Raw genomic sequence first — 57,671 nt, 5'->3', positions numbered from 1 at the left:
TTTTGCCTGTTACATCTCCCATATATTTATAAAATGGATGCAGTCTCCATTTGGGATTTTGTCTGATTTTAGATGCCAGTTCTTTGGGTTTTCCGTAACGATTGACAAGCGCTAAATAATTATTCTGGTTCCATGCCTGTTCATTTTCAGCTGTGAAGCCCTGCTGCTCGGCAGATAAGTAGGCATGAATTTCAGCACTGTACTTCTTCATTTCCTCGTCGTATAAATAACTGTACAATGACCGGCACCAAATCTCCATTTCTCCAATCTTTATAGACAATCGATAAGGATCTGTTTTAATAGTCATGTTAAACAAACAGCGAACTGTGACTGTAACCCCATCAATCTCCAATAGAAAAGAAGAACTCTCAGGATTTTTTTCAGGCTGCGTAGGGGCGAATTTGGAAAACAGCTCAAAAACCTCATTAAAGACATCCCATTGCACATCAATGGTGATGTTCTTATACTCATCAACCTCCACTCCTTGCACAAACAGAGCAGATTGACCTGTATATTGATAAGGAACGTTAGATTTATCCAACATTTTCCCAATTAACGTAATTGTATGAAAATAACTTGCTTTCATATTAACCTCCCAATCATTAAAAGAAAGTAACAATTATTCTTCTATAGCAAATTTCAAACCAGTGCTCGTTATAGCAATCAGCTGTTCATCCTGACGATCAATGCCATAAACGAGTAAAGTAACAAGCATATATATTGCTCTGAACCGGGCCAAGCACTCCATCTCTTTATCGATGTCACCATAAATCCCAAAAAATACTTGGCGTGCTTCTTTTGGAAAATAGCTGTATAAAAAGGAAAAATCAATAGCTGGGTTTCCGATATGAACATCTCCCCAATCAATAATTCCAGCGAGAACACCTTTTTTATCGAGTAAAACGTTCCGGATATGAATGTCTCCATGAACGAGTGAGATTGGATGATGAACATTCAATGGTTTGAGTTTTTCAAAAAAATCCTTAACGGCATACGCCTGCTCAGAGTAACCTAGTTTTAATAGAGTTGAGACATTTTCCATTAGCATTTTCTGGCGAAAGGATATATCGAGCCTCATCATTCCATCAGGCTTTACACCTAATCGCTTCGCTTTTTCAACAGGAAAACTATGAAGTTCTTTTAAAAAATGGGCAAATCTTTTTGCCGATATAATCTTATTTTCAACTGATTCTTCCACAGGCAAGTATCCCTTTACCATTTTATAACCTGTAAAGGGATATGGATAAATGCTACTTGGTTTTCCAAAAAAAATCGGCTCAGGTATAGCAAGTGGAAAGTTACCTGCTATCGAGGGCAGAAGTTGATTTTCCACTTGGATTAACGTAACTGCAATAGGGCGTCGAGGGAAACGGAATACATATTGCTCATTAATTTGAATGACCGTGTTATCAAACCCCTCCCCAAGTTGGTTTATCTCTTTCAACTCAATTTCTGGAAACTGCAGCCTGATTAATTTCTCTGCTAGCTCTAAGGAAACTGGATATTCCGCCAACCAAGGCTTTTCCACTTCCATCGCCTCCTTTTATCGGTTTCTTCCTCTATTTGAAAAGCCCCCAGACCCGCCTCTCCTATTACTTGGCCCTTGGGTATTTCCCCCTTTTGCTCCCCGGCTGTCTCCTTGGCGGTCACCACGGGTATTATCACGCTTCGGTCCACGGCTGTCTTCTGGGCGTCCTCCCCTTGAATTCTCACGTTTCGGCCCGCGACTGTTTTCCGTACGACCTCCACTTGGATTCTCACGTTTCGGTCCACGACTATTTTCCGTACGACCTCCGCGTGGTTTCTCTAGCTCTAATTCACGGTTGTCTGCTTGATTAGCAGAACGGTGACTTCCTCGATTAGGCCCTCTTGTATCTATACGCTCTCTGTGGCGGCGACCTCCTCCTGTACGTGGGCGACGAGTTCCCTCTTCTGAAGATTCTTCATAACGCTTCTTTTTATGACCCGTCTCATCAGGTTGGAACATTTTGACGCCTTCAATTGTTCTTCGTTCAATTTTCATTGAAATTCCTTTTTCGATATCACTTAACATCTGCAAATCCTTAGTGGCAATAAAGGTTACGGCTAGACCATTCTCACCCGCTCGTCCTGTACGACCAATTCGGTGGATATAACTTTCCGCATCCTCAGGGACATCATAGTTAAATACATGGGTCACTCCTTCTACATCCAGCCCCCGCGCCGCAACGTCCGTTGCCACTAAATATTGGAGCTTTGCATCTCTGAAGTTTTTCATAACACGTTCTCGTTTAGCCTGTGAAAGGTCCCCATGAAGTTCCTCAGAATTAAAACCAGCGGATTTTAGAGCATCATTCAAGACTGAAACACGGCGTTTAGTGCGGCAAAAAATAATGGCTAGGTAAGGCTGTTCTTCTTTTATTATGGTAATTAATGAAGACTGTTTGGCACGATCTGTCGTCTCGATAACAAGTTGACGGATTTGCTCGACTGTAACTTGATCAGCCTTTACTGCCGCAGTTAATGGTTTATTCATGTAGCGTTTAGCTAGCTGATGAACTTGTTCAGGCATTGTGGCAGAAAAGAGCAATGTCTGCCGTTCTTCTGGAAGCTGCCCCATAATCTCTTCTACTTCCGGTAAAAAGCCAATATGAAGCATTTGGTCAGCTTCATCCAGAACGAGTGTCTGTGTTTGCGATAAATCAATGGTGCCTCTTCGTAAATGATCTAAAAGCCGCCCTGGCGTGGCAACCACGACAGAAATATTTCGTGTCAACTTTTTCATTTGCTGTTCGACATCCTGTCCACCATATACAGCAAGCACCTGCAGCTCCTCAATTTCATTAGCAAACTTTTTCAGTTCCGCTGTGATTTGCAAAGCTAATTCCCTAGTTGGTGTAACAATTAACGATTGGATGTGGGATGCTGTCGGATCTACTTTTTCTAAAATAGGCAACAAAAACGCCAAGGTCTTCCCAGTCCCTGTCTGTGCCTTCGCGATGACGTCCCTTCCCGCAAGAATATCTGGTATGGATTTCTCCTGGATAGGTGTCGGGTTAGAAATTCCTATTTGTTTTAATATCGCGTTAATCGCCGGGCTAACGCCCAAGTCGATGAAATTTGTCATATATAAACCTACTCTCTAAATTTGTCATTCCCTTGTTTTTCCCATTAAAAAACTTGTAAATCGTCTTAAGGAACGTTGCGGAGTTACACTCTAAGGGAAACTTCCTTAATCTAAGCTATTTGTTAGTATATCATTATCTAATTTCGAGAAAACCTGTCACTGTAAATTTTACATGCTATTGTACTTTAGTTGTTTTTCTAATATAATTTATAAGATTTTATTATCAAATAAATTATACTACCGAGCTACTTACTTGAAAAAAGGGTAAGCACCTCCTCCTTGTAATGATTAGTACAAGGATTTTTTGTATATAAAAAGAGGAGTAACCGCATGTTTAAATTAAAAGAACGGAATTCAAATATTAAGACGGAAGTACTTGCGGGGCTTACAACCTTTTTAACATTAGCTTATATCATAGTTGTAAACCCAATGATTCTTTCTGATGCCGGGGTCCCCTTTGACCAGGCCTTCACAGCAACCATCATCGCAATCATAGTAGGTACTCTTTGCATGGCTCTTTTAGCCAATTATCCAATTGTCATAGCACCTGCGATGGGATTGAATGCCTATTTTGCGTACTCAGTGCTAGGCACTCATAATATCTCATATACAGTTGCCTTTTCGGCAGTCTTTGTTACAGGGATTATTTTTATCTTTTTATCACTTACCTCTTTCCGATCAAGATTGATTGAAGCCATCCCCAATAATTTGAAGCACGCAATCAGTGCTGGAATTGGACTTTTCATCACCTTTATTGGACTTCGTTTGTCAGGCGTTGTTACAAGTCATGAATCCAATCTAGTTACCCTTGGAAGTTTTAGAGACCCTAGTGTGGCACTTACGTTAATTGGTTTGGTTATAACGATTGTGTTAATTGTACGTAATGTGCAGGGAGCAATATTCATTGGAATGATCGTCACAGCCATTATCGCCTTCTTTACTGGACAGTTAAAAATTGATGGCTTTGTTTCGACACCGTCATTACCTGAGGGAATAATCGTCGCTAATCCAATCACATCTATTGCAGATGTCATTAACTACGGGCTATATGGAGTTGTCTTCTCAATCTTACTTGTCATGCTATTTGATACAACCGGAGCGTTACTTGGAATTGTACGTCAAGCTGGATTGTTGAAAAATGGGAAGCTTGAGAAATCTGGGAGTGCCTTCTTTGCAGACTCCATTGGTACAACTGTTGGTGCCATGTTCGGTACAAGCCCTACCGCTGCCTCAGTTGAGTCTTCTGCTGGCGTAGGTGCAGGCGGTAAAACAGGATTAACAGCTCTTGTCGTAGCTATTCTTTTCTTAATAACCGCCTTCTTCAGCCCCCTTATCGGAGCTGTCTCAAATGTAGCGGCAATCACCGCACCAAGCCTGATTATTGTAGGAAGTATGATGATTAAAAGCATTAACGAGATTGACTGGACGCATTTTGATGAATCTTTCCCAGCCTTTTTGGTCATTGTCGCAATGCCGTTAACATCAAGTATCGCCAATGGGATAGCACTTGGATTCATCACTTATCCTATTTTAAAAATGGCTAGAGGAAAGTTCCGAGAAGTGCATCCGTTAGTGTACATGTTTGCAATTCTTTTCCTCTATCAATTAATTTTCCTAGCTTAATTCATTCAAGAGGGGGCCCTGAGGTCCTTCTTTTTTTGAAAGTCCCCGTTAATAAAAAAGAAGGATATCCAACATGTTGTCAGATACCCTTCTACATACTTATTGATTCATTTGATCAAGAAAATCACCAAGAAGATCATCAAGGTTTTCCTCTTCAGGTTCTGGTTCCTCCACTTGTTGTGTGGTTTCATCCAAACTCCAATCAAAGTCATCCAAATCTTTCTTAGATATTTCCTTCTGCACCACTTCAGTATCCTGTTCCTGTTCTTCGGGCCCATCCTGCAAATAAATCTCCTCATTAATTACATTACTGTTCAATGAGGCTAGCAAGGCAGTCGCGCGTAAAGGATCGGATAAAAGATGGTACATAATCGTTCCAAGCATAGCTTCTGAGTGGGAATGCTTGAGCCAGTCACGCTGAGATTTGCTAAGCTTGTTCGGCATGGGTAGAGCAATCATTTCCCGTTCCTGATGGGTGGATTGTCCGATTCCATCGAGAACATACTCGGCAATTTTACTGGAAAAATTCCTTCTTTCTGTTTCCTTCAATTTCTGCAGCTGTCTTAACGTATAATCTGATACATCTGAAGGGATACGAAAAGTGATGGCTTGTCCTCTTTTGATTTCAGAAGAAGCTGTTTTTTTCATTCTCTCACCTATTTAACAGCACCTGATCTATGTTCTTTCTTCTTTTGCTGGGATTGATGTTGTTCCTTTGAATTCCGGCGATTAAAATCCGAAATCAATTTATAATAGGCGTTGGCCATCATCCAAACGCTTTCCCGTTCATCTTCAAAAAAGTCTATATTGTAGCCATCAAAATTTTGATTTAGCGTTTTCAGATAATCTTTCAAGACAATCGATCCTCCGCCGACAAAATAGCAGATTTCCGTTTGCGAGTTTTTCTGCCATACGTTACGTAGGTGACGGTATTGCTTTTTCGCAAGTTCTCCTAAAATCCGGTCGATGATATCATGGACGCTTGTCCGGCTTCCGCGAACCATAATATGATTACGGTCGTTTTTCTTCGTGATGATTTCAACGACATCGCGTCTGCTATCCAACTCGACACCGTGTTTTTTTCTGATTTCTTCACGAATAGATTCAAGAGCCTCAGCTACTCCAAGATTGAATCCTTGCGCCTTATCATCGTCAACTTTACGGTTTTTAATGACCGCGATATCTGTCGATAGTCCGCCAATATCTTGAATGAGAATTCTTCTGTCTATTAATTCACGGTTAATGATATTCAAATCATTGTCCATGACTAAATTAATGTATGCGGCGAAGCCCTCTGGATAGACTTTCACTTCATCAAATTTGATATTAACCTTCATACCTTGGTATTTGGGTGTAATTAAAAATTCTACTTGGTGAACGGAACCCAGTAACTTCGAACGGTATCCAACATCTTTCCCTTCCTTAACTTCCCGAAGAGGTAGACCTGTGCCCAGCGTATAATTCGCTTCGACAACGTTATTTACTTTTTTGAACTTATCATTATTCCCTTGCTTGGCAGCATCCAATGCAAGAGCCGCAAAAAGCATTACTAATGTTTGGTCTTCCTCTGATTTACTGCTCCCCAAATCTAGTTCTGCTGGGTTATCACTTTTTGTCGCTAAATTTCCCACACGATAAATGGCATTATTGTCTTGCAGGGCAGGTGAATGGACTCTAATATGTATCCCTTCTAATGGGTTTTTTTCATCGAGTTCTTCGATTCCTATGACCGGCCGATCTTCAATGTCTTTTGCAATGACATTTGGTATATATAATTCAGACTCTAGCTTTCCAAAAATAGCTTTAATTGCATCATTTCCTACGTCTACTGCTGCGATTCTAGAACTCATCTAAAAACATCCCCTTTTATAAAAAAATTTAGGTGGAGCACTCTATTAAGCATAGAAAAGGTTTCTATAATAGTCAATCCATCATAAGTTGTAGCTTTATTTGTCGAATTGTATTCATTTTTGTGTACATTAGGAACAAATATGTACACACGTTATATATAACCATGTGTACTCATTTGTAAACCTGTTTACTTTTTCGTGTACAAACCATCTACTTTTGTTTACTTGCATACATAATTGTAAACAAATAAAATAACTAACTTTTAAAAATCTTCTTCTTATAAAAGCTAGCGTATATATAAAAGAAAATTTTGGGATCGGTAATAAATGGAGATATTAAAAATGACCGAAAAAAATACAGAACTCCCCCAATATCCGGAGCCATATTGGCGCAGTACTTTATCTTTCCTTCGTTTTCTAAGCTAGAAACGGATATAACAGCTGATGTCTTAATTGTTGCTGAAGGAATTTCTGGTATCACCTCAGCCTATCTATTAGCCAAGCAAGGTGTGAAAGCCACACTCATTGAGGCAGGCGAAATACTTAATAGAACAACTGGCCAGACAATCGCAAAAATCACGGCCCATCATGGCTTGATTTACGACCAGTTGATTACTGACCACGGTGAGGAAAAGGCTAGACTATGAAGCCAACACTGAAGGAATGGGGCTTATCAAAGGATTGATAGAAGAACATTCTATTGAATGTACAAGATGTTTAGTTTACGCAAATACTAATGTTTGGTCTTCCTCTGATTTACTGCTCCCCAAATCTAGTTCTGTTGGGTTATCACTTTTTGTCGCTAAATTCCCACACGATAAATGGCATTATTGTCTTTTAGTGCTGGTGAATGGACTCTAATATGTATCCCTTCCAATGTTTTTTGCAATGACATTTGGTATATATAGTTCACAGACTCTAGCTTTCCAAAAATAGCTTTAATTGCATCCTTTCCTACGTCTGCTGCTGCGATTCTAGAACTCATCTAAAAACATCTTCTTTTTCATAAAAAATTTAGGTGGAGCACTCTATTAAGCATAGAAAAGGTTTCTATAATAGTCAATCCTTCATAAATTGTAGCCTTATTTGTCTAATTGTATACATTTTCGTATACATCAGGAACAAATATGTACACACCATATATATAGCCATGTGTACTCATTTGTAAACATGTTTACTTATTTGTGTACAAACCATCTACTTTTGTTTACATGTATACAATATTGTAAACAAGCACAAAAACTAACTTTTAATAGTCTTCTTCTTATAAAAATAAGCGTAAAAAAAGAGAATTTGGGCATGGTAATAAATGGACAAACCACTAATGAAACGTATGGAGGTATTCAAATGACCGAAAAAAATACAGAACTTCCTCAATATCCGGAGCCATACTGGCGCAGTACTTTATCCTTTCCTTCGTTTTCTAAGCTAGAAACAGATATAACAACTGATGTCTTAATTGTTGGTGGAGGAATTACGGGTATCACTTCAGCTTATCTATTAGCCAAGCAAGGTGTGAAAGTCACACTCATTGAGGCAAGCGAGATACTTAATGGAACAACTGGCCATACAACCGCAAAAATCACGGCCCAGCACGGCTTGATTTACAACCAGTTGATTACTGATCACGGTGAGGAGAAGGCCAGACTTTACTATCAGGCCAACACTGAAGGAATGGAGCTTATCAAAGGATTGATAGAAGAACATTCTATTGAATGCAATTTGAATGTTCAAGATGCTTATGTATACGCAAATACCGATGAATATAAAAGTAAAATCCAAGAGGAACTAAAGGCCTATCAAAAACTTGGCATTCGAGGAGATTATGCAGAAAAGATCCCTTTCTCTATTCCATGTAAAGCTGCTGTGATTATGAAGGATCAAGCCCAGTTTCATCCATTAAAATATTTAACAGCCCTCATCCCCCCTATTCTGGAAGCTGGAGGGAATATCTATGAACGTACAACGGCTATGAAAATTGAAGACGGCAAGCCACCAACCGTTATAACTGAAACGGGGCATACAATCAAAAGCAACCATATAATAGTTGCCTCTCACTTCCCATTTAATGATGAAATGGGATTATACTTTGCTCGTACTCATATAAAAAGATCCTATGTTCTTGGAATTAAGACCGAACAGGAATACCCCGGTGGTATGTATTACAGCGCTGACAACCCCACCCGTTCCCTTCGTTATACAGAGGACAATGGGGAAAAACTTATACTTGTAGGCGGGGAAGGCCATAAAACCGGTCAGGGTATCTCGACAATTGAACATTATGAAGCCTTACAGGACTTTAGTTCCCAATATTTCAATGTAAAAGATATTCCTTATCGCTGGTCAGCACAAGATATTGTGACACCAGATAATCTGCCATTCGTCGGCCCAGTAACATCTAATCATCCAAACGTTCTCATTGCAACCGGCTATGCGAAATGGGGTATGACGAATGGATCAATTGCTGCAAAAATCTTAACTGATCATATTCTGCAAAAGGACAACCGATATGCAGATCTATATAATCCAGCCCGTATAAAAGGAATGAAAAATATAGTCGAAGACAACGCTGATGTAGCGAAGCATTTGATTAAAAGTAAATTGGCAGTTATTCATAAAACGCCAGAAGATTTAGGGATAGATGAAGGTGCCATCGTCAAGGTAAATGGAGATAAAGCCGGGTGTTACCGAGATCATGAAGGCCAGCTTCATATTGTAGATTCCACATGCACTCATATGGGTTGTGAGGTGGCGTGGAATAGCGGCGATCGCACCTGGGACTGTCCATGTCATGCTTCTCGTTACTCTATCACTGGTGAAGTATTAAATGGCCCTGCTGTCGAGCCGCTTAAAAAGATTCAATAGAGCTTTGCGAGATTGTTATCTAAAAGTCGACTAGGTCTGCTGTTTTCCTTATACTGAAGTTACTGCACTATCAAAGGTTGCAAATAACTCTAAAAAGGACTGAATTAAACATGAACGGTCAAAATCGAAAAGATATTACTCCAGGTACCTCTGTGGACATTGTTCTTAAAGCAGATCAACGCAGCGGAAAGCTAACACGTGGAACAGTAAAAGATATTTTAACCAACTCCAGCAGCCACCCGCATGGAATTAAAGTAAGATTGACAGATGGCCAGGTTGGCAGGGTTCAAGTCATTCATAAATAAAACGCACTCGGTTTTAGGCCGAGTGTTTTTTTGTATCTTTTTTTAAGCTAAAACAGATTAAAAAACATTCTGTTAGACATCCCTTTTTTCTTTAAATGTGCCGAAAGAATTAATAGCAGCCGGGATATTTCATATTTCAATCATGTTTCCCCCTAATACTTCGTACAATAGGGTTGAGATTATCTCTTTAAAAAGGTTGGTGTCAAAATGAATCAAGAATTTATTGTTCCTGACCGGGATTATCAACATAGCAGGAATCATACTTTGAAAGTTTCCGGTTCAGAAACGCTCCAGGCTGCTCCTGACCAAGCCGTAATCACCCTTGGAGTTATATCCGAGGATGTGGACCCTCAGGTAGCTCAGCAGGCCAATTCTCAAGCAATAGCGAAAGTCATTGCATCTCTTAGATCCATTGGCATTCCAGAAGAGCAATTAAAAACAAGTGATTACAGAATTGATCCACAATATGATTATATCGAAGGAAAAGAATTGTTTAAAAACTATAAAGTCCAGCACATTATCCAGGCCAAAACGACTGACATTGAAAAAATAGGCAGCATAATCGACACAGCAGTCAGAAGTGGTGCCAATTCCATTACAAGCATTCGCTTTTCCTTATCCAATCCAGAAGCTTACTATAACCAGGCACTTTCGCTTGCTTTAAAAAATGCATACGAAAAGGCCCTTTCCATGGCTCGAACGTTAGGAATCTCATTGAATCCAGTCCCTAATCAGGTTGAGGAACTCTCAGAAACTTCGCCACCCGCCCTTTTCCAAACCAGTTCCTATACAAAAATGGCCTCTACCCCTATTCAGCCTGGAGAATTAAACATCACGGCCTCAGTAAGGGTAGAATATACGTATTAATCATTACTTATTCAATACAAAAACCCCCCTTCGGCAAATTTCAATGCCAAATGGGGGGCTCTTATTAAAAGACTACTGTTTTATTTTCATGAACAAGTACACGGTCCTCCAAATGCCATTTAACAGCACGGGCAAGTACCCTGCGTTCAGCTGAACGACCGACTTTCTTCATATCTTCTGCAGAATCACGGTGATCGACACGTTCAATATCCTGCTCGATAATTGGACCCTCATCCAAATCGTTTGTTACATAATGCGAAGTTGCCCCAATCAGCTTAACACCTCGATTATAAGCTCTTTCATAAGGTCGGGCCCCGATGAACGCAGGTAAAAACGAATGGTGGATATTGATGATTTTATTCGGATGTGCAGCCACAAAATCAGGCGTCAATATCTGCATATATCTTGCTAGTACAATTAGGTCGACATTAAATTCTTCCAGAAGTTTAAGCTGTTGTGCTTCCACTTCCTTACGTATGTCCTTATTAGCAGGAATATAATAAAAAGGAATGTTCATGGATTCGACAATTTGCCTCGTATCTTCATGATTACTGATGACAAGCGCAATATCAGCCAATAGATCCCCGCTTTGCCACTCCCATAGCAATTCCAGAAGGCAATGTGGCTCCTTAGAAACGAAGATTGCCGTCCTCTTTAAATCACTCACATAGTTAAATGTCCATTGCATCGAAAATTTTGTCGAAATTTCTTGAAAGGCTACTTCCATATCCAAAGCCTTTTCCTTTAAGCCCGGGCAATCAAATTCTATCCTGGTAAAAAAGGTGCCGCCCTCTGGGTTCATGGAATACTGGCTCAATTCAACAATATTAGCTCCATGTTCTTTAAGGAATGCCGTAACCGTCGCAACAATTCCTGGTTGGTCCGGACATTTTATAATTAAACGACCTCTATCTTGATTTTTCACACGAAATTCCTGTAACTGTTCTTGCACAAAGTTGCTCACTATTTTCCCAACTGCCCTTCTGCTATTTTGCTATATTATACTTCAACACATAGGCAAAGTTAAAGTCAGTCTATTCAGAAAAACCCTGCCTGAAGCTAACTTGCTCCCTTAACTTTTAGAATAATTGTGTTTTTTTATAAAAAAAGGTAACAAAAGAAGGCTCATTATCCTTCTTTTGTTACCTTTTTTAAAAGCTCTTTTTCGTTGTTGTTATCTACCACAATAATGTAATCTTCTGTTCCCTTAACAGAATAGATTTTCGATCCAACTTCAAAATAATTTGATTGATTTTCTTTTGGCATTTCATCTGGTTTTGTTTTCTTTTCTACTGTACCAATCTCTTCTCCAAACTCTTTACTCTTGTCTAGTTTATCTTCAGTTCCGTTATATTCTTTATTATTAACTATAACAATTACAGCAGAACTACCTGAGTCTGTGCTTTCTTGATTGCACCCAGTTAAAATAACTAGATAAACAATCAATAAAATAAAAAGTGCTTTTTTCATATTTGCCTCCAAAATAGAATTTTAAAATGTAATATATTTGATATTTTACCTTTTATTACTTTAACATTAAATTGAAATATTCAGAACAAATAGTATTAATTTATAAATATCGAATACTTACAACAAATACTTTCCATTAACTATATATAATTGTATAAGCAGGTCTTAGGTCTATTATGTTTTTGCATTTAGGCAATACATTATTCTTAGAATTTTGTCTCTTTTAATGAATGTATGTTAAGTGTAAATATCATACATTCAAATCTTTGATTTCATTGACCTCACGTTTATTCTCTTTATACTCAAAATAGAAGAAAAATCGTACATTCAAACCGCTGGTTGAAAAGGATTTATAGTTAAAGAAAGGTCGATGAAAGATGACTCAATCAAAAGACGTGCAGCAGTTAGAAGATATGACGGTAATTCAGTTAAAAAGGACTGAATTACCGTTTTTTACGTTTTAGAGAAATACCTAAAAAGAAGCCATTTTTACTGCATGAGTTAGATAACTATCCCAAAGAAATTAACCAATAATTAAAATTAATCCAATTCCTTCAATCCATATTAAAGGTTTACATATGGTGTGATTTCTCCATCTTTGTAATCTTTAATTATCGTTAAATCAAATGAAGTACAAATCAATATTATCCTCATTAATTTGCATATTAAAAAGGAATTAATCATTGAAAAGTCGGCATATTCAGGGTCGACTTTTTATTGATTTGGTTTATTTTTCCTGTAAAATAAGGTTATTCACGATCTCATTAGGGTATAGACCATTCTATTAGTTTTTTTCAAAGGGGGAAATGAAATAATCATGAAATTATCAGTTAAATTCATTCTAGTATTACTGATTATTCTTGGTCTTCTGTCCGGCTGTGCTGAAAAAGATCAGCTAGAGGATGGTAGTAAGCTGATCAATAAGGACCAGTTTGTATTCGCTGCCTCAGGTGAATTCAAGCCATTTAGTTACGTTAATGATGACATGACCGTAACAGGATTTGATATTGAAGTCGGAGAAGCAATCGCGAATGAACTTGGTCTAGAACCGGTCCCAAAGCGGATTAAATTTAAGGGAATCGTCGAGGGTGTCAAAACCGGTCGGGCAGATGCCGCGGTTGCCAGTCATACAATTAATGAACAACGAAGTAAACATGTTGCTTTTTCCACCCCGTATTACTACTCAGGTCCACAAATTTTCGTCCGATCCGATAGTGATATCAAAACAGTCGAAGATTTAAAGGGAAAGGAAGTTGCCGCTTCTAAAGGCTCCACATACGCAACCACAGCAGAAAAGTATACAACCAATGTAAAAACCTACGACAGTGATATCACCGCTCTTAAAGCATTAAGCGGAGGTCGTCATGATGCCGTTATTACCGACTTTGTAACCGGTAAAGAAGCGACCAAAGAAGGATTCGACATCAAAGGGCGTCAATTGATAGAACGCAGTGAGCAGGCCATAGTTCTACCGAATGATAACCCCCAGCTGCTGATACGCATTAATGAAGCACTTGAAAACCTCCGAGAAGATGGAACACTTGCAGCAATTAGCAAAAAGTACTTTGGGGAAGATATCACTACTAAACCTGAATAAAGATTGATAGAAAGGGAGTTTTTACATTGCCAAGCTTTTCTCATTTTTTTGATACATTATTTAGCTCATCGGATGTGTTTATCCGAGCCATGCTCCTCACATTGGAGCTTACGGTAGTTTCCATATTAGTAGGAATTATCATCGGGTTACTCTTCGCACTTTTAAAAATTTCTAATATAAAAATTCTTGCTTGGATTTCAGATACATACGTATTCCTGGTACGAGGAACACCGCTTATCGTACAGATATTTATTCTCTATTTTGGTATCAGCAATCTCTTCCTCCTACCAGACTTCTGGGCAGCGTCACTTGCCCTAGCCTTTCATAACGGAGCTTATATCTCTGAAATTTTACGCGGTACAATTCAATCCATTGACAAAGGCCAAATGGAAGCTGGACGTTCCCTTGGAATGAGCAATGCACTCGCATTAAGAAGAATCATCCTACCACAAGCCTTCCGACGCGCATTGCCGCCACTAGGCAACCAATTCATCATCGGACTGAAGGATTCATCACTAGCCGCCTTCATATCCATGAATGAGTTGTTTAACGTAGCCACTACGTTAGGTTCAAATAATTTTGATGAAATGACATATTTATTGATTGTAGCGGTCTACTATTTAATTCTTGTGGCATTCCTGACCATTATCGTCAATACATTTGAAAAGAAACTGTCCATTAGTGATCGATAGGGGGAATTGAAATGGAACAAAAAGAAATGATTCGCATTAGGAATTTAAATAAATCTTATGGAAACCTTCACGTGCTAAAAGATATTGATATGAAGGTATTAGATAGTGACGTTGTCTGTCTGATCGGGCCTAGCGGTTCCGGAAAAAGCACCCTGCTCCGTTGCTTGAACTACTTGGAGAAGAAAGACAGCGGACAAATCCTTATCGAAGGAACTGAAGTAGAGCCGGGTACCCACGATATTAATAAAATTCGTGAGAAAGTTGGAATGGTTTTTCAGCATTTCTATCTCTTTCCGCACATGACCGTACTCGAAAATGTTATTGAAGCACCGACTCACGTCAAAAAAATCCCTAAGGCCCAAGCCATCGAGGAAGCAAAAGCGCTACTGGCTAAAGTTGGGTTATCAGATAAAGCAGATGTCTATCCAAGCAAGCTCTCCGGTGGCCAAAAACAGCGGGTTGCGATCGCTCGAGCTCTCGCCATGAAGCCCGATATCCTACTCTTTGATGAGCCCACCTCTGCTCTCGATCCTGAACTTGTCGGTGAGGTACTAGCTACGATGAAGGAACTTGCCTTAGAAGGGATGACAATGGTAGTCGTTACCCATGAAATGAGCTTTGCCCGTGAAGTTGGGGATTGGATTGTCTTCATGCATAATGGACGGGTTGTAGAAAGTGGCCCACCAAAAGAATTTTTCTCCAATCCAAAAGAAGAGCGAACGAAGGAATTTTTACAAACAACGGTATTTTAACTATAATCCTTTATTAAGCAATGCAGGCTTGATTCCTGTATTGCTTATTTTTTATAAAAGTGATTCGATAAAACCCATCAATAGGTTTCGTTTTTTGTTTATTAAATACTAGTTAGATAGTTTCCTCACATAAATGATTAAAGTTTCAGGGATATTTCCGATCTGATTGTGCAAACTAAATACTAGATGAATTGTTTAAGAACGTATTCTAAAACCATGATTCCGGCTCGAACATGGAAAAATATCTGTATTTATGGTATATATACAGGTAAAATTAAAAGAAGTATATAAATGAAAGAGGTCGAATTCAGTTGGAAAATAACTCTTCGAATTTTATTAAAAATATTATAAAAGATGATCTAGAGTCCGGAAAACATGATCATATTATCACCCGCTTCCCTCCTGAGCCAAACGGATATTTACATATTGGGCACGCCAAATCAATTATTTTGAATTTTGGAGTGGCTGATGAATTTAATGGTAAAACCAACCTTCGATTTGATGATACCAATCCATTGAAAGAAGATATTGAGTATGTCAATTCTATCAAGGAAGATGTGAAATGGCTCGGTTACGATTGGGATAACCTTTTTTTCGCGTCCGATTATTTTGACGAAATGTACAAAAGAGCTGTACTGCTCATCAATAAAGGACTGGCATACGTCGATGACCTGAATGCCGACCAAATCCGCGAATATCGTGGAACGTTAACAGAGCCGGGAAAAGATAGCCCGTACCGCAATAGATCAGTCGAGGAAAACCTTGAGTTATTTGAAAAGATGCGTAGCGGCGAATTCGAGAACGGTACAAAAGTACTGCGAGCAAAAATCGATATGAGCTCACCTAACATCAATCTGCGCGATCCCGTTATTTACCGAATCTCCCATACAGAACACCATAATACCGGCGACAAATGGTGCATCTACCCAATGTACGCCTTTGCCCACCCTATTGAAGATGCAATTGAAGGAGTCACACACTCCATTTGTACGCTTGAATTTGAAGATCAACGCCCGCTTTATGATTGGATTGTTGAAAACTGCGAAATGGAAAGTAAGCCACAGCAATACGAATTTGGCCGTCTAAACCTGACAAATACCGTAATGAGCAAGCGGAAACTGAAGCAACTTGTCGATGAAGCCTTTGTGGACGGCTGGGACGACCCACGTATGCCTACCGTATCCGGATTACGAAGACGCGGTTATACACCCGAAGCTATTCGTGCATTCTGCCTTGAAATAGGCGTTGCGAAAACTAGCGGTGTCGTAGACTCTCAAATGCTCGATCATTTCGTTCGAGAAGATCTAAAACTGAAGGCGCCACGGACCATGGCTATTCTAAAGCCTCTTAAAGTAGTTATCACCAACTATCCAGAAAATGAAGTTGAATGGCTGGATGCTGAGGTCAACCCAGAAGTTCCGGAGATGGGTACGCGACAAATTCCATTCTCACGTGAAATATATATCGAACAGGACGATTTCATGGAAAATCCCCCGAAAAAGTATTTCCGTCTTTTCCCGGGCAATGAAGTCCGTTTAAAACATGCTTATTTCATTAAATGTGAAGAAGTGATAAAAGACGAAGCCGGAAACGTCATTGAACTTCGCTGCACTTACGATATTGAAACAAAAAGCGGCTCTGGTTTCACTGGTCGTAAGGTGAAAGGAACACTGCACTGGGTCGAGGCTACACAAGCTGTTTCAGCAGAATTCCGTAACTACCAACCTTTAATTTTGGATAAGGAAAGTGAAGAAGAAGAAGAAAAATCATTCTTGGAGCGGGTAAACCCTGAATCCATAGAAATTTTACAAGGGTTTGTTGAGCCCAACATGAAAAATGTTAAGCCTCAGGATAAATTCCAATTCTTTAGACACGGCTATTACAATGTTGATTCAAAACTCACTGCAGCTGATCACTTGGTCTTCAACCAAATTGTTGGATTGAAGAGTTCATTCAAGTTATAAAATCACTAAAAAGAACCAGATCCCTTATTGGAATCTGGTTCTTTTTCACTCTATACACCCTTGAGTCATTTTCTTTCATATAGTTTGATTCCTTGCTTGGAAAGTGCCTGCTTAAGAGTACTGTGAGTCGAAACGTGACTAAAATCCAATCCTAGCTGAATGGACATCTGTGCTACTTCAGGACGAATTCCGGAAATTGTAGATTGAATGCCTAATAAATTAAGGGTACTTATCAATTGATAGATTTGATGAGCAACCATCGTATCTAAAAGGGTCACACCCGATAAGTCGATAAATAAGTGAGAAACATTTTTACTAATACATTTGCCTGGAGTAGTATTCAAAATCCCCTTTGCCCGAAAGGTATCAATTTCCCCGATTAATGGCAATACCGCAATAGCATCAACAATAGGAATAACTGGAGCACCTAATTCATTAATCAGTTCCTGTTGCGCTAGTAAACGTTCTTTTGTCAAAAGATAATACTGCTCAGTGAACTCATGGTTCAATTGATCAAATGCGCTATTAATAAGCCGACTCCATCGGATAATTGTCCCCTTTGAAATCCCCGCATCAACCTGGAGCATATAGCCAGCGATAAAATCCCAGTATGCTCTCCGTACTTTATTAAGCGCTTCTAACACTTCGTATATGGGCGTATCCGACTCAACCCTACTTTTCGCTACCAATGTTGCCCACTGCTCCATAGTTTCTACAAAAACAGTTTTATCCTCTAGTAAGACACTTGTCACTGTCTTGATAGTCAACGTATTCTGCTTCCTAAGAATCTCCTCAACTTCTTCATGGGTATCAACTGAATAGATGGATCCATCTTGTTTCTCTCGTAAAGCCAGCCAGTTTTCCGTAATTGTGGAAGAGTGATCAAGGATGTATCGATATAACAATTCATCTTTTATATCCATTTGTGTTCCCCTATCTCAACTAATTATTTCATTGAAAAAAGCAACAATAAATCTCCATAGCCTTCCCGCTCCATTTCATTTCTAGGAATGAATCGAAGGGCGGCAGAATTGATGCAATAGCGCGTGCCCTTAGGACCAGGACCATCCGGAAAAACGTGACCAAGATGTGAGTCAGCTTCCCTGCTGCGTACCTCCGTCCGGGTCATCCGATGGCTTAGATCCATTTTTTCATTGACGCTTGCCGACATGATCGGCTTTGTAAAGCTTGGCCACCCACATCCGCTATCATACTTATTCCGTGAACTGAAAAGGGGCTCCCCTGAAACGACATCCACATAAATGCCTTCTTCAAAGTGATTCCAATATACATTATCGAAAGGTGGCTCTGTCCCATTTTCTTGGGTGACATGAAACTGACTCTCGGTTAAAGTTTCTCTGAGATGAGCTTTATCATTAGGCCAATTTTCTTTTATAAAAGCATCGCGTCCTGAGCTTTTACGATACAATGCATAACGAAATTGATTTTTCCGATAGAATTCCTGATGGTATTCCTCGGCCTCATAAAATTCCCCTGAGGGTAAAATACCCGTAATAATAGGCTTTTTAAACCGCCCGCTCATCATTAAATTTTCCTTTGATTGCTCCGCTTCCATTTTTTGCTGATCATTTAGAAAGTAAATTATTGCCCTGTATTGCTTACCTCTATCCGAGAACTGTCCACCATCATCTGTCGGATCAATTTGCTGCCAAAATATCTCTAATAGTTCTTTATAGGCAATGATTGATGGATCAAATACCACTTGAACAGCTTCTACATGATCAGTCGTACCTGAAATCACTTGTTTGTAACTGGGATTGACTACATTACCACCTGTATAACCCGATGTTACTTTAATAATCCCATCCATATCATCAAAGGGAGCAACCATGCACCAAAAACAACCTCCTGCAAAGATAGCCGTTTCACTCTTATTCATTGTCATCTCCACTCCCTTTTCATGGCTAGTTATGCTGTTTATGTATTATATACCAGCATGCTAATCCCCTTCAATTCCCATCAAGAAATAGGAGTTTCCCAATCCGCCGAATAATAAAAGGCACTTGGGATATACCCAAGTGCCTTGAATGTTAGTCAGTATATTGATGAGCTGTCTAATCCCGTGATTTAAAGAATCACACTGACGATGATTGCTGATAGAATGCTGACAAGAGTCGCACCGTATAGCAACTTCAAGCCGAAACGAGCCACAACATTACCTTGTTTTTCATGTAGGCCTTTAACAGCACCTGCAATGATTCCGATAGATGAAAAATTCGCGAATGAAACCAAGAAAACCGAAACGATTCCTATCGTCCTATCGCTCAAGGCTGCTGATGCATCCCCTAAGCTCAGCATGGCAACAAATTCATTAGTTACTAGTTTTGTCGCCATGATTCCGCCTGCAGTCACGGTTTCTGAAATCGGTATCCCCATGATAAAAGCAAACGGTGCAAAAATATACCCCAAGATGTCTTGGAAACTGATGCCGATAATCATATCGAATAAGCTGTTAATTCCTGCAATTAGTGCAACGAAACCAATTAACATCGCGGCTACAGTGATAGCAACCTTAAATCCATCCATGATATATTCCCCAAGCATTTCGAAGAACGACTGCTTCTCTGCCCCTTCTTCAACAGGGAGAATATCATCTTCATCCGTTACCGTATAAGGGTTAATAATGGATGCAATGATAAATCCACCAAACATGTTAATAACAATAGCCGTCACAACATACTTTGGTTCAATCATAGTCATATAAGCTCCGACAATCGACATCGATACGGTTGACATGGCTGACGCACAAAGCGTATACATACGTGATGGCGGAATGGAACCGAGTTGCTTCTTCAAGGTTATGAAAACCTCGGATTGGCCGACAATTGCTGATGCTACCGCATTGTAAGATTCCAATTTCCCCATTCCATTCACCTTACTAAGCAGGTAGCCGATCCACTTCATGACGAACGGAAGGATTTTGAAGTGCTGTAAAATCCCTATTAATGCCGAGATGAATACGATAGGAAGAAGGACATTTAAAAAGAACGGCGATGCTCCTTCGTTTACAATCCCACCAAATACAAATGTAATCCCTTCATTTGCCCATTCTAATAGTTTTCCAAAACCATCGGCAATCGAATTGATTATCACTAAACCAAACTTCGTATTTAATAATAGATAAGTTAAAATAAGCTGCATGATCACCATGAGGATAATCGGTTTAACTTTGACTTTCTTTCGGTCACTGCTTGCCAACAAGGCTAGTCCAAAAACAATAAGCAACCCTAAAATTGCTATCAGAAATTTCATGTATTCTGCCTCCACTAAGGTGAATTTTAATGATCGTGCATTAATAGTAGGATACCCTCAAAAATTTTATGCAAACGTTTTCTATTTAATCCATATTACATTACTTGTACGTACATCTTCAAATTTATATATTATACTAATATTTTTTCAAGTGCAATTATTTTCTCTCTTTTTCAAAATGGGAATTTACGGGAATGCTAACTCTCCAAACATAAAGAAAAGGCTCCTTTATATAAGGAACCCTCTCTTTACATGCTTTGATTCCTATCACAAACACTAAAGACGTATAGTTTTTTGCAGAAATGTTCTTATAAAAACCTCTACTTGCTATAAACAATTAGGCAACAGTGTTCACTTATCATCTATTCATAAAACATGTAGTTTACCGTAATCTATATGTATATATAATAATTTCTTTTAAGCTGCAGATTTTCTGGACATCACCGACGTGACTAATCCAGCTCCTCCTATGACAAGGATGATAAAAGATGTGGCCAAACCACCCACCCCTTGATAAAAGTTGATAACTTTACCTGCTAAAGAGTCTCCGCCTTGAAAGCCCCCACCGCTCGGCATCTCACCTGGAGTTCCAGATCCGTTAGGCCCCCCCTGAGGAGGTGTCCCCATATTACCCTGTCCACCATTAGGGGTCGTAGCGGTAGTTGAATCATCGGTCGCTGCCGTATCGCTATCCGTTGAATCTTCTGTTATCGAGTCATCAGTTGTAGCCGAGTCAGTAGTGTTGTTGTTAGTAGGCTGGCCCATCATCCTTTGTCCTGCCATCTCCTCCTGTGTGTCACCGCCATTCACATACATCATGATGCCGAAAACTGCTTGAACAACTAAAAGGACTGAAGCAACTATCCCAATCAAAAAGTGTAACTTACTAAATTTCACCATATACAATTCTCCTTCGTAACAAAATGTATTATTTCTTATAAGGAGATTATCTAAAAAGACCCTTAATTTTTCCTTAAGTGACTGGGAAAAATAAGAGTCTTTTTTATTTCTATATTTTAATAAAAAGTATTTTAAATCTATTTCTGTTATAGGTCTTTTTAAAACCATTATTTATTTTTTTGGTTTCTAGGAAAAGTTATTTCAAAACGAGTGCTTGTATTCGGTTCACTAGTCACTTTGATAGTCCCCTGGTGGGTGTTGACAATCCATTTAGCAATAGACAGGCCTAATCCTGAACCTTCATTTGCGGAGCGAGAATGCTCAATTTGATAAAATCGATTAAAAATCTTTGGAATCTCTTCCTGGGGGATGCCTTTTCCATTATCCTCTACAGAAAGAATAATCGAAGATGAATTTTTAACGCAGGAAATGGAAATTACACCACCCTCATCCGTGAATTTCATGGCATTATCCACTAATATTACCAGTAACTGGTGTATTCTTTCTTTATCGCCAAGGAAAACAACCTGATTAGGAGCATAACTAGTAATTGTTTTTTCTTCGAAAGAAGCTATATCCGTATACTGTTCCACAATTTCCAAAAGTAAGTCATCCAGGAAAAAGTTTGCCTTTTTGACCTCCATTTGATTCGAATCCGTCCGAGTCAAGGTTAAAAGACCATTTACCAGCTTATTCAACCTCCTGACTTCTTTAGATATAATCGATATATCAACCGCTTTTTCCTCGATTGTCGCGTTCGGTGATTGAAATAGCAAATCAGCTCGCGATTGAATGACGGCAAGCGGCGTTCGAATTTCATGTGAGGCATCCGAGACAAACTGCTGCTGCTGATCCCAAGATTTCTTGACCGGGATCAGGGCCCGCCCTGCCAGAAGATAGCCTGCACCTACCGCCACTAGGCTTCCAATTCCTCCACCAACAAACAATATGAGCAACAAGCGATCGAGCATTTCCTTTTCTGTATCCACATTCCTGATGAATTGTACGGCCATCTCTCCATACTCCGTATCGACCTTGGTGGAAAGAGCCCGATACGTGTATCCATTCACCGATATTTCTTCAATCTCATCAAAAATTTCAGGGAAAAATTGTTGTTCATTGACCTTAAAAAAATGATCCTCACTCAGTCTTGGCTCAATGATCGTTTCATCCGGTCCCCAAACGATGACACTCGGTCCCGGTCCTAAGAGAAACTCACCTTGCGGACGTCCGCCTGGCATTCCTCCATTATTGAAATCCCTGTAATCCTTTTTAAGTGAATCATTGACATCCTTATAGATCTGATTTTCAGTATAGAAATAAATCGTTCTGCTTAATATGGCTATTAAGACAATAAAGACGACAGAATTCAATAATGTTAGTTGAAGCCGCGTTTTTTGGAACATAATGATCCCCTTATGGTTGTTTTAGCATATAACCAATACCCCGAACAGTTTGAATATCTTTATGATAATTGAAAGGTTCCAATTTTTTTCTAAGGTGATGGATGAACACTTCCACAATGGCAATCGTCGTATCTGAATCAAACCCCCAAATGCGGTCGAAAATCTGCTCACGGGTCAATATTTTCCCATTATTTTGAATTAGGTACTCCAATAATTCAAACTGTTTCAAGGTCATTTTAATGACCTTTCCATCAACCAAAATATCCTTTTCCTTTTCCAACAGTTCAATATTACGGTATTTCACTTGCTGCTCAAGCGATATAATGCCACTCCTTCGAAGCAGGGCACGAATCCTGGCCTTAAGTTCCGGTGCCTGAAACGGCTTGACTAAATAATCATCGCCACCCATTTCCAATCCTCTGACACGATCCTCAAGCGCATCTTTTGCCGTCAAAAACAAGACACTTGTATCTATTTTTGCATCCCTGATTTTCCGTACGATTTCAAATCCATCGATTCCCGGAAGCATTACATCCAAAATGATGATATCGTATATACTTTGCTTGGCCATGAATAGACCATCTTCCCCATTATCTGCTGTATCGACTTCATATTCATCCGTCAAAATTTGTCGGATCGATTCTAATAATGAAACATTATCTTCTACCACCAAAACCTTCATACAGGGTACCTCCCAACCGCTTCAATTGTGATATATGTTGATTTTATCCTTTTTCATATGCAAAAGAAAGCGGGCTTTTAATCGCCTGCTTTCTCTCAAATTGTATGTTCATTCGTGACGCAGTGCTTGGATTGGATTTAGCTTGGATGCCTTATTCGCAGGAAATACCCCAAAGACAACACCGATAAATATGGAGAATAGGAAGGCCATCATGGTCACCGACCACGAATAACTGATTGTTAAGCTTGAAACAACTGAAACCAATTTAGCGATTCCAAGCCCAATTCCTACTCCTAATAACCCACCTAAGCAGCTCAAGACAACCGCTTCAATTAAAAATTGAAGTAGAATGGATTTCCTGTTCGCCCCAATAGCCTTTCTGATTCCAATCTCTTTCGTCCGTTCTGAAACGGATACCAGCATTATATTCATAATTCCAATTCCACCTACAAGTAATGAAATACTTGCGATACCACCAAGCATGAGCGTAAACGTATCTGACACCGAGCTCATTGTATCCATTAAATCCTCTTGATTGGACACGGAATAGTTATCACTCTGGCCTGGGAATAATGTCGTCATTGTACCTTGTACTTGATACATCGCACGCTCTACAATATTCTCGTTCTCTGCTTTTAAATACACTGTTCCGATGGTCGTGCTACTCGTAGCACGCTTTGCAGTTGTGATTGGCGCAATGATTACATCATCACCACTTGATCCCATCGAGGTACCTACTGATTTCAACACGCCGATTACTCGATAGGAAACACCGCCAATAAGAACGTTTTGATCCACCGCTTTTTGATTTTCAAAAAGCGTGTCAGCCGTATCAGACCCTAAGACAACCACCTTAGAGCGTAATTCTGTTTCCATATCCGTTAAAAAACGGCCTTGGCTAAGCTCTAAATCCCTCACTGAAATATAGGAGGACGTCGTACCGGTCATTGAAACCTGTGTAGAATTTTCACCGTTTTTAGCATAAACACGGCCTGTGACCACAGGTGCAACTTCTGATATCCCGCTCAGGTCTTTAAACTGTTCAATTGTGTCATCCGTCAGCTCTACAGAATCTGTATCTGAGACACTGACCGTTAACAGGTTAGTCCCCAAGCTATTGATCTCCTCCTGAACGGACTGTGAAGATCCCTGCCCAATCGAAACAAGAACAATCACGGAGGCCACTCCAATAATAATTCCAAGCATAGTTAAAAAAGCACGGACTTTATTGGCTTTAATACTGCGTATAGCCATCTTCATTGATTCGCTCAGACTCAATCCAATCACCTCCGTTTTCAAATAACTGACCATCATGTATCCGAACGACCCGTGTTGCCTCTTTTGCAACTTCCAAGTCATGGGTAATCAAAATGATTGTTTGTCCCTTTTCATTAAGATTCTTCAGCATTTGCAGTACTTCCTTACTTGTTTTACTATCAAGAGCTCCCGTCGGCTCATCTGCCAATAAAACAGGAGGGTTACCTGCAAGGGCACGGGCAATCGCAACCCTTTGCTGCTGTCCACCTGAAAGTTGGGTTGGTAAATGGTTCATCCGGTCATTGAGGCCGACCTTATCTAGACAGGCATTGGCAACTTCTTTTCTTTCCTTTACACTTACACCTCGGTAAACAAGGGGAAGTTCGACATTTTCCAGCGCCGTCAATTTCGCTAACAGGTTAAAGTTTTGAAAGATAAAGCCAATTTTTATGTTTCGAATGGCGGCTAGCTCATTATCTTTCATCTTTTCTACTTCTTTTCCATCCAAAAGATATTCACCTGTGTCGGGCTTGTCGAGACAGCCAATCATATTCATAAACGTAGATTTCCCTGAACCAGAGGGTCCAATGATAGAAACGAAATCCCCTTTATTTATTGTAAGACATACTTCTTGCAGCGCCTTGACGGTTTCACCGCCCAATTCATACGATTTGGACATGTTTTTAATTTCAATGATGGGTGTCGTCATGTTACTGACCTCCCCTGCCGCCGCTTGGCATTTCATTGCCGCCCGGCATTCCGCCACCGCTCGGCATTCCAATTCCACCACCGCCTTGGCCTCCTCCCATTCCACCGCCACCTGTAGAGCTTTCATTGGAAATGGTAATAGGCAAGGAAACATACTGACCTTCTTCAAGTCCAGATGTTATTTCGATATACTTATCATTACTAATACCCGTCTTAACCACTGTCTTTGTAGTATTAGTTGTTGCATCTTCTGTTGAAGCGGATTGTTGGATATTCACATACTTCTCTTCTCCATCGATTTGGACTGCTTCAATTGGAACATAAAGAACATCTTTTACACTATTCGTCACAATACTCACTTCTGTCGACATCCCAATTTTTATATCTCCTGGTTTGTCAATTTTAATCGTTACATCGAAAGAAGAAACACCATTCTCATATGTACCTTCTTTTGCTACACTTGTTACTTTCCCTGTGAATGTTTCATCTTCAAAAGCACTAGCTGTAATTTCAACTGTTTGTCCTTTCTTAACACTTGAAACATCTAATTCATCAACACTGATCGTTGTTTTTAATTTTTTATAATCCGTCACATGGGCAACCACTTCACTACTTGAAACACGATCCCCTTCTTCTACATCCAACGTAGTTACTGTTCCATCAAATGGGGCAGTTATTGGGTCACTTCCATCCGTGAAGGTAATAAGTTCATCACCTTTTTCAACTATTTCATTTTTCTCTACAAGGACTTCATCGACTTCATCCGTTACGGAAGATGTGATGTCCTCGCTATTTATCGCAGCAACCGAACCGGAACCACTGATTTGAACTTCAAGGTCTCCCTTTTCAACTGTAGTTGTCATCGCCTTAGCAATAACGGGCTGACCATTGTCCTTCATAAAGAACCAAATGCATCCCCCTATAGCTACCACTAAAACTGCCCCTATCGTTATCCACTTTTTCATCATTTTGCTCCTTTCAGATTTCCTTGATTGAAATCAGTATCGTGAAAGAAGCTTAATTTTTCCTTAAGGATTGTTTTTAATTTTCATGGAAGACTGTGTTAAGCAAACGCTTCCCTTTTCATTACCTTTTTAATAATTAACACTACGTCGGACGAAAAAACATTTATTTGAAAATTTTAAATTTACAATATATTCTAATAAATATATACTATAACTGTTATCAGATACATTGAGTGATGAAAACCAAATTCATATTCAAAGGGGGAACCACATTGGCATTGAACGATTCAGGAGCAAAAGAATCTCAAGTAAGCGCCTCCACGGATTACACCCAGATTGTCCAATCACCATCATTTCAAGAACTCCTAAGAAAAAAACGCAATTTCATCGTCCCACTTTCCATTTTTTTTATGGTCTTTTATTTCACCTTACCTATCTTAACTTCCTATTCTAAAGTTCTTAACTCTTATGCCTTTGGAGCAATCAGCTGGGCTTGGATTTTTGCCTTCGCGCAATTTATCATGACATGGACCCTATGCATTCTCTACTCCAAGAAGGCTGCGACTTTTGACCAATTAGTTGAAAAAATCGTGAAAGAAGCGAAAGGGTAAAGGTGAATATACAATGAATACACTTGCTTTTATTTTATTTTTAATCATTGTTGGTTTAACATTAGTCATTACCTACTTTGCTTCACGTCGCACTAAAACAACGGCTGACTTTTATACGGCAGACAGCAGCCTTACTGGATGGCAAAATGGCTGGGCTATTGCCGGTGATTATATGTCCGCCGCTTCATTTTTAGGAATCGCTGGAATGGTCGCGCTCGCTGGATTTGATGGTTTTTTCTACAGCATCGGTTTCCTAGTCGCTTACCTGGTCGTTCTTTATATCGTGGCCGAGCCTCTTCGTAACCTTGGTAAGTACACACTTGCAGACATGATTGCTGCACGTTTTAATGAAAAGAAGGTGCGCGGTGTCGCTGCCCTGAATACCATTTCCATTTCAACCTTTTATATGATTGCACAGCTTGTCGGTGCAGGTGCCCTTATAAAGCTATTGCTTGGAATCGATTATCTATACTCCGTTATCATTGTAGGTATTTTAATGACCGTCTACGTCGTCTTTGGAGGTATGACTGCTACCAGTTGGGTACAAATCGTAAAAGCTGTTTTATTGATGGCTGGAACATTCATTATCTCGGTTATTGTACTGGCGAAATTCGACTTTAGCGTTATGGAAATGTTCAGGCAGATGAAAACAGCAACCCCTCTAGCCGGGGATTTCCTCAATCCAGGTAACAAATTTAAGGATCCATTGGATACCTTATCACTCAATTTAGCACTTGTACTCGGTACAGCTGGATTACCTCATATCCTGATTCGTTTCTTTACGGTAAAAGACGCTATCACCGCTAGAAAGTCCGTTGTATATGCAACTTGGATCATTGGAATATTTTATATCATGACCATTTTCCTTGGCTTTGGAGCAGCAGCTTTCGTTGGATATGACAAAATCATTGCCTCGAATGCGGCTGGAAATATGGCCGCTCCTTTGCTTGCCGAAGCTATTGGCGGTGACTTCTTATTCGCATTTGTGTCAGCTGTTGCTTTCGCTACCATTTTAGCGGTTGTCGCAGGTCTCGTTCTATCCGCAGCCTCTGCATTTGCCCATGACTTTTATGGCCATATTATTCGTAAAGGTCAAGCCACTGATAAAGAACAAGTGGTTGCTGCTCGTTGGGCATCGATCGGAGTATCCATTCTCTCCATCATCCTTGCTTTATTTGCTCAAAACATGAATGTAGCCTTCCTTGTGTCACTTGCCTTTGCCGTCGCTGCCAGCGCCAATCTACCAATTATTATCTTCACGGTATTCTGGAAACGTTTTAACACAACTGGAGCTGTCACAGGTATGCTCGTAGGTCTGATTAGTTCTTTATTACTTGTGTTTCTAAGCCCTAATGTCTGGTCTCCAGTAGAGAACGAGGCTATATTTGTTGGGGAACCACTATTCCCACTAGCTAACCCTGGCATCGTCTCCATCCCAATTGGTTTTATCGCTGCAATCGCCGGAACACTGTTATCCAGCAAAAAAGCTGATGCCAAAAAATATGACGAAATCGTCGTAACAGCTAACACGGGAATAAAAGATTCTATTTAAAGTTTTTTGACCTATTAAAATTTTATAGTGTAATTATGAGAAGTATAATCCTTTTATCTTCCCAACCAATATAAAAGGAGAGGCAGCTATTCCTAACTGCCTCTCCTTTTTCTGCATCTCAATTATAATTTTGTTCTCTACCTGTTTCTCGAAGATTGAAAACCCTCAGGATTAATTCTTAAAGCAATAAAAAAGAGGGATAAAGATATATCTCTTCATTCCCTCTAGTTTCTCATTCTCAATTTCCTTCTATTATATTTAGTTATCAACTGATTTATAACTTCTGCAAAGATCAGTCCCAACGCAATCGCCCCTGCCAGCATGAATGCCTTGGTAGCCAACTGAACAGCTATATTAAAATCATTTTCTACAAAATGCTTCATTGCGTCATAAGACAAACCCCCTGGTACGAGCGGGATGATTCCTGAGACATTAAAAACCGTGATTGGTGTTTTATACCTTTTAGCAAAATACTGACTGATTACTGCTACCATAAATGCAGCAGCAAGCGTTGCAATTATGCTATTTATCTCATTTTCGACCAAAAAAAAGTATAAAGCCCACCCTAGCATCCCTACACAACCGCATTGAATCAATGAATTTTTCGGTACATTAAAAATGACTCCAAAGGCGGCTGAGGCAATGAAACTTGTAATAAGCTGTGCAAACATCCTTTTTCCTCCCCTAAAATCATAAAAGAACAAATGCAACCGATATTCCTGTTCCAATGGCTAAAGCAGTTAAACCTGCATCTGCCCCCTTGGACAGACTGGAAACTAAATGCCCTGCAATTAAATCCCTGACCGCATTCGTAATTAACAGTCCTGGCACCAGCGGCATCACCGCTCCAATAATTATAGTATCCAAGTTACTACCCACACCGATTTGGACAAACAACATTGCTACTAATCCCACTACTAGTGAGGCTATAAATTCAGCAAAAAAGCGAACCTCCAATAACCAATGCAAGTAAAGCAGACAAGAAAATCCAAGTCCTCCGGCTATACAAGACCAGATAAAATCACTCCATTGCCCTTGAAACATGATTAAAAAACAACCGCTCGCAATAAAGGCAGCGAAAACCTGAACCCACAAGGGATATCCCATACCTGCCTTTTCAATTTGTTTTAATCGGGAAAAAGCTTCCTGTGGCGTCATTTCCTTACTAGAAATGCTTCGAGATATACTGTTAACAAGCGTTACCTTGTGTAAATCCGTGGACCGTTGGGAAACTCGAATTAATTTTGAGGCTGGGTGCATACCATCCAGAGAAAAAATAATCCCTGTCGGCGTTGAAAAGCTGTGTGAATCCTCGCATCCAAATGCAGCCGCAATTCTGACCATCGTATCTTCTACCCGAGAGGTTTCTCCTCCGTTTTGAAGCATTATTTTCCCCGCAAGCAAACATACATCTATAATTTCATTGTAATGTAACTGATCATTCATTATATCCTCTCCATCACTTTTAACGTACGAGCTTATATCGGGTAACAAACTTACCAGTTTAAATCCATCTCATAATAGCCCAATTTTCATGAAAAGGATATAAAAATATTTCCTCATTTAATTAATTATTTCCACCAATGTCGTTCTGACTGTCTTAGTTCCAGTATTCCCTTTATTCAATGCTAAAACCGCTTAGATAATTGAATGATTCGGTAGTTCTCTATTGTCCAATAGGAGAGGAATAGTTCGGCAACACTTTTTTCTACAATAAAAAAGGAATGCGGCACAAAACCTGCATCCCTCTTTATTGTTAGTTATTGCTGACTCTTTTATATTGTTAATTTCACCGGTTTGAATGTACCAGTGCCCTGCACTACAATATTGGTGCGTTGCACTGAAATTTAAGACCCCAGCATCTACCTCTATATTACTTTTTGAATAAACGCATCTACTGTTTTATTAAACAAACCACTTTCTTCTATAAAAGGGCAATGACAACTATCTTCAAAAATAACAAGTTCAGAATTCGGAATGTTCTTCTCCAAATGTACTCCTGCCGCAACAGGAATGACCTTTTCATGCCTTCCAAAGCAGAGAAGTGTAGGAACGGTAATTTCAGGCAAGAAATCACGATAGTCAACAATTGATTGATCAAATAGGATGGCACTGGCAATGGATGCCGGCATTTTCGTTACTTCCTCAAGCATCCAGTTTGCATCCCCTGCGGATAATTCATCTTTAAACATAGATGTAAGAAAGCCTTGTAAAAAGTGGGAACGATTCGTTTGAATCTCAGTCATGAAGGCAATCAATGTGTCGATATCAAAAGCCCCAATATCAAAATCGGGCCATTTAAAATCTGATGCCAATTCATCCACAATTACAGTTGAATGGACATTATCCTCGCCGAATTGCTTGAGATAATCCCATACGACGAAAGCCCCCATAGACCAGCCTACTAGTATGACATCCTTTAATCCTTGTTTATCAATGAACGCATGAAGATCTTTTGCATAAACAGAGACCGTATTTCCGTTATGAACGTGGGTTGACTGACCATGGCTTCTTAAATCAAGGAAGATAGTTCTGTACTTCTCTGAAAAGTACGGAAGCTGTCTTGTAAAGAACCGACTACTCATCCACACTCCGTGGATAAAAATAATCGGCCTCCCTTGACCCTTTTCTTCATAATATAACTGGACGTCCTTTTCAACCTCAATAAATGCCATCGTAACCCTCCTCCACAACATTTTTACAAATAATTCCTTCTTATTATTTATTGCGTTTCATCTTTTAACATTCCTTCCTATAAAAAAATATTGTCAAACTTCATTCTAGAGCTGATAATGAAGTTTAATATTTATTGACACCTTCATCCTGAAAGGACGGAATTTTTCATGAAGAGCTTTTTTAAAAACTATCGATCCTCTTTAGTATTACTCTCTGCAATTATTATTGGTGGGATAGCGGGCGTCGTTTTCGGTGAGAAAACCTCAGTCATACAGCCTCTAGGGGACTTATTTCTAAATCTAATGTTCACAATCATCGTTCCATTGGTATTTTTCAGCATTTCTTCTGCTATTGCTAATATGAGCGGGATGAAGCGTCTCGGGAAAATCATGGGCAGTATTGTTGTCGTTTTCCTGACTACAGCCGCTTTAGCTGCCGTAATTGGTTTTATTGGGACAACTATTATTAATCCTTTGGAAGGCACTGATACGACAGCTATTAAAGAACTGATGGAAAGCAGTTCCTCTGAAGAAACCATTGAAGAAGTTTCTTTCCTTAGTCAACTGGTTAATACTGTAACCGTGTCCGATTTTCCAGAACTGTTTTCTAGAAGCAATATGCTTCAACTTATCGTTTTCTCTGTATTAATTGGATTATCCACCGCACTGGTCGGCGAGAAAGCGAAACCGATTACTGAGTTTTTAACAGCGGGTACAGCTGTTATGATGAAAATCGTAAAAATTGTTATGTACTATGCACCAATAGGACTTGGCGCTTATTTTGCGGCTATTATCGGCCAGCTAGGACCGCAGATTTTAGAAGGCTATGCACGTGCCTTCATTCTTTATCTAGTTTTAGCTTTAATTTATTACTTCGGCTTTTTCACCCTATATGCCTTTATCGCCGGTGGGAAAGAGGGAGTTAAACTATTTTGGAAAAATGCCTTCACACCATCTATTACAGCCATTGCTACCTGTTCAAGTGCCGCGTGCATTCCGGTCAATTTGGAAGCCGTCAGAAAAATGGGTGTGCCAAAGGACATCGCAGAGACGGTCATCCCGCTTGGAGCCAACACTCACAAAGATGGTTCTGTATTTGGCGGGGTGTTGAAAATTGTTTTCCTATTCAGCTTATTTGGCAAAGATATGACAAGCATCTCCAGCATTTTAAGTATACTGGCTGTTGCCTTTTTGGTCGGCGCTGTTATGGGGGCCATTCCTGGAGGTGGTATGATAGGAGAAATGTTGATTCTAAGTGTATTCGGCTTTCCTGTTGAAGTTCTGCCGATTATTGCTGTTATCTCCACGATTATCGATGCACCTGCTACACTACTTAACTCAACAGGAAACACCGTTTGCACCATGCTTGTCACACGACTAGTCGAGGGGAAAAACTGGTTAAAACAGGCGTTTGTTAAGGAAGATTCTGTGGTGTGATTATCTGATATCGAACTGACTCCAAGACAATCTGGAGTCAGTTTTTTTACTATTTTTAACAATTGTCTTTCTAGTAGTTTTTTTATCGGCAAGGAGTTCTGTATCCTTACATAGAATTAAAGAATGAGGAGGGATTTAATGTTAAAATGGTTGCCTGCTGTAATCCTTTTCATGGGACTGCTATATATTTTCTTTATACCTGAAGAGCCTTTAGTAATAAAAATTCTTTTCAAGATTATTCCTATGTTATTGATTTTGCTTTATGCCTACACGAAAAATGAGGGAAAACGGACTCGATATCAATTCTTAATTCTTCTCGGTTTACTCTTTTGCATGCTTGGAGATGGCTTGTTGATCTGGTTTGTCATTGGTCTTTCCGCCTTCTTAATCGGTCATCTTTTCTATATTGCCGCATTCCTCAACACATGGAGCTTTTCATGGATTCGATTTGCAACCATTCTTCCCATTGCTGGCTATTCCACTTGGATAGGCCGTGAAATTGTACTTTCTTTGATTGAAAAAGGTGAAAACAGCCTAATCATTCCTGTCATTTGCTATGTTACGGTAATATCTCTCATGGGATGGGCGGCATTTATGACCGGAAATGTAGCCGCCATTATGGGGGGATTGCTGTTCGTGATTTCTGACTCCATTTTATCCTGGAACAAATTTGTTGATGATATTACCTTTTCTGGCCCACTGATTATGTTAACCTACTATACAGCTCAGTTTTTCATCGCTAACAGCATCAGCTCGAAACCTGCTTTCCTTTCATCGAGCAACCGGAAAAATGGGCGAGCTATCGCCAGCAAATTCTGAGCTAAGCCGTTCCACATGAAACAATTCCCCACGAATAAAAGGCATTCACAGTTCTAATTAAACTGTGAATGCCTTTTTTCATCCATTAATTTTCTTAATGAAAACTACTTTTAAATAGTTACCTTCCTTATAATCCGAACTTGTTTTAAAATCTGCCGGCAATGAAAACTCTTCCATGAGTTCATATTTACCATTCATTTCTCTAAAGGCTGCCTCAATAAAGCTTTTAAATTTCTTCATGTCAAACGTACTGCAGTTGGTTGACGCTATAATGACCCCATTGTCTTCTGTTATGGAAATAGCATCCTTCAATAGATTCGTATAGTCTTTTCCGGCACTGAAGGTGAATTTCTTTGACTTGGCAAAGCTGGGTGGATCAAGAATGACCATATCAAATTTCAGAGCCTTCTTAACTGCATATTTAAAATATTTAAATACGTCCATCACGACGATATTCTGCGTTTCAGGATCTATCTCATTCACACTGAACTGTTCAATCGTTTTCGGTAAACTGCGATTCGCCAGGTCCACACTAGTCGTTTTAACGGAACCGCCTAAAGCAGCAAATACAGAAAATGCTCCTGTGTAAGAGAACATATTCAGCACGGTCTTTCCTTTTGCATATTTATCTCGAATCGTCCTTCTAACCTCACGCTGATCAAGGAAGACACCGACCATGGCCCCATCATTCAAATATACAGCGAAACGGACCCCATTCTCCTTGACAAGAAGCGGAAATTCCGGCTGCTCCCCCATAACAAAATCGTCTTCATCTACATATTGACCCTTTGTATCAAAGCGTTTCTTCTGATAAATGGACTTGACCTCGACCGTATTCTGCAGGGCCTTAATGATATAGTCTTTAAACGAATATATCCCTTTGCTGTACCAACTAATGACGTAGTGACCATCGTAATGATCAATAATTAACCCGCCAATCCCATCTCCTTCTCCATTGAACAAACGGAAAGCAGTAGTTTCTGTATCTTCAAAAAATGGCTTTCGGTAATCATACGCTGTTCTGATTTTTTCATTGAAAAATGATTGATCAATTTTATCATTCTCCTTTTGAGTCAATACCCAGCCATAGCCTTTATTCTGTTTCCCATAATACCCCTTTGCTAAAAACCGATTGTTCTCGTCAACCAAACGCACTAAAGACCCCTCATCTTGAAGGTCATTGAGATTGCCAATCGACTCTTTCGCAATCAAGGGAAAGCCTTTGGCGATTTTATTTACAAACTTAGCTTTCACTTTTATATCTATTTCTTTTCCCATATATATATCATCCTATCTATGCTATTGCTTTCCTCCCCATTTTACCCTAATCCCTTTATAAATAAAAACCAGCCTGGTTCCTTCACCAGGCTGGTTTCCTAAAAATCTTTGACTATGATACTTCTAAATGAAGATCTCCTGGTTTTACTTTACCCATCATCTTCAATACTCGATGTAAGGCGAGGGTGATTACAGCTGGCAAGACCATACCCACCGCCACATAAACCAGGAACGTGTACAACCCTTGCCCTGTAATGATAGCAATCGGGGCAATCAATGAACTTAAGCCCATTCCTCCAAGCTCATACGGTACTTGGAAATCGAATGCCAACGTAGCGATTGGAGCACAAATGATTGCCGCTACAAATGGCGGGACGACATATAATGGTTTTTTGATTAAGTTAGGAAATTGAACTTTCGGCGTAACAACCATCTGTGCAAGGAACCCACCCATATCATTATCTTTATAAGACATCACAGTGAACCCAACAAATTGAACGGTACATCCGATTAAAGCTGCCGCACTAGAAACAGGATCTAACTGTAGGGCTATCGCTAGAGCAGCGGAAGAAGCTGGTGTCATCAATAATATGCTCCATACTAATGCAATGACCATGGAACCAATTAATGGAGAACCTTCGACCTGCGCTGTAATTTGACTGCTTAACCATGTCAGGAACGGTGTCGTAACAAGCGCTAGACCATATCCAGAAACCCCACCGACAAGTACTGCAGCCAATGGAATGGCCATAATATCCAATTTCGTTTTACCAATTAGACGCTTACCTACATATGTTGCGATTAATGCTGCCAAAACTGCACTTAGTGGCTGACCCGTAACAATCGTAAAGACACCCTCAGCAGTTCTGTTAATGGCAGCGCCACCTACTGCACTTGAAGCCATGGCACTAAAAATAATTAATGAATTTCCTCCTAGCTGATAGGCGATACCTGCTCCTAAAGCTGGGGCTAGTAAGACCTTTGCGGCCCCACCTATTGCCAGGAGGACCTCCCAATCTAAATATCCCCCTATGGATTCAAACAATAACCCGATCCCTAGCGTAACCAAAACTGCATTAGCTATCCCTGTTGATGCCTTGTACATTCGATCGTTGATGTATTCTTTCCTGCTCACTTAATTTCCACTCCTTATCAATTATCAGAATATTCAATTTAATAAATAAAAAAAAAAAAAACCTGTTATTTGGAGGGTACACCACTTGTTTTTACTTGAGCGTCTTGTTATAAAGTTCACAAGCAAGGCTCAAACAATTCCACATAATCAATCCCACTAACATAATAAGAGAATAATAATATGAAGTAATTCATTTGAATTACTACTCATCTAATTCCCCGCCTCCGATAATGTCTGTTCGTATAATAACATGAATTTTCTGATAATGTAAGCAGTATTTTTATTCTAGTAAAATAAAAACGCTTACAAAAATGGAGTATATATTACTTTTATGTACAATTAAATCTAATAATGTATTATTTTAAAATAAATTAATCTTTTTATTATTAAAAACTCTAAAGTATCTGCTTTTCAACCTGAATAGTCAGTACATTATTTCGATATAGGTTTCCAGTATTTACATCTCTTTTAATAAAGAAAGAGAACCCAATTAAATTGGATTCTCTTCCAGACTATGGTTTAAATGTGGATCTTTCATAAAGCTATTTAAAATTCCCTTACGCCTAGCTTTTAACTTTTCTTCTATTGAAAACCTTCCAAAGTTGCAAAGGTGTCTCTCAGGAATTGATAAAATAGTTTCTCCGTGGGCATTAACTCCCTTTCAGTTGGAATAATAACACCTACAGCCCTAGTTACGGATGGTTCATCCAACGGCAGTCTAACTGTAAAACGAGGCAAGCTGTCAATCAGAGAGATTTCTGGTATTAAGGTTACGCCAAGCCCTGCTGCCACTAGACCTTTTATAGCATCAGTATCTTTTCCTTCAAATGCAACTTCTGGCTCGAAACCGTGCAGTTTACATGCCTTCATGACAATATCACGTAAAACATACCCCTTAGGATATACGATGAACGGATTTCCTTGAAGTTCATTTAAGTTTAATGACTTCTTCAAGGCCAAAGGATGGCTTTCTGACAAAAGAGCAACTAAGTTCTCAATAAATAGAGTTTCTCCGTGAATTTTCTTTTCGTTCATCGGTAGAGGTCCAATTAAGGCCATATTAATATTTCCTTTTATAACAGAATCGATCAGGTAGCGATATGAACCTTGTTTCAAGGTGAACTTCGCTTCCGGGTAAATCTCTCTGAAATCAGAAATAACCTTTGGCAATATATAGGAAGCTAAACTACTTGGAAAGCCAATACGAATTGTCCCTTTTTCCGGATTTAAGCTCTCAGCCAGCTCACGCTTTGAACGATCAATGATATCCATAGCTTGTTCCATATTCGCTAGAAATGTATGTCCTATAGGCGTCAGCTTAATCTTCCGGCCTTCGCGGATAAATAAAGGCACACCTAATTCTTCTTCTAAATTATAAATTTGACGACTGACTGCAGACTGGGCAACATGCAAAGCCACTGCTGCTTCCGTCATATGTTCACGCTTTGCCACTTCAATGAAATATTCGATTTGTCTTAATTCCAATGTAAGCTCCTTCTTTCATATCAAAACAGCATGTTATTTATCTAATATTCAGATTGTTTCTTTCAAATTTAAATTATATCATGAAAGTATCACATAAAAACCTATATATATATTCAAATATATTTTCATGACTTTATTACCAAAAAAGGGGAGAAATATTAATGACAACGACACATGAAGTTGAGCAAGAGGAATTACAAGTTGCCAAAGAGTTTGTAAGTCAAGTATACGCACAGGTAAAGGAGCGTAATCCTCACGAAAGTGAATTCCATCAAGCCGTAAAAGAAATATTTCTTTCATTAGTACCAGTATTTTCAAAACACCCTATTTATATGAATAGTGGGATTTTAGAAAGACTCGTTGAGCCAGAAAGAATGATTACCTTCCGTGTCTCTTGGGTTGATGACCTAGGAAATGTACAAGTCAACCGTGGTTTCCGCGTGCAATTCAACAGTGCTATTGGGCCATTTAAAGGCGGTCTACGCTTTCACCCGACAGTAAACTCAAGTATTATCAAGTTCCTTGGTTTCGAGCAAATCTTTAAAAATTCTCTTACAGGACAGCCAATTGGCGGAGGAAAAGGCGGATCTGACTTCGATCCAAAAGGAAAATCAGACGCTGAAATCATGCGTTTTTGCCAAAGCTTCATGTCAGAACTGGCTCGCTATATCGGTCCGGATACAGACGTACCGGCTGGGGATATCGGAGTAGGGGCTAGAGAAATCGGTTATCTATTCGGTCAGTATAAAAAGATCCAAGGAAGCTACCATGCGGGTGTTTTAACTGGTAAAGGCATAAGTTACGGCGGAAGCTTAGCCCGTACAGAAGCGACTGGATACGGGACGGTTTACTTTGTCGAAGAAATGCTAAAAGACAAAGGATTACAGTTCCATGGTAGCACAGTTGTTATTTCAGGATCAGGTAATGTATCCATTTATGCCATTGAAAAAGCTACACAGCTGGGCGCTAAAGTTGTAGCATGCAGCGACTCTAATGGGTATATATATGACAAAAATGGTCTGAACCTAGATACAGTTAAACGTTTAAAAGAAGTAGAAAGAAAACGTTTGAGTGAGTATGTCGATGCTCATCCCGAAGCTGAATACAATGAAGGAAGCTACGGAATTTGGTCTGTACCATGCGATATCGCCCTTCCTTGTGCAACACAAAATGAAATTGATGAAGAAGCAGCAAAATTGCTTGTTAAAAACAACGTGAAAGCAATCGGCGAAGGTGCTAACATGCCATCAACTCTTGAGGCTATTGACGTATTCCTTAATAATGGCGTCCTTTTCGGACCAGCCAAAGCCGCTAACGCAGGTGGTGTTGCCGTTTCTGCACTTGAAATGGCCCAAAACAGTGCTAGAATGCCTTGGACATTTGAAGAAGTCGATACAAAACTACACGGTATCATGAAAAACATTTATAAAAACAGTGTAGAAGCAGCCGAAGCATACGGTGAACCTGGCAACTTAGTTGTCGGAGCCAACATTGCTGGATTCCTAAAAGTAGCCGATGCTATGCTGACTCAAGGCATACTCTAATAATAAGTTAAATTTCAGGAGGCGGTCCCAACATGGGCCGCCTTATTTTTTGTACAAGAGTAATTACATCTTCTTGCAGGTAATCGTTCATTTCAATCCGTGCTGAATAACCTTAAAATCCTCTTTACCACTACTTAAGTCCCTAAACGTAAAAAGTTCACATCCTAATAGTAGTGAACGCTAAATTATAACCGTTCAATATATTCACCTGTAGCATGATTTAAGAGGTTAGATTGTATTCTGCTATTCAACTGATTAATATGATCTTTGTATAGTTAGCCGCCACATTTGCATCAAACTAACTTGATTGTAAAAGATTGAATCATTGATCTACAAAAAGAGTGTCGGAAAAATTCCGACACTCTCACTAAAACTATTATTCTTTAGTAACCAATTTCAATGGTACAGAGATTGTTTCGTCTACCTTTTCACCTTTTAAGACTTTTTCTGAGGCATTAACCGCTTCTTTACCGATAAGAGCCGGTTGCTGAGCGATCGTTGCTTTTAGCTCACCGTTTTCAACAGCCTTTAAAGCATCATCGTTCCCATCAAAACCAACAACAATGATGTCTTTACCAGCTGCTTTGATTGCTTCAATAGCTCCTAGAGCCATTTCGTCATTATGAGCGAATACCCCTTGAATGTCCTTTTTACCTTGTAGGATATTTTCCATAACGTTAAGACCTTTTGTGCGGTCAAATTCTGCCGTTTGACTTGTTAGCACTTCTAATTGCTTGTCAGCAATATTGTGGAACCCTTTCCCACGTTCCCGAGTTGCAGATGCACCTGAAACCCCTTCTAGCTCCACTACTTTTGCGTTTTCGCCAAGCTCTTTAACTAGGTATTCTGCAGCTAATTCTCCACCAGCCACGTTATCGGAAGCGATGAATGTTTCGATATCCCCTTCTTCAGAAGAACGATCAATTGTAATAACAGGAATACCCGCTTCGTTTGCTGATTGAACAGCTGAAGAAATTGCGCTTGAGTCTGTTGGATTAACAAGAAGGATATCTACTTTTTGAAGAATTAAATCTTCAATCCCACTAATTTGTTTAGCTGTATCGTCCTGTGCATCAACAACTGTAACTTTCATGCCCTTTTCTTTTGCTTCTTTTTCAATACCATCTTTTAAAGAAACGAAGAATGGATTGTTTAACGTTGAAATACTGACTCCGACTTTCACGTCTTCCATAGAGTCTTTGGTTTCTTTTTTATCATCTTTTTGACCCGAATCCATTGAACAGGCAGCTAACACCATTAAAGAAAGAATCATGAACAACGATACTATTTTTTTCATTGATTACACCTCAACTTATGATTTTTTACGGTCAAGTAAAACCGCAACTAATATAACTGCACCTTTTACCACTTGTTGGTAAAAAGAAGATACACCTAGTAAATTCATACCATTATTCAAAGTACCGATAATCAGAACACCGACTAGTGTACCGAACAACCTGCCTTTACCGCCTGAAAGGCTTGTTCCGCCAAGCACTACCGCAGCAATGGCATCCATCTCATAGGATTGACCAGCTGTTGGTTGTGCCGAATTCAAACGGGATGTTAAAATGGCACCAGCAATCGCTGCCATAGTACCTGCCAGCCCGTAAATGGCTACTTTTACTCGATCTACTTTAATCCCAGATATTCGGGAAGCCTTTTCATTTCCACCAATTGCATACGTTTTACGGCCAAATGATGTTTTATGAAGTAGGAACCATAAAATAAAGAAAGCAATAATCATCACAACCGCTGGAACCGGCAGCCCAAGGAAGTATCCTCTCCCAAGCATTTGGAACAGTTCTGAATCACCAATTCCTGTAATTGGCTTTCCATCTGTATAGACGAGCGTTAATCCCCGGAAAATTGTCATCGTAGCCAGCGTCACAATGAAAGGTGCCATTTTCCCTTTTGAAACAAGAATTCCATTAATTACACCCATTAGTGTACCCAGTAGAACTCCTACTAATATTGCTAAAATTGGATCTAATCCTGAGACCATCATTCCAGCCATAAGTGCGCTGGATAGAGCCAGTATGGAACCAACGGACAAATCTATTCCACCTGTTAAAATGATAAAGGTCATCCCAAATGCTATAAGCGCATTAATAGAGGTTTGACGCAATAAATTCAAAATATTATTTGGTTCCATGAATGATGGATTTAAAACAGTTATTACGATAAATAATAAAATCAAGGCGAGTAACGGACCAAATTTCTGCCAAATCCCGCTTTTCCCTGTAGCCTCAAGTTTCATCCTAGTTCCCTCCTGTCGCCAATGCCATAATTTTTTCTTGTGTTACTTCCTGCTTTTTCAGTTCCCCGGCAATTTTACCTTCATGAACAACAAGGATTCGATCACTCATCCCAACGATTTCAGGGAGCTCTGAGGAAACCATAATAATGGCGATACCGCGCTCTGTTAATTCATTCATCAATTCATAAATTTCACGTTTAGCTCCAACATCAATTCCCCTGGTTGGCTCATCCATAATCAATACTTTAGGCGAAGTGCCAATCCATTTGGCAATAACCACCTTTTGTTGATTCCCACCGGATAAATTACCGATGATCGTTTCTGTAGAGGATGTTTTCACGTGAAGTCGCTTGATCATCATCTCTGCAAATTTTTTCTCATCTTCCGTTTTTACGAGTCCACTAGGAGCGAAGCTTTTTAAATTCGGCAGGCCGATATTTTCCCGTACTGAAAAGTCCAGGATCAAGCCCTCTTCTTTACGGTTTTCCGTGATGAAAGCTAAACCGTAGCGAACTGCATACGTTGGTTTTCGTATGGAAACTTTCTTACCTTCAACAGTAATCTCACCGCTGTCTATTTGATCAACCCCGAAAAGGGCACGCATTATTTCTGTTCTACCCGCTCCCATTAATCCGGCCACGCCCACAATCTCACCTTTTCGGACAGCGAAATGGATATCTTCAAAAAGCCCCTTTTTAGTTAGTCCTTTTACATCAAGGACTACTTCACCTAGATGGGCTTCACGATGAGGAAAACGATCCTCTAGCTCCCGGCCAACCATCTTTTGAACAACTTCATCGAAATTTGTATCTTTAATTCTTTTCGTATCGACAGTTTTTCCATCACGCATCACGGTGATTCTGTCGCAAATGGCAAAGATTTCTTCCATTCGGTGAGAGATATAAACAAGAGACACGCCTTTTTCGGTAAGGCCCTTCATCACTTCAAAGAGCTTCTCGATTTCTCTATCAGTTAAGGCCGCGGTTGGTTCGTCCATGATGATGACTTCGGCATCCGTCATAAGCGCTTTAGCAATTTCAATCATCTGCTGTTCCCCAACGGAACAAAGCCCTGCTTCCTTATCAAAAGGAAGGGAAATATTAAGCGTTTTAAAGATCTCTTTTGCACGCGCTTTCATTTGTTTATTTCTTAGGACACCGAAGGCATTTACCATTTCCTTGCCGATAAATAAATTCTCTAACACCGTCATTTCTGGCCAAATATTCAATTCCTGACGGATAAAGGCCATTCCCGCTTCTTCTGCTTCCTTTGAATCCTTAAATGAGGTTTCTTTACCATTAATTTCAATAGTCCCTTGATCATGCTTATGCAGCCCGGTCAAAATGTTCATCAAGGTCGATTTTCCGGCTCCATTTTCTCCCATAAGCGCGTGGACTTCTCCAGCCTCTAAAGAAAACTGAACGCCTTCCAATACCTTGTTTTGACCAAATGCTTTATAAATATTTTTCATTTCAATTTGCATGCTCTTCACCTCTTTTATTTAAAGAAATACTCCAGACTGCAAAATGCAGTTTGAATACGGCGTCGTTTCTCCTGTACGGATTACTGCCTTTGCTTTACTTGTCAGCCTTTTAAAATCCTCATGGGAAACATATTCAATCGCATTTCCGAATTGCTGTTCCATATATTGATGCTGCTTTGAATTCTTCTCCTTCACCTCAGTGGCGGCAATCACTTTCTCGACTACCATATCTTCATGAACGGCACGAACAACATCTTGAAATGAAGGCGTTCCAGGTATTAAGGCTAAATCTATTTTAAGTACTCCTGAAGGTACCGGGAGGCCGCAATCACCTATGACAATATAATCCGTATGCCCAAGGTCAACAAGAACTTTGGCTATTGAACTATTGATGATTCCATGACGCTTCATTCTTCAAAGCTCCTTTCGACTTCTTCCCTTGTCGGCATACCTCCTTGAGCTCCTAACTTCGTAACAGAAATAGAGGCAGCCCGGTTTGCGAATAACAGACAGTCGTCAAAACTTTTTCCTTCTGCAACAGCAACCGCGAGTGCAGCATTAAATGTATCTCCTGCACCTGTTGTATCGACTGCTTCAACCACAAAGCTTGGGACAACCTTCTCTTCATGCCCGTCAAAATAACGGACGCCATTTTTACCTTCTGTAATAAATAATTTATTTGGATACTCTGTTAAAACTTCCGTCCGGTCTCTTCCATCGAATAGTATTTCGAATTCATGTTCATTCGGTGTAATGAATGATGACTGTTGAATAACAGCCTCGCTTATCTTACGTGCAGGTGCTGGGTTTAAAAGTAATCTCTTTTGGAGTTTTTCACATAATTCAGCAAGGTATAAAACAGTTTCCTCTGGTATCTCCTGCTGAACCATGACGATATCTGAATCCTCGATGATTTTTTTCGCTTTTTGTACATATTCAGGAGTGATGGAATCATTTGCTCCTTTAACGACAATAATACTGTTATCACCTTCTGAAAGGGTAATGTGAGCTGTACCTGACATAGCACCTGTAACCGGTTCCACATACTTCGTGTTTACATGATTTTTTTTCAGGTTTTCTAAGATGATCTCTCCATAAAAATCATCTCCTACACATCCAATCATTGTTACTTCCGCACCAAGACGAGCTGCGGCCACGGCCTGATTGGCCCCTTTTCCTCCTGGAACTGTTATAAACGAATCTCCTAGAACTGTTTCCCCTGCTATAGGACGCTTAGCTGATGTTACCACTAAGTCCATTGAAGAACTTCCTACTACTGCAATTTTTATCATGGCTTCTCCGCCTTCCTTCTCGTTGTTTGTCTTTCCACAAAAGAAACTGGAAGCTTTTTGTGCGTTTCTTCTATTTTTTCCTGATTGATCTTTTTAATTAACAGTTTTGCTGCTTGTGCCCCCATCTCATAGGCGGGCTGGCGAATTGTCGATAGCGGAGGATGTAATAACGCTGTGAATGCGATATCATCATAACCAATCAATTGAATATCTTCAGGGATTCTTATTCCCCTTTTCAAGATTTCTTGTAGAGCGGCTGCTGCAACAATATCATTACAGGCAATGATTCCATCTGTCTCCGGATACTGTTCAAACAACTGTCTCGCACAAATTTGTCCACCTTGAAGGGTAAGAGATGAATCCATGACATGAACATTCACTTCCGCTTGCTCCAATTCTTCCAATGCTGCAATGTACCGTTCATATACAGGTTTTATTTCGACTGGTCCCCTGATAAGGACGATGTTTGTGCTACCTCGATCGAGCAATACACGAGCTGCCAATTTACCGCCTGTTTTTTGATCCGAATAGACGGCTGGCAACTCCTCTGCTGTACGATCAAGAAGGACAACAGGAATTTCTAGATTATCAAAATTTTCATTTGTCTCTTCACTTGTTGATGCAATCATGCCCACTACATTATTCTGTAGAAAGGTGTCAATATATTCTATTTCCTTATCTCGCTTTTCATCGCTATTCCCAAATATTAATCGATATCCAAATTTCTGCAGATAGTCCTCAACTCCCCTTGCCATTTCTGGAAAGAAGGGATTAGTAATGTCAGGTAAAATCAAGCCAACCAATTTAGATTTACGTTTATAGAGGGATCTTGCCACTTCATTCGGTTTATAATTTAACTTTTCAACAGCTGCCATGACCACTTTCTTTGTGTCTTCATGTGCATATCCGCTGCCATTCATCACTCTTGAAACCGTTGCTACGGAAACTCCCGCTTCCTTTGCAACATCCCGAATAGTTGCCAATATATCCACCTCAATATATTATGTGTAACCGTTTACATATTTAGCTTATCACCAATTCATATGGACGGCAAGTCCTATTCCACAGATATTTATTAGGTAATTTGAACCAAAAAGCATAACACAATCCTTTCTTAGATATACATTTGATGAATAATGAACACAAAGGTTCCTTTTACATCTCTAGTTATGAAAACAAAAAATTTGAAAAAGCTGGCTCAAATATCTGAGCCAACTTTACATTTAAAGTGTGTTTGCAGGTAACTTTTCGTAAAGAGCATTATTTACATACCCAAACTCAGATGCATGCGGACGATCTTCGCCATCACTATATCCGTATTGAAGCATACGGTTTCTGTTCAGACAGAGTTTGGTTAATTTAGGTGCAAAGAAATTGAATGTCTCGAAACGATCCTGCAATTGTGGGAATTTTTGCTGATGTGTAAGGATTGCCCGAGCAACACCTTCCCAAAAGACATTCTCATCCAATAGGTTCCTTCTCATAAGAAGTGTGGACAAGTAACGGAAATGACAGATAAATAGTCCCGTGAAAATGAATTGAACCAGGCCCTCCGGAGCTTCGCTTCTTAGTACCTTTTTTAGATTATCAGGAAGCATACTTAATTCAGGAAGCGGTTGATCACTGATATTTACATCATCTACAAAATCCTTGATTGCCAACCGGTGCGGTTTATAATCCTTCAATACTAAAATTGTATTTTGGCCATGCGGTGAGAAGACAACCCCATACTGATAGATAAAATGTAACAATGGTGAAAGAATGACGTCGAATAATTGGGCTGTCCAGGCCTCCGTAGTTAATCCAGATTTTTCAATCAGGCTTTCCACATACGGCTTTCCTTCGTGGTCCACATGCAAAAGGGATGCAAGTGTAATAGGCTTCTCGCCTTCTTCCATATAACTGTATATGCTTTCTCTCCAAATACCGCCTAGCATCTCTAAATATTGATATGGTACATTCTTTAGCTTAGAAAAATATGGGTGATCCACATTTAAACTGGCCACCTCACCAGGAAGTACTACTTTACATTCTTCCTTTAAGAACGAATCATTATTGTAAATGTTCTTAATATACTCTGTGATTTTTGGTGCAATGACAGTACGCTCTGCTGGTAATCCACGGTAGACCAACGTATTTAAAATGCTCATTGGTAGCTTGACGTGATGTTTGTTCTTATTCGAAACATTAACAAACGTCCGAATCGATTGCTGTGGAAGATACTCATCAGGGCCGTTTCCTAAAGCTACAATCAGACCTTTAGCTAAATCATCGGTAAAATTCTGAATGATTACATTCTTCCATTGCCATTCATGGATTGGCAGGTAAAAATAGTCTTCTTCCTTTAACCCTTTCTCTGCCAATCTGTTTCCAAATACTTTTCGGGTTTCATCATCTAGTTCATTTTCCATCAATTGTTTATAGGATAACGTTTGGATGGAATTGAACGCACCCCTTGTTTTATGAACGGCAATCCATGATAGCTGAATTTTCTCCTGATTTTCTGGAGCGAATTTCAGGTAATCATCATAACCGAATCCAATTCTTCCCTTGTTATAGGCAATCCAAGGGTGACCGCTCATCTCTCCTTCAAGTAGCGCATAGTCCAGTTCGACTAAATCATCCGCGTTTTGTTCCGGTTTAGATAGTAATTGCAGATCTGCAAGCAACGTATGATGGAACTCTTTGATTAAATGGCCCGTTGTTTCTGCAGTCATCCCGATTAACGGCTGAAGGTCCAAAATGAATTGAATGGCATCATTTGCTTGTCTGGTTTGTTCTGCTTCAAATACTTTAATCGATTCACCCTGTACATCATAACTGTCAAAAAGACGAGGCAAGGCTAAAAATTGATAAGATTTTTCCTCATTTATCTTTAACTCATATAAGTTTCCTGCTGCATTTTCGTTCAAGACAGCTGGATGGATTATATCTTCATACATATACTCGGAAATCATTTTAGCGAGTAGGTTTTGGTTTACTATCGACCAATTTTTTTCTGTAACCGCCTTTTCCACTTCATTTATGAACTGCATACATTGACTCCCTTTCTTTCTATTAATAGGCCATGACTGGTGCTTTTACACGGAATGATTGAAAAGCTCCTTTTGGTTCAGATGGATAAATCTCTTTTCCCGCTAATTGATTAATAATAATGGAGTTCCGGAATGCCCCTAATCCTAAATCAGGTGCGCCCACGCCGTGCGTATGTATCTCGCCATTCTGAATAAAAAGATGATTTGGTGTAGATACGGTCGTACCAACTCGATAGTCTTTCGTAATTTCAAGTCTGCCAAACTCATCGCGGACTATAAGGTCTTCCATACTGTCAAGGAATGCCGGCACGGTTGATTTGTAGCCAGTACCAAAAACGACCGCCTCTGTGTTCACATCAAATTCGCTTTCTTCCACCCACTGTCGACATTTCAATGTCCAGCCACTTTCAGTTGGCTTTACGGCTGCAACTTCTGTCATTGCCCTAAGTTCAATGGCAAGTTCTGCATTTCCAATAGACTTTTCATACATTTTGTCGAAGATCGCAGCAATTGTCTTCGCGCTGATTCCTTTATACAACAGATCCTGTTTTGGCAGAATTTCATCTTTCTTTTCCTGAGGCAGACGGTAAAAGAAATCTAGGTAATCTGGAGTGAAGTATTCCAACCCAAGTTTTGAATATTCCATAGGAAAAAAACCTTTGGATCTTGTATACCAGTTTAGCTGGTAACCATGCTTCTCCTGCTCATTAAGTAGGTCTTCAAATACTTCGGCCGCACTCTGTCCGGATCCGACAACTGTTATGGATTTTTTCTTTAAGACATTTCCTTTATTCCGTAAATAATCGGCCGAATGCAGGATGCTCTCTCCCATATATGGACTAAATGCAGACGGTACAGCTGGAGCACTGCCAATTCCCATGACTATATGACGGCTATAATAGACTTCAATCTGTTGAGTTTTTTCATCTCTCACACTGATCTGATAGAAAGGTTCCTCTTGATCCTTAATATACTCCAGCGCCTCCACCGCTTTTCCAAAACAGCAGCTATCAAGTTGATTCGCAGTCCAGCGGCAATATTCGTTATATTCTTTTCGCGGAATCAAGAATTTTTCAAGGAAGTAGAAATGATAAAGCCGGTCATGTTGCTGTAAATAATTCAAGTAACTATATGGGCTTGTCACATCTGCCATGCTAACTAGATCAGCAAAGAATGGTACCTGCAGTGTCGTCCCTTCAAGCAACATCCCTTCATGCCAATTAAATTCCTGCTTTTTCTCAAAAAAGACGGCATTTAGCTCCGAGGTTTTCTCTAAAAGGGCCGCAAGTCCAAGGTTAAAGGGACCTATCCCGATTCCAACCACATCATAGATAGATTGTTGCTTCTCCATACTTCCACTTCCTCTCGAAATTCTCCCGCGTACATGACATAAGTAATCCTGTTTTGTCAGGGAGTTCAATCTCTTTAATTGGGGTAAAGCCGCATTTTTCAAATAAATGAATCATCTTTGCATTCCGGATATCCGGTTCTGCCATCACTTTGTTTGTGGTAGAAGTCAGTAGTTGGAATTTCACCATTGCACGCAAAAATGGCAAAGCTAGTCCTTTTCCAAGATACTCGGGATCACCAATGAGTAAATGAATACCCTGGTCACCCTCCTCAGCCTCATAATATTTTTCAATGATATCGCCTTTTACCCAATACGACTCCCAATAGCTCATTGGGATCTCGTCCAGGCAACCCAAGTATAGTGTTTGGTGTGTATCAGCCAACGCTTTCTGCAAATGAACAGCAAATTTTTCTTTTGTAAAATTCAAGTTCCAGTAGGGTATCACATGATCTTCGTGCATCCAACTATGCAGAGTATCAATATCCCGCTCAAATTCCACTTTGACAAAAGAAAGCTGCTGATTACGGTCTTTCAGCTTTTCTTCATAACTATTTTTCATGGGTGGCCAAAACCCCCTGCGCGAACGGATTTTCAATGGTCGTATAAACAGACTGTGTCTCAAGTGAGCCAACAAGCTCGTCCATATCATGAAAACGCGTCAGTAAATTGGCTTTACAAGGTAGTTCTTGTTCATAAAGCAACCTCGAGACAACCCGGTTCAATCCTTCATCTTTGCTTTCCTTACCACTAGATTCTAATTGTTCCTGAACGAGCTGTAATAGTGTCTGCTCTGATGCTAATCCTTCCGTACCAAAATTGTTGATTATGCCTAATAAGTGATTAAAGAAGAAATAGTATTGAAGTCTTTCTTCAGCAACTTCATCAGAACAAATTGTGAAGCTTTTTTCACTTAGTTCAGGCAGGATGCTCATCAGCCGGTCTACTTTTGATTCACAATAGTAATACCCTTGATTATCTCGATAATAAAAAGTGGATGGGTACCCATTTTGAAGCTGGATAATTGAATTTTGTTGATGGGCTTCTAGAACAATTCCATACTCTTCAAACAGCCAAAGCATCGGTTTTAGTGTCATTGAAAGATACGTATTAAACCAATCCTTACTTACTTCTTCAGTACTACGGTTTTCTTCTTCTGCTAATTTTCGGATGATCGCTCCAAGCCTTGATGGTGCACCATAGGCATTGTCCTGACATAGACCTGCAATCAGGCTTGCTTGTTTATTGTTTTCATAGAAAGGATTTTCCCGAATATCAACATCAAAACCTGAATCTTGTTCAGTTGTTTTGATTGTTAGATAAGCAGGGTCCTTTATGACGCGGAAGGACGGGTGCTGCTTTCTTAAATCATCGCCCACTTTGGAATCTATTAATTTCGCGATTTCAACACCACGATCGAGTTCTTTTTGCAGATTTGCACGTAACGAGTTTGTGATTTTAACCGGAACGGAAAACTTATACATATATTTCGATGTAGCACTATAGACTGTTCTGAATGAAGAAGTGGCCGTGAATTTTTTCCCAAGCGGGCCTGCATAGATTAGTAGTCCTAGCTCAATTAACTTCTTGACTTCTTCTTTTTCGACTAGTTCTTTTGCCTGAAGCGGGTGCCCTGGAATAATGATATATGGGCTTTCTTTTTTGCAATACGATTCACGGAATCCACTGGAAATCTCCAAATCGCCGGCTAATTCCTGTTTAATGATCTCACTTGCAGATATGACTTCACTAGAGTCTTGGATGACAATCGATGAATCTGCTAGGAAGTAATGAAGCTGGAACTCCCCTTTTAATTCTGGTGAATAGTTCCATTCATCCCTATCTGATATTCCCTGCTTACTTTTCGGTGTTGGATGGAACAAGTGACCAAATAGAAGGGACTGTTCTGCTTCGATGTATGTAAAGTCAGGACTTTGAAGTGTATCAAAGTCTACTCTCCGTGCTTCCACATAGCGTTGAATATTTTGGCTACTTAGGATGACACGCAACATCAATTCATCTTCACTATCTGTTCGGCCCTGTTCATTTAATAATTCTTTAGACACGGCTGAAACCATTGTCACGTAGTCTAATTCACGCACTTGTTTGGACGCCGTTTGGTAGTAAACCGGGAAGGATATAATATGACGCCCCGTTTCCGACCAATACTTTAGTGGAACAAGCAATGCAATATCTTGGGATGCAAGATTACTGACTAATAAAGAAGTCGGTACAGTACCCTCCAGCTCAGGCCAGTTCTTTGTTTCTTCTAGACTGCAATTCCCAGTTTCTCGGAAATAACAATTCAGAAAGCTTTGCATCGTCGCCCGTTCAGCTATTTGCTTACTATTCATCATCATTCCTCCATCATCTTGAACATTTCACCTAATACCCGAATCTCATCAATGATTTCCTCTATGTGTTCAAGCTTTGTCATTGGGTTCAATAGAGTCATCTTTAAATAAACCTGTCCATCAAAACGAGTTTTTGCCAAAAATGCACGTCCGCTCTTTAGTAATTCTTGCTGAATCTGTTTATTTAGAAGATTTACTAATTGATCACTTTTTCCTTCGGGATTATAACGAAATACAACTGCATTCAATTCGGGATTTTTATTTAATACGCTGAACCCTTCTGCTTTATTGATCTTCGCAGCCACTTCGCGTGCAAGATGACAAGTATAGTCAATCATTTCAGCAAATGTATCGAGTCCAACAACCTTTAATGACATCCAAAGTTTCAGCGCGTCGAATCTTCTCGTCGTTTGAATCGATTTATTGACTAAGTGGACCATACCCTCCTCTTCATCTTCCTGTGGATTCAAGTAATCGGCGTGATGCTGGATATATTGAAACGAATTGCGGTCGGAGACAAGAAAGGCACCGCAACTGATTGGTTGATAGAATAATTTGTGAAAATCAACCGTAATCGAGTCAGCCAGTTCAATTCCATTGATTAATTCTTTGAAATCCCGACTTAAAATCATCGCTCCGCCATAAGCGGCATCCACATGCAGCCATAACCCTTTTTCCATTGCAGCTGCAGACAATTCATGTAATGGATCTATAGAACCAAAATCCGTTGTTCCACATGTGGCAACAATCGCAAATGGAAGTAAATCCTGCTCCTCTAAAATCATAAGCTGACGATTCAGTTCATCTATAGAAAGACGGTGATTAGAATCCGTTTTAACCGTTATTACCGCCTGTTCACCAAGCCCTAGCTGCGCCGCGGATTTACGAACCGTAAAGTGGGCAGCCTCCGAGCATAAAATCCGCAGTTTTTTTGCTTCGGTTGGCAGACCATGTTGCTGTACATCTATATCCCAGACACGCTTACAATAGGCGTCTCTCGCCAATAACAGTCCCATATAATTAGATTGGGTTCCACCGCTTGTGAAAATCCCGTCCGCTTTATCAGAAAACCCTACCTGAGTGCACAACCAATCTATTAAACGCTCTTCAATAAAGGTTGCGGTCGAGCTTTGATCCCAGGAATCCATTGATTGATTTAGAGTACTGATAATCATTTCGGCAGCCACTGCAGGTACGAGTGTCGGGCAATGCAAATGTCCGATACAAGTAGGACTGTGTACATTGATGCTGTCATTAATAACAAACTCAGCTAGTTCAGCTGCGACACCTTCCAATGTCTCCCCTTTTATAGAACCAAGGGATAGCTCATTTAATCTCGCTTCTATTTCATGTGGTTTTTTCCCAGAATACGGCTGATTATTCTCTTTTAAAAAGTCGGTAAGTCTTTTTTCGATGATTGTTAAAGAATCGGTGTAATTATTGAAACCGGCCTCGTTATTCAAGAAAAATGGAGAATAAGCAAAATTAGTTTTATTAATCATTTCAATCATTTATTATTCACCCTCTTGCAACAGCTGCACGAACAGCTTCTTCAAAAATTGCAGTAGCTTCTCGAAGCTGGGATTCCGTTACGATTAATGGAGGCAAAAACCTCACGACGCTACCATGTCTGCCACCGACTTCTAAGATTAATCCTCTTTGGAAACATTCCTGTTGAATGGTGCTGGCAAGTTCAGAATTAGCCGGATAGCTTCCATTCGAGTTTTGCGGTTCTAAATGGTTAACCAGTTCAACACCGACCATCAATCCCCGGCCTCTAACATCCCCAATTTGTTGGATATCTTTTTGCAAATCTTTAAGAATATTCTTTAAGATTTCTCCCATTTTAGCTGCATGCTCCACAAGGTTTGTTTCTTTCATGAACTTTAAAGTTGCTGTTCCTGCTGCCATTGCCAATTGATTTCCGCGGAACGTACCAATATGAGCACCCGGAGACCATAGATCCAGATCTTTGTTATAAATCACGACGGATAATGGAAGGCTGCCACCTATTGCTTTTGATAGTACAAGAACATCTGGAATGATTCCTGCATGTTCGAAGGCAAACATTTTACCTGTTCGGCCGATACCCGATTGAACTTCGTCGATAATTAATGGAATGCCTCTCTCTTTTGTAATTCTCCTGATCTCCTTAAGCCACGGAATTGGTGCTGGAATGGAACCTCCCTCACCCTGTACTGCCTCTAAAATCATTCCTGCAGGTGCTAATAATCCAGACTCAGGATCGTTCAACAGGTTTTCGATATACTGGCTACTAATTTTGTGACTTTCCTCTCCGCCAATTCCAAATGGGCAGCGATACTGGTATGGATATGGTAGGAAATGCACGTCTGGCATTAACCCTTGAACTTTTTCCTTTGGTTTTGTATTACCGCTAATTGACATTGTCGCATGTGTTGCTCCGTGATAAGCACCTTGGAAAGATAAAATGCTTCGGTTGCCTGTAGCTGTTTTAACTAATTTAAGTGCCGCCTCAATGGCATCTCCGCCTGTAGGACCACAGAATTGAATCTTTGCATTTTTTCTGAATTCTTCAGGCAGACATTCAAAAATTTCATCAACGAACTGCTCTTTGATTGGCGTAGTAAAGTCCAATGTATGTAAAGGTCGTTTAGCTTTTAGAACATTTTCCATTTCTTCTAGCACAGCCGGGTGATTGTGTCCGAGCGCTAATGTTCCAGCACCGGCAAGAAAATCAATATATTTTTTTCCATCCATGTCTGTTAGGTATATTCCCTCCGCTTGATCGATGGCCATAGGTAATCTTCTAGGATAAGATCGAGCATTTGATTCCCTTGTGTTTTGTTGTTCCAGTAATTGATCATTTTTGGTAAGTGTGGTTGTTCCCATAATGAGCCTCCCTGTATATTAATTAATTGAGAATAATTATCATTATCACACAATTCATTCTAATGATAATGATAATTATTCTCAATGAGTAAATACGCTCATTTTTCTTCTAATAAATTCCAATAAAATTAAACAAAGGTTAAAAATGGTATTTAAATGGTTGTAACTAGGATATTCTGTTCATTTTATGACCTGGAAATTTTTCTTAAGGTTTAATTAAGATTATATTAATAAGCTTGACCTAGATAAAAACACAGAAAAGGAGGAACAAAAATGAATGGTTTGAAAGGCAGGCGTGAACTCAAACATGCAATTACCAAAGCAGATTGTTATCTATTAAGAAATAACCTACAGAACTTTATGAAGCTTGATCCCCATGGACATGATGGAAAGTATTTAATTCGCAGTGTCTATTTCGATAACTTTGACAATAAAATACTAAGGCAAAAAACAGAGGGCTTCTATCATAGAGATAAATTTAGAGCTAGACTTTATGATTATGATTCCGACTTTATTAACCTAGAAAAAAAGAGTAAGCGGGATAATTTAACCTATAAACAGAAATGTAGGCTCTCTGCTGAGGAATATGAACGAATTCGTTTAGGGGATATAGAATGGATGTCTGGGGATTCAAGGGATTTACTTCGAGATTTATATATTCAAATGACCCTTTTTCAGATCAAACCGACAACCGTCGTGGACTATGAAAGAGAAGTCTTTATCTATGAATATGGAAATGTTCGGGTGACGTTTGATAGTAACGTGAAAACCAGTTGTCGGGACACAGATTTCCTGAATCCTGAATTAATCGTAGTCGATGCATTAGATCCCGATTGGGTCATTCTGGAGGTCAAATTTGATGAATTTCTTCCAGGTATCATCAAACAATTGCTTTCCATCATCGATACTAGAAAATCATCTTTTTCAAAATATCAACTAAGCAGAAGATACGGCTGATTTTCAGCTACCAATATTTTTGGAGGAATAAAACATGGATACGACCTTAACTGCAACAACTACAAGTACTTTTAATGATATTTTCAAATCTAGCTTTTTGGACAAAACCGAAAGCTTTTCAATTATTGACTCTTTAATAGGGTTACTGTTAGCATTTACCATTGGTTTGTTCATTTACGTTATTTATAAGAAGACCTTTTCCGGTGTGATGTACTCACACAATTTCAACATCTCTCTCATCATTATGACAATGGCTACTGCCCTAATTATCATGGGTATTTCAACTAATATCGTTATCTCTCTTGGTATGGTTGGTGCTCTCTCTATTGTACGGTTCAGAACGCCTATTAAAGACCCTATGGATTTGGTTTTCCTATTCTGGGCAGCTGCTTCTGGAATTTTGTGCGGGGCTGGTCTAATTCCACTCGTCATCATCGGTGCTATTTTAATCGGTATTGTCATGCTTGTATTTGCAAACCGTTTGACTGTAGAAAATCCTTATTTATTTATCGTGAAATACACAGATGCTTCAATAGAAAAAACGTTAGAAGAAAGGATTTCTAGTAAAGTGAAAAAACACTCTATCAAATCGAAATCCGTAATGCCTGACAATAACCTCGAAGTGACATATGAAATTCGATTAAAGGATAATAATACTGAATTCATTAATCAAGTCAAGGACATGGACAGCGTTCATTCTGCAATCATGTTAAGTTATGACGGCAACTTCACTGCCTAAGATAGAAGGCGGACATAAAAATCTATGTCCGCTCCTCTATTTAAGAATACAGGAGGAAGGAGCCTTGGCATGTTAAAAACAAGATATGTTTTAGCGTCGATTGGTTTACTGATAGTAATTTTTATAGCAGTGATGTTTCTCCTTCCCAATCTTCAAGTTGAAAAAGCTTCGAAAGGGAAAACTTATACAGAATCTGTATTTGACCAAAGTAAGGTGACAAACGTTGATATAAAAATGGATGATGATGATTTAGTCTCCATCTTGGAGAATCCCACTGAAAAGGAAATTGTTAATGCCGATGTAACGATTGATGGAGAAACGGTTAAAAATGTAGGCTTTCGAACCAAGGGAAACCTTTCCTTAAATTCTGTTGTCCAAATGGAAGATTCTGATCGTTACAGCTGGAAGATAGACTTTGATTATTATCAGGAAGATCAAGATTTACACGGCTTGAAAAAATTGGCTTTAAATAACAATTACAGTGACCCAACCTATATGAGAGAGTATCTTTCATATGAGCTAATGGAAAAAATGGGCATAGCAACTCCCGGTCATTCCTATATGTACGTGACCATTAACGGCAAAGAATGGGGTTTGTATTTAGGTGTAGAAGCTATTGAAGAAACATTTTTAGATACTAACTTTGCTGATGGCACCGGGGACCTTTATTATCCTGATGGCACCGGAAGTGATTTAAAATGGATTAGCGATGATATTGATGACTACACAGGAATAAACTTAAAAACAAACGATAATTCCGATCAATCTGCTATGATCAAAATGCTTGATGTTATCAATAATGGCGGGAATTTAGAAGAAGTATTAAATGTTGACGAAATGCTGCGCTACTTTGCAGCTAATACAGCTCTTGTCAACCTCGATCACTATCAAGGCGATAAAAAGCATAATTACTATTTATATGAAGAGAACGGCGTCTTTTCCATCCTGCCATGGGACTATAATATGTCATTTGGTGGTTATTCAGGGGGCGGGGGCAGAAAGGGACAAGCCGCAGAGGATGAAAAGGCAGCTGATCAAAAAGATGCTGCAACGGTTAATGGTGATACAACTGCTGCTAATGCTAATGATGATGACAATGCAGAATTCCCTGGTGGTTCACCGAATATGAACGGTGGTGCCATGATGGACATGAGCTCCAATTTCATGAATGAAAGCATTATTAACTTCAGCATTACAGAGCCTGTGTCAGGTACGACACTTGAGAATCGGCCTTTATTAAATGCCCTGCTTTCCAACGAAGAGTACCGCGAAAAATATTATGATTATCTAGACGACATTGCCACAGATTTTTTCTCTGAAGAAAATATGACAGCAATGACAACTGAGATTTCCACATTAATCTCACCATATGTGGAAAAAGATCCGACAAAATTCTATACATTGGACGAGTATACAGAAGCAACGTCAGGCAAAGAAACCCTGGTTGATTTCGCTACCCAACGTGCTGATTCTATCTTGGCACAACTTTCTGGAGATCTAGTTGTTGAAGCTGAAACAGAAAGCAGTATGGGCGGTGCAGCTCCTAATATAGACGATGGAGAAGATGGCGCACCTCAGCCTCCTAATATGGGTGACGGTGAGAATGGTGCAGCTCCGCCTCCTAACATGGGCGGCGGTGAGAACGGTGCAACCATGCAGCCCCCTAACATGGGTGACGGTGAAAATGGTGCAGCTATAAAGCCCCCTGGTATGAACGAGAATATGGGTTCGCAAGGAGTGGCTAACAGCAGTTACTCCAAAGAAACGATAATTCTATCTTCTGTTCTCCTTTTATTACTATTTGGCGCAATGGCATTCGCTCACTTCTTTAAACGAAGAGGAAAAAGAGGCTAACTGCCTATTAATTTCGTTACAATCAAGGTATCCTAAACTAAATTTTGGGATACCTTTTTTTATTTCATTAGCTTAATACCCTCTATCTATTTCCCAACCAAATGACTCTACGTACAAAAATAATTTCTTTCCCTATTATTCTTTATTTCTATAAAAGTTCACGAAAAAAACCAAAAATCAACTTGGACAGACGCCAAAAAAAAATCTAAAAAAAATAAATACCTTGATTTCCTACTAATATGATTAACCACGCTCCAAGCGCCTTTTCATAACACTTTCTTGAGCTTATTCCTCCCTCTTCCTGACTTAACAAACTGCTCTCATCGATTATTTTCAAACTTATAATTACCCTTATTTGGTATAAAATAGTAAAATAAGGAGAGGACTGAACCTCTATTCAGAGAGACTGGTTACTTGTTTATTATTTTTATATACGGGGTAAAGATTTCCATCATTAATTTTCCGATTGTCCATTATCAATCTTGTCAAAACGTGTCGGTGTCAGGGGGGGAACGAATGAAAAGAAATCATACAATGATGCAATTTTTCGAGTGGCATCTTGAAGCAGATGGCTCTCATTGGGACAGATTAAAGTATGAGGCTTCCAAGTTGAAAGATATAGGAATTGACTGTGTTTGGCTTCCGCCAGTTACAAAAGGGCAA

Annotated in this window: 52 protein-coding genes and 1 pseudogene (2 of these 53 only partly in view); 18 read left to right on the top strand and 35 right to left on the bottom strand. The window is 39.6% G+C overall.

Annotation, left to right across the window (positions count from 1 at the left end):
• The 3 genes in view from JFU50_RS10435 to JFU50_RS10425 are tightly spaced (at most 33 nt apart) and all read right to left on the bottom strand, a layout consistent with a single transcriptional unit that may run on beyond the window.
• Nucleotides 1-586: the beginning of a class I SAM-dependent methyltransferase gene (locus JFU50_RS10435; RefSeq protein ID WP_242486958.1), read on the bottom strand. 602 nt of this gene lie to the left of the window's left edge; 586 of the gene's 1,188 nt are visible here — the first part of the coding sequence; the start codon lies at nucleotides 584-586; its stop codon lies beyond the left edge, outside the window.
• A 33-nt stretch (nucleotides 587-619) separates the two neighbouring features.
• On the bottom strand, nucleotides 620-1,528 hold the full coding sequence (locus tag JFU50_RS10430; protein WP_201222537.1) for a phosphotransferase: 909 nt from the start codon (nucleotides 1,526-1,528) through the stop codon (nucleotides 620-622).
• A gap of 15 nt (nucleotides 1,529-1,543) precedes the next feature.
• On the bottom strand, nucleotides 1,544-3,106 hold the full coding sequence (locus JFU50_RS10425) for a DEAD/DEAH box helicase (RefSeq protein ID WP_201222535.1): 1,563 nt from the start codon (nucleotides 3,104-3,106) through the stop codon (nucleotides 1,544-1,546).
• Nucleotides 3,107-3,436: 330 nt separating this feature from the next.
• On the opposite strand from JFU50_RS10425, the gene JFU50_RS10420 reads away from it, so the two are divergent.
• Complete coding sequence (locus JFU50_RS10420) at nucleotides 3,437-4,729, top strand: NCS2 family permease (RefSeq protein ID WP_201187626.1); 1,293 nt, start codon at nucleotides 3,437-3,439, stop codon at nucleotides 4,727-4,729.
• A gap of 99 nt (nucleotides 4,730-4,828) precedes the next feature.
• Here JFU50_RS10420 and JFU50_RS10415 read toward each other — a convergent pair whose 3' ends face one another.
• Nucleotides 4,829-5,377 (bottom strand): hypothetical protein, encoded by a 549-nt coding sequence (locus tag JFU50_RS10415; RefSeq protein ID WP_201187628.1) that lies wholly within the window; start codon nucleotides 5,375-5,377, stop codon nucleotides 4,829-4,831.
• An 8-nt stretch (nucleotides 5,378-5,385) separates the two neighbouring features.
• Nucleotides 5,386-6,579, bottom strand: coding sequence for a ParM/StbA family protein (locus JFU50_RS10410; RefSeq protein ID WP_201187630.1), 1,194 nt, complete (start codon nucleotides 6,577-6,579; stop codon nucleotides 5,386-5,388).
• Between the two features lie 311 nt (nucleotides 6,580-6,890).
• On the opposite strand from JFU50_RS10410, the gene JFU50_RS10405 reads away from it, so the two are divergent.
• Nucleotides 6,891-7,226, top strand: coding sequence for an FAD-binding oxidoreductase (locus JFU50_RS10405; protein WP_201222532.1), 336 nt, complete (start codon nucleotides 6,891-6,893; stop codon nucleotides 7,224-7,226).
• A gap of 84 nt (nucleotides 7,227-7,310) precedes the next feature.
• On the opposite strand, the pseudogene JFU50_RS31960 reads toward JFU50_RS10405, so the two are convergent.
• Nucleotides 7,311-7,459 (bottom strand): annotated as a pseudogene (locus JFU50_RS31960) (ParM/StbA family protein); the annotation flags it as partial.
• A gap of 467 nt (nucleotides 7,460-7,926) precedes the next feature.
• Here JFU50_RS31960 and JFU50_RS10395 point away from each other — a divergent pair.
• The 3 genes from JFU50_RS10395 (at nucleotide 7,927) to JFU50_RS10385 (ending at nucleotide 10,616) form a co-directional block, all read left to right on the top strand.
• Nucleotides 7,927-9,444: an FAD-dependent oxidoreductase gene (locus JFU50_RS10395; RefSeq protein WP_201222530.1), complete on the top strand. Its 1,518-nt coding sequence runs from the start codon at nucleotides 7,927-7,929 to the stop codon at nucleotides 9,442-9,444.
• A gap of 110 nt (nucleotides 9,445-9,554) precedes the next feature.
• The gene (locus tag JFU50_RS10390) at nucleotides 9,555-9,749 is read left to right on the top strand and encodes a YwbE family protein (protein ID WP_053348380.1); all 195 of its coding nucleotides are present in this window, start codon (nucleotides 9,555-9,557) and stop codon (nucleotides 9,747-9,749) included.
• Nucleotides 9,750-9,956: 207 nt separating this feature from the next.
• On the top strand, nucleotides 9,957-10,616 hold the full coding sequence (locus JFU50_RS10385) for an SIMPL domain-containing protein (protein ID WP_201222528.1): 660 nt from the start codon (nucleotides 9,957-9,959) through the stop codon (nucleotides 10,614-10,616).
• A gap of 64 nt (nucleotides 10,617-10,680) precedes the next feature.
• On the opposite strand, the gene purU is transcribed toward JFU50_RS10385, so the two are convergent.
• On the bottom strand, nucleotides 10,681-11,580 hold the full coding sequence (gene purU, locus JFU50_RS10380) for a formyltetrahydrofolate deformylase (RefSeq protein WP_056527664.1): 900 nt from the start codon (nucleotides 11,578-11,580) through the stop codon (nucleotides 10,681-10,683).
• Nucleotides 11,581-11,744: 164 nt separating this feature from the next.
• Nucleotides 11,745-12,086 carry a hypothetical protein gene (locus JFU50_RS10375; protein WP_201222526.1) on the bottom strand — a complete coding sequence of 114 codons (342 nt, stop codon included), beginning with the start codon at nucleotides 12,084-12,086 and terminating at the stop codon, nucleotides 11,745-11,747.
• 817 nt (nucleotides 12,087-12,903) lie between these two features.
• On the opposite strand from JFU50_RS10375, the gene JFU50_RS10370 reads away from it, so the two are divergent.
• From JFU50_RS10370 to JFU50_RS10355, 4 genes are all read left to right on the top strand, one after another.
• Complete coding sequence (locus JFU50_RS10370; protein WP_201187644.1) at nucleotides 12,904-13,683, top strand: transporter substrate-binding domain-containing protein; 780 nt, start codon at nucleotides 12,904-12,906, stop codon at nucleotides 13,681-13,683.
• A gap of 26 nt (nucleotides 13,684-13,709) precedes the next feature.
• Nucleotides 13,710-14,375 (top strand): amino acid ABC transporter permease, encoded by a 666-nt coding sequence (locus JFU50_RS10365; RefSeq protein WP_053348376.1) that lies wholly within the window; start codon nucleotides 13,710-13,712, stop codon nucleotides 14,373-14,375.
• Nucleotides 14,376-14,386: 11 nt separating this feature from the next.
• The gene (locus JFU50_RS10360; RefSeq protein ID WP_056522118.1) at nucleotides 14,387-15,127 is read left to right on the top strand and encodes an amino acid ABC transporter ATP-binding protein; all 741 of its coding nucleotides are present in this window, start codon (nucleotides 14,387-14,389) and stop codon (nucleotides 15,125-15,127) included.
• 311 nt (nucleotides 15,128-15,438) lie between these two features.
• Nucleotides 15,439-17,091 (top strand): glutamine--tRNA ligase/YqeY domain fusion protein, encoded by a 1,653-nt coding sequence (locus JFU50_RS10355; RefSeq protein ID WP_201187647.1) that lies wholly within the window; start codon nucleotides 15,439-15,441, stop codon nucleotides 17,089-17,091.
• Nucleotides 17,092-17,156: 65 nt separating this feature from the next.
• Here the strand turns inward: JFU50_RS10355 and JFU50_RS10350 are convergent, their stop codons facing one another.
• The 9 genes from JFU50_RS10350 to JFU50_RS10310 all read right to left on the bottom strand — a co-directional run bounded on the left by JFU50_RS10350 (nucleotide 17,157) and on the right by JFU50_RS10310 (nucleotide 26,282).
• A complete protein-coding gene (locus tag JFU50_RS10350; protein ID WP_201187650.1) occupies nucleotides 17,157-18,014 on the bottom strand; it encodes an STAS domain-containing protein in 858 nt (285 codons plus the stop codon).
• Nucleotides 18,015-18,037: 23 nt separating this feature from the next.
• Nucleotides 18,038-18,997, bottom strand: a complete 960-nt coding sequence (msrB, locus tag JFU50_RS10345) for a peptide-methionine (R)-S-oxide reductase MsrB (protein ID WP_201187653.1) — start codon at nucleotides 18,995-18,997, stop codon at nucleotides 18,038-18,040.
• Nucleotides 18,998-19,179: 182 nt separating this feature from the next.
• On the bottom strand, nucleotides 19,180-20,364 hold the full coding sequence (locus JFU50_RS10340) for a NupC/NupG family nucleoside CNT transporter (RefSeq protein ID WP_201187656.1): 1,185 nt from the start codon (nucleotides 20,362-20,364) through the stop codon (nucleotides 19,180-19,182).
• Between the two features lie 417 nt (nucleotides 20,365-20,781).
• Nucleotides 20,782-21,264 carry a hypothetical protein gene (locus tag JFU50_RS10335; RefSeq protein ID WP_201222524.1) on the bottom strand — a complete coding sequence of 161 codons (483 nt, stop codon included), beginning with the start codon at nucleotides 21,262-21,264 and terminating at the stop codon, nucleotides 20,782-20,784.
• Between the two features lie 167 nt (nucleotides 21,265-21,431).
• Complete coding sequence (locus JFU50_RS10330) at nucleotides 21,432-22,670, bottom strand: sensor histidine kinase (protein ID WP_201222522.1); 1,239 nt, start codon at nucleotides 22,668-22,670, stop codon at nucleotides 21,432-21,434.
• 10 nt (nucleotides 22,671-22,680) lie between these two features.
• Entirely contained in the window at nucleotides 22,681-23,352 is a 672-nt protein-coding gene (locus tag JFU50_RS10325) for a response regulator transcription factor (RefSeq protein ID WP_201222520.1), read from the bottom strand.
• 108 nt (nucleotides 23,353-23,460) lie between these two features.
• On the bottom strand, nucleotides 23,461-24,639 hold the full coding sequence (locus JFU50_RS10320) for an ABC transporter permease (RefSeq protein WP_342214750.1): 1,179 nt from the start codon (nucleotides 24,637-24,639) through the stop codon (nucleotides 23,461-23,463).
• On the bottom strand, nucleotides 24,587-25,318 hold the full coding sequence (locus JFU50_RS10315; protein ID WP_207196236.1) for an ABC transporter ATP-binding protein: 732 nt from the start codon (nucleotides 25,316-25,318) through the stop codon (nucleotides 24,587-24,589). Before JFU50_RS10315 ends, JFU50_RS10320 begins: the two co-directional genes overlap by 53 nt.
• Before the next feature lies 1 nt (nucleotide 25,319).
• Entirely contained in the window at nucleotides 25,320-26,282 is a 963-nt protein-coding gene (locus JFU50_RS10310; protein WP_201222518.1) for an efflux RND transporter periplasmic adaptor subunit, read from the bottom strand.
• A 335-nt stretch (nucleotides 26,283-26,617) separates the two neighbouring features.
• Between JFU50_RS10310 and JFU50_RS10305 the strand changes: the two genes are divergently transcribed.
• Together JFU50_RS10305 and JFU50_RS10300 are read left to right on the top strand one after the other, a co-directional pair.
• Nucleotides 26,618-26,893, top strand: a complete 276-nt coding sequence (locus JFU50_RS10305) for a DUF485 domain-containing protein (protein ID WP_377375636.1) — start codon at nucleotides 26,618-26,620, stop codon at nucleotides 26,891-26,893.
• Nucleotides 26,894-26,906: 13 nt separating this feature from the next.
• Nucleotides 26,907-28,445 (top strand): solute symporter family protein, encoded by a 1,539-nt coding sequence (locus tag JFU50_RS10300; protein ID WP_201222516.1) that lies wholly within the window; start codon nucleotides 26,907-26,909, stop codon nucleotides 28,443-28,445.
• Nucleotides 28,446-28,669: 224 nt separating this feature from the next.
• Here the strand turns inward: JFU50_RS10300 and JFU50_RS10295 are convergent, their stop codons facing one another.
• The 3 genes from JFU50_RS10295 to JFU50_RS10285 form a co-directional block, all read right to left on the bottom strand.
• The gene (locus tag JFU50_RS10295; protein ID WP_201187683.1) at nucleotides 28,670-29,116 is read right to left on the bottom strand and encodes a threonine/serine exporter family protein; all 447 of its coding nucleotides are present in this window, start codon (nucleotides 29,114-29,116) and stop codon (nucleotides 28,670-28,672) included.
• Between the two features lie 19 nt (nucleotides 29,117-29,135).
• Nucleotides 29,136-29,891 (bottom strand): threonine/serine exporter family protein, encoded by a 756-nt coding sequence (locus JFU50_RS10290; protein WP_053348362.1) that lies wholly within the window; start codon nucleotides 29,889-29,891, stop codon nucleotides 29,136-29,138.
• Nucleotides 29,892-30,313: 422 nt separating this feature from the next.
• Nucleotides 30,314-31,120, bottom strand: coding sequence for an alpha/beta fold hydrolase (locus tag JFU50_RS10285; RefSeq protein WP_201187685.1), 807 nt, complete (start codon nucleotides 31,118-31,120; stop codon nucleotides 30,314-30,316).
• Nucleotides 31,121-31,288: 168 nt separating this feature from the next.
• Between JFU50_RS10285 and JFU50_RS10280 the strand changes: the two genes are divergently transcribed.
• On the top strand, nucleotides 31,289-32,557 hold the full coding sequence (locus JFU50_RS10280; protein WP_053348360.1) for a dicarboxylate/amino acid:cation symporter: 1,269 nt from the start codon (nucleotides 31,289-31,291) through the stop codon (nucleotides 32,555-32,557).
• A 138-nt stretch (nucleotides 32,558-32,695) separates the two neighbouring features.
• The gene (locus JFU50_RS10275; protein WP_201222514.1) at nucleotides 32,696-33,376 is read left to right on the top strand and encodes a lysoplasmalogenase; all 681 of its coding nucleotides are present in this window, start codon (nucleotides 32,696-32,698) and stop codon (nucleotides 33,374-33,376) included.
• Nucleotides 33,377-33,454: 78 nt separating this feature from the next.
• Here JFU50_RS10275 and JFU50_RS10270 read toward each other — a convergent pair whose 3' ends face one another.
• From JFU50_RS10270 to JFU50_RS10260, 3 genes are all read right to left on the bottom strand, one after another.
• On the bottom strand, nucleotides 33,455-34,654 hold the full coding sequence (locus tag JFU50_RS10270; RefSeq protein ID WP_201187690.1) for a class I SAM-dependent rRNA methyltransferase: 1,200 nt from the start codon (nucleotides 34,652-34,654) through the stop codon (nucleotides 33,455-33,457).
• Nucleotides 34,655-34,766: 112 nt separating this feature from the next.
• Complete coding sequence (locus JFU50_RS10265; protein WP_053348846.1) at nucleotides 34,767-35,759, bottom strand: PTS transporter subunit IIC; 993 nt, start codon at nucleotides 35,757-35,759, stop codon at nucleotides 34,767-34,769.
• Between the two features lie 612 nt (nucleotides 35,760-36,371).
• Nucleotides 36,372-37,274, bottom strand: a complete 903-nt coding sequence (locus tag JFU50_RS10260) for a LysR family transcriptional regulator (protein WP_056522058.1) — start codon at nucleotides 37,272-37,274, stop codon at nucleotides 36,372-36,374.
• A gap of 161 nt (nucleotides 37,275-37,435) precedes the next feature.
• Between JFU50_RS10260 and gdhA the strand changes: the two genes are divergently transcribed.
• Nucleotides 37,436-38,818 carry an NADP-specific glutamate dehydrogenase gene (gene gdhA / locus JFU50_RS10255; protein ID WP_201187692.1) on the top strand — a complete coding sequence of 461 codons (1,383 nt, stop codon included), beginning with the start codon at nucleotides 37,436-37,438 and terminating at the stop codon, nucleotides 38,816-38,818.
• A 376-nt stretch (nucleotides 38,819-39,194) separates the two neighbouring features.
• On the opposite strand, the gene rbsB is transcribed toward gdhA, so the two are convergent.
• From rbsB to JFU50_RS10195, 12 genes are all read right to left on the bottom strand, one after another.
• Nucleotides 39,195-40,115: a ribose ABC transporter substrate-binding protein RbsB gene (gene rbsB, locus JFU50_RS10250; protein WP_053348355.1), complete on the bottom strand. Its 921-nt coding sequence runs from the start codon at nucleotides 40,113-40,115 to the stop codon at nucleotides 39,195-39,197.
• A gap of 15 nt (nucleotides 40,116-40,130) precedes the next feature.
• Nucleotides 40,131-41,075, bottom strand: a complete 945-nt coding sequence (locus tag JFU50_RS10245) for an ABC transporter permease (protein WP_053348354.1) — start codon at nucleotides 41,073-41,075, stop codon at nucleotides 40,131-40,133.
• A 1-nt stretch (nucleotide 41,076) separates the two neighbouring features.
• Entirely contained in the window at nucleotides 41,077-42,558 is a 1,482-nt protein-coding gene (locus JFU50_RS10240) for a sugar ABC transporter ATP-binding protein (RefSeq protein ID WP_201222513.1), read from the bottom strand.
• A gap of 18 nt (nucleotides 42,559-42,576) precedes the next feature.
• The gene (rbsD, locus tag JFU50_RS10235; RefSeq protein WP_201222512.1) at nucleotides 42,577-42,969 is read right to left on the bottom strand and encodes a D-ribose pyranase; all 393 of its coding nucleotides are present in this window, start codon (nucleotides 42,967-42,969) and stop codon (nucleotides 42,577-42,579) included.
• Entirely contained in the window at nucleotides 42,966-43,850 is an 885-nt protein-coding gene (rbsK, locus tag JFU50_RS10230) for a ribokinase (protein ID WP_201222511.1), read from the bottom strand. The genes rbsD and rbsK overlap by 4 nt, the downstream gene beginning before the upstream one ends.
• Nucleotides 43,847-44,833 (bottom strand): LacI family DNA-binding transcriptional regulator, encoded by a 987-nt coding sequence (locus JFU50_RS10225; protein WP_201222510.1) that lies wholly within the window; start codon nucleotides 44,831-44,833, stop codon nucleotides 43,847-43,849. Before JFU50_RS10225 ends, rbsK begins: the two co-directional genes overlap by 4 nt.
• A gap of 240 nt (nucleotides 44,834-45,073) precedes the next feature.
• Nucleotides 45,074-46,885, bottom strand: a complete 1,812-nt coding sequence (locus JFU50_RS10220; protein ID WP_201222509.1) for an IucA/IucC family protein — start codon at nucleotides 46,883-46,885, stop codon at nucleotides 45,074-45,076.
• Nucleotides 46,886-46,907: 22 nt separating this feature from the next.
• Entirely contained in the window at nucleotides 46,908-48,236 is a 1,329-nt protein-coding gene (locus tag JFU50_RS10215) for a lysine N(6)-hydroxylase/L-ornithine N(5)-oxygenase family protein (protein WP_201222508.1), read from the bottom strand.
• The gene (locus JFU50_RS10210) at nucleotides 48,211-48,795 is read right to left on the bottom strand and encodes a GNAT family N-acetyltransferase (RefSeq protein ID WP_201187704.1); all 585 of its coding nucleotides are present in this window, start codon (nucleotides 48,793-48,795) and stop codon (nucleotides 48,211-48,213) included. The genes JFU50_RS10215 and JFU50_RS10210 overlap by 26 nt, the downstream gene beginning before the upstream one ends.
• Nucleotides 48,785-50,590, bottom strand: coding sequence for an IucA/IucC family protein (locus JFU50_RS10205; RefSeq protein ID WP_201222507.1), 1,806 nt, complete (start codon nucleotides 50,588-50,590; stop codon nucleotides 48,785-48,787). The genes JFU50_RS10210 and JFU50_RS10205 overlap by 11 nt, the downstream gene beginning before the upstream one ends.
• Nucleotides 50,590-52,098 (bottom strand): pyridoxal phosphate-dependent decarboxylase family protein, encoded by a 1,509-nt coding sequence (locus tag JFU50_RS10200; RefSeq protein WP_201187708.1) that lies wholly within the window; start codon nucleotides 52,096-52,098, stop codon nucleotides 50,590-50,592. The genes JFU50_RS10205 and JFU50_RS10200 overlap by 1 nt, the downstream gene beginning before the upstream one ends.
• A gap of 7 nt (nucleotides 52,099-52,105) precedes the next feature.
• Nucleotides 52,106-53,458: an aspartate aminotransferase family protein gene (locus tag JFU50_RS10195; protein ID WP_053348344.1), complete on the bottom strand. Its 1,353-nt coding sequence runs from the start codon at nucleotides 53,456-53,458 to the stop codon at nucleotides 52,106-52,108.
• Nucleotides 53,459-53,731: 273 nt separating this feature from the next.
• On the opposite strand from JFU50_RS10195, the gene JFU50_RS10190 reads away from it, so the two are divergent.
• The 4 genes from JFU50_RS10190 to JFU50_RS10175 form a co-directional block, all read left to right on the top strand.
• The gene (locus tag JFU50_RS10190; RefSeq protein ID WP_201222505.1) at nucleotides 53,732-54,415 is read left to right on the top strand and encodes a polyphosphate polymerase domain-containing protein; all 684 of its coding nucleotides are present in this window, start codon (nucleotides 53,732-53,734) and stop codon (nucleotides 54,413-54,415) included.
• A 34-nt stretch (nucleotides 54,416-54,449) separates the two neighbouring features.
• Nucleotides 54,450-55,154 carry a DUF4956 domain-containing protein gene (locus tag JFU50_RS10185; RefSeq protein WP_201222503.1) on the top strand — a complete coding sequence of 235 codons (705 nt, stop codon included), beginning with the start codon at nucleotides 54,450-54,452 and terminating at the stop codon, nucleotides 55,152-55,154.
• Between the two features lie 69 nt (nucleotides 55,155-55,223).
• A complete protein-coding gene (locus tag JFU50_RS10180; protein ID WP_201222501.1) occupies nucleotides 55,224-57,008 on the top strand; it encodes a CotH kinase family protein in 1,785 nt (594 codons plus the stop codon).
• A gap of 516 nt (nucleotides 57,009-57,524) precedes the next feature.
• Nucleotides 57,525-57,671, top strand: partial view of an alpha-amylase gene (locus JFU50_RS10175; RefSeq protein WP_201222500.1) — the beginning only. The gene runs 1,311 nt beyond the window's last position; 147 of the gene's 1,458 nt are visible here — the first part of the coding sequence; its start codon is at nucleotides 57,525-57,527; its stop codon lies off the right edge, out of view.

The organism is Peribacillus sp. TH14 (assembly GCF_016651145.1).
Lineage (GTDB): Bacteria > Bacillota > Bacilli > Bacillales > DSM-1321 > Peribacillus > Peribacillus butanolivorans.
The sequence above is the reverse complement of the archived record's forward strand: the minus strand, read 5'-3'. Positions and strand labels throughout refer to the sequence as shown.

Bases quoted from the DNA above. Each gene is read 5' to 3' on its own strand.
- JFU50_RS10310 (WP_201222518.1), bottom strand. From the start codon at position 26,282: ATGAAAAAGTGGATAACGATAGGGGCAGTTTTAGTGGTAGCTATAGGG.
- JFU50_RS10415 (WP_201187628.1), bottom strand. From the start codon at position 5,377: ATGAAAAAAACAGCTTCTTCTGAAATCAAAAGAGGACAAGCCATCACT.
- msrB (WP_201187653.1), bottom strand. From the start codon at position 18,997: ATGACAATGAATAAGAGTGAAACGGCTATCTTTGCAGGAGGTTGTTTT.
- JFU50_RS10325 (WP_201222520.1), bottom strand. From the start codon at position 23,352: ATGAAGGTTTTGGTGGTAGAAGATAATGTTTCATTATTAGAATCGATC.
- JFU50_RS10350 (WP_201187650.1), bottom strand. From the start codon at position 18,014: ATGGATATAAAAGATGAATTGTTATATCGATACATCCTTGATCACTCT.
- JFU50_RS10270 (WP_201187690.1), bottom strand. From the start codon at position 34,654: ATGGGAAAAGAAATAGATATAAAAGTGAAAGCTAAGTTTGTAAATAAA.
- rbsD (WP_201222512.1), bottom strand. From the start codon at position 42,969: ATGAAGCGTCATGGAATCATCAATAGTTCAATAGCCAAAGTTCTTGTT.
- JFU50_RS10200 (WP_201187708.1), bottom strand. From the start codon at position 52,098: ATGATTGAAATGATTAATAAAACTAATTTTGCTTATTCTCCATTTTTC.
- JFU50_RS10190 (WP_201222505.1), top strand. From the start codon at position 53,732: ATGAATGGTTTGAAAGGCAGGCGTGAACTCAAACATGCAATTACCAAA.
- rbsB (WP_053348355.1), bottom strand. From the start codon at position 40,115: ATGAAAAAAATAGTATCGTTGTTCATGATTCTTTCTTTAATGGTGTTA.
- JFU50_RS10420 (WP_201187626.1), top strand. From the start codon at position 3,437: ATGTTTAAATTAAAAGAACGGAATTCAAATATTAAGACGGAAGTACTT.
- JFU50_RS10245 (WP_053348354.1), bottom strand. From the start codon at position 41,075: ATGAAACTTGAGGCTACAGGGAAAAGCGGGATTTGGCAGAAATTTGGT.
- JFU50_RS10370 (WP_201187644.1), top strand. From the start codon at position 12,904: ATGAAATTATCAGTTAAATTCATTCTAGTATTACTGATTATTCTTGGT.
- JFU50_RS10265 (WP_053348846.1), bottom strand. From the start codon at position 35,759: ATGTACAAGGCATCAACAGGGATAGCTAATGCAGTTTTGGTTACGCTA.
- JFU50_RS10315 (WP_207196236.1), bottom strand. From the start codon at position 25,318: ATGACGACACCCATCATTGAAATTAAAAACATGTCCAAATCGTATGAA.
- JFU50_RS10390 (WP_053348380.1), top strand. From the start codon at position 9,555: ATGAACGGTCAAAATCGAAAAGATATTACTCCAGGTACCTCTGTGGAC.
- JFU50_RS10360 (WP_056522118.1), top strand. From the start codon at position 14,387: ATGGAACAAAAAGAAATGATTCGCATTAGGAATTTAAATAAATCTTAT.
- JFU50_RS10410 (WP_201187630.1), bottom strand. From the start codon at position 6,579: ATGAGTTCTAGAATCGCAGCAGTAGACGTAGGAAATGATGCAATTAAA.
- JFU50_RS10195 (WP_053348344.1), bottom strand. From the start codon at position 53,458: ATGGGAACAACCACACTTACCAAAAATGATCAATTACTGGAACAACAA.
- JFU50_RS10220 (WP_201222509.1), bottom strand. From the start codon at position 46,885: ATGCAGTTCATAAATGAAGTGGAAAAGGCGGTTACAGAAAAAAATTGG.
- JFU50_RS10295 (WP_201187683.1), bottom strand. From the start codon at position 29,116: ATGTTTGCACAGCTTATTACAAGTTTCATTGCCTCAGCCGCCTTTGGA.
- JFU50_RS10180 (WP_201222501.1), top strand. From the start codon at position 55,224: ATGTTAAAAACAAGATATGTTTTAGCGTCGATTGGTTTACTGATAGTA.
- JFU50_RS10330 (WP_201222522.1), bottom strand. From the start codon at position 22,670: ATGTTCCAAAAAACGCGGCTTCAACTAACATTATTGAATTCTGTCGTC.
- JFU50_RS10375 (WP_201222526.1), bottom strand. From the start codon at position 12,086: ATGAAAAAAGCACTTTTTATTTTATTGATTGTTTATCTAGTTATTTTA.
- JFU50_RS10205 (WP_201222507.1), bottom strand. From the start codon at position 50,590: ATGATGAATAGTAAGCAAATAGCTGAACGGGCGACGATGCAAAGCTTT.
- rbsK (WP_201222511.1), bottom strand. From the start codon at position 43,850: ATGATAAAAATTGCAGTAGTAGGAAGTTCTTCAATGGACTTAGTGGTA.
- gdhA (WP_201187692.1), top strand. From the start codon at position 37,436: ATGACAACGACACATGAAGTTGAGCAAGAGGAATTACAAGTTGCCAAA.
- JFU50_RS10290 (WP_053348362.1), bottom strand. From the start codon at position 29,891: ATGAATGATCAGTTACATTACAATGAAATTATAGATGTATGTTTGCTT.
- JFU50_RS10425 (WP_201222535.1), bottom strand. From the start codon at position 3,106: ATGACAAATTTCATCGACTTGGGCGTTAGCCCGGCGATTAACGCGATA.
- JFU50_RS10340 (WP_201187656.1), bottom strand. From the start codon at position 20,364: ATGAAATTTCTGATAGCAATTTTAGGGTTGCTTATTGTTTTTGGACTA.
- JFU50_RS10185 (WP_201222503.1), top strand. From the start codon at position 54,450: ATGGATACGACCTTAACTGCAACAACTACAAGTACTTTTAATGATATT.
- JFU50_RS10385 (WP_201222528.1), top strand. From the start codon at position 9,957: ATGAATCAAGAATTTATTGTTCCTGACCGGGATTATCAACATAGCAGG.
- JFU50_RS10275 (WP_201222514.1), top strand. From the start codon at position 32,696: ATGTTAAAATGGTTGCCTGCTGTAATCCTTTTCATGGGACTGCTATAT.
- JFU50_RS10280 (WP_053348360.1), top strand. From the start codon at position 31,289: ATGAAGAGCTTTTTTAAAAACTATCGATCCTCTTTAGTATTACTCTCT.
- JFU50_RS10300 (WP_201222516.1), top strand. From the start codon at position 26,907: ATGAATACACTTGCTTTTATTTTATTTTTAATCATTGTTGGTTTAACA.
- JFU50_RS10210 (WP_201187704.1), bottom strand. From the start codon at position 48,795: ATGAAAAATAGTTATGAAGAAAAGCTGAAAGACCGTAATCAGCAGCTT.
- JFU50_RS10285 (WP_201187685.1), bottom strand. From the start codon at position 31,120: ATGGCATTTATTGAGGTTGAAAAGGACGTCCAGTTATATTATGAAGAA.
- JFU50_RS10240 (WP_201222513.1), bottom strand. From the start codon at position 42,558: ATGCAAATTGAAATGAAAAATATTTATAAAGCATTTGGTCAAAACAAG.
- JFU50_RS10335 (WP_201222524.1), bottom strand. From the start codon at position 21,264: ATGGTGAAATTTAGTAAGTTACACTTTTTGATTGGGATAGTTGCTTCA.
- JFU50_RS10215 (WP_201222508.1), bottom strand. From the start codon at position 48,236: ATGGAGAAGCAACAATCTATCTATGATGTGGTTGGAATCGGGATAGGT.
- JFU50_RS10395 (WP_201222530.1), top strand. From the start codon at position 7,927: ATGACCGAAAAAAATACAGAACTTCCTCAATATCCGGAGCCATACTGG.